49 protein-coding genes (1 of these 49 running past the window's edge) are annotated in these 46,465 nt (G+C 67.7%); 25 read left to right on the forward strand and 24 right to left on the reverse strand.

Annotated features, from left to right (window positions below):
* The 6 genes from AC5P6A_RS14820 to rnfB form a co-directional block, all read left to right on the forward strand.
* On the forward strand, positions 1–429 hold the final stretch of the coding sequence (locus AC5P6A_RS14820; protein ID WP_021204316.1) for a serine hydrolase domain-containing protein. Its footprint begins 642 nt before the window's first position; the window shows 429 of its 1,071 coding nt (coding positions 643–1,071); the start codon falls outside the window, past its left edge; it ends in the stop codon at positions 427–429.
* Complete coding sequence (gene gloA2 / locus AC5P6A_RS14825) at positions 426–830, forward strand: SMU1112c/YaeR family gloxylase I-like metalloprotein (protein WP_111099026.1); 405 nt, start codon at positions 426–428, stop codon at positions 828–830. Before AC5P6A_RS14820 ends, gloA2 begins: the two co-directional genes overlap by 4 nt.
* Positions 831–1,199: 369 nt before the next feature.
* Positions 1,200–1,643, forward strand: a complete 444-nt coding sequence (locus AC5P6A_RS14830) for a DUF2147 domain-containing protein (RefSeq protein WP_012480941.1) — start codon at positions 1,200–1,202, stop codon at positions 1,641–1,643.
* A 102-nt stretch (positions 1,644–1,745) separates the two neighbouring features.
* Positions 1,746–3,818: a methionine--tRNA ligase gene (gene metG, locus AC5P6A_RS14835; protein WP_180877992.1), complete on the forward strand. Its 2,073-nt coding sequence runs from the start codon at positions 1,746–1,748 to the stop codon at positions 3,816–3,818.
* 75 nt (positions 3,819–3,893) lie between these two features.
* Positions 3,894–4,484, forward strand: coding sequence for an HAD family hydrolase (locus tag AC5P6A_RS14840; protein ID WP_005418147.1), 591 nt, complete (start codon positions 3,894–3,896; stop codon positions 4,482–4,484).
* A 24-nt stretch (positions 4,485–4,508) separates the two neighbouring features.
* Positions 4,509–4,922 carry an Rnf electron transport complex subunit RnfB gene (rnfB, locus tag AC5P6A_RS14845; RefSeq protein ID WP_155029924.1) on the forward strand — a complete coding sequence of 138 codons (414 nt, stop codon included), beginning with the start codon at positions 4,509–4,511 and terminating at the stop codon, positions 4,920–4,922.
* Positions 4,923–5,074: 152 nt separating this feature from the next.
* On the opposite strand, the gene AC5P6A_RS14850 is transcribed toward rnfB, so the two are convergent.
* Entirely contained in the window at positions 5,075–5,422 is a 348-nt protein-coding gene (locus tag AC5P6A_RS14850) for a RidA family protein (RefSeq protein ID WP_019662128.1), read from the reverse strand.
* 192 nt (positions 5,423–5,614) lie between these two features.
* Between AC5P6A_RS14850 and mprF the strand changes: the two genes are divergently transcribed.
* Positions 5,615–8,179: a bifunctional lysylphosphatidylglycerol flippase/synthetase MprF gene (gene mprF / locus AC5P6A_RS14855; protein ID WP_164145398.1), complete on the forward strand. Its 2,565-nt coding sequence runs from the start codon at positions 5,615–5,617 to the stop codon at positions 8,177–8,179.
* Positions 8,180–8,285: 106 nt separating this feature from the next.
* Here the strand turns inward: mprF and AC5P6A_RS14860 are convergent, their stop codons facing one another.
* The 4 genes from AC5P6A_RS14860 to AC5P6A_RS14875 form a co-directional block, all read right to left on the reverse strand.
* Positions 8,286–9,632, reverse strand: a complete 1,347-nt coding sequence (locus AC5P6A_RS14860) for an AcvB/VirJ family lysyl-phosphatidylglycerol hydrolase (protein ID WP_031270849.1) — start codon at positions 9,630–9,632, stop codon at positions 8,286–8,288.
* Between the two features lie 78 nt (positions 9,633–9,710).
* Positions 9,711–10,328, reverse strand: coding sequence for a DUF998 domain-containing protein (locus tag AC5P6A_RS14865; protein ID WP_134734783.1), 618 nt, complete (start codon positions 10,326–10,328; stop codon positions 9,711–9,713).
* A complete protein-coding gene (locus tag AC5P6A_RS14870) occupies positions 10,325–10,498 on the reverse strand; it encodes an oxidoreductase-like domain-containing protein (RefSeq protein ID WP_080241960.1) in 174 nt (57 codons plus the stop codon). Before AC5P6A_RS14870 ends, AC5P6A_RS14865 begins: the two co-directional genes overlap by 4 nt.
* Positions 10,499–10,547: 49 nt before the next feature.
* Entirely contained in the window at positions 10,548–11,150 is a 603-nt protein-coding gene (locus tag AC5P6A_RS14875) for an HD domain-containing protein (protein ID WP_171952926.1), read from the reverse strand.
* Positions 11,151–11,378: 228 nt separating this feature from the next.
* On the opposite strand from AC5P6A_RS14875, the gene AC5P6A_RS14880 reads away from it, so the two are divergent.
* Entirely contained in the window at positions 11,379–12,533 is a 1,155-nt protein-coding gene (locus AC5P6A_RS14880; RefSeq protein ID WP_495222332.1) for a tetratricopeptide repeat protein, read from the forward strand.
* Between the two features lie 6 nt (positions 12,534–12,539).
* Here the strand turns inward: AC5P6A_RS14880 and AC5P6A_RS14885 are convergent, their stop codons facing one another.
* Positions 12,540–12,875, reverse strand: a complete 336-nt coding sequence (locus tag AC5P6A_RS14885; protein ID WP_021204683.1) for a zinc ribbon domain-containing protein YjdM — start codon at positions 12,873–12,875, stop codon at positions 12,540–12,542.
* A 181-nt stretch (positions 12,876–13,056) separates the two neighbouring features.
* On the opposite strand from AC5P6A_RS14885, the gene AC5P6A_RS14890 reads away from it, so the two are divergent.
* The 3 genes from AC5P6A_RS14890 (at position 13,057) to AC5P6A_RS14900 (ending at position 15,135) form a co-directional block, all read left to right on the forward strand.
* Positions 13,057–14,418, forward strand: coding sequence for an Hsp70 family protein (locus AC5P6A_RS14890; protein WP_019662134.1), 1,362 nt, complete (start codon positions 13,057–13,059; stop codon positions 14,416–14,418).
* A gap of 229 nt (positions 14,419–14,647) precedes the next feature.
* Positions 14,648–14,941, forward strand: a complete 294-nt coding sequence (locus AC5P6A_RS14895; protein ID WP_080112561.1) for a YkgJ family cysteine cluster protein — start codon at positions 14,648–14,650, stop codon at positions 14,939–14,941.
* 11 nt (positions 14,942–14,952) lie between these two features.
* Entirely contained in the window at positions 14,953–15,135 is a 183-nt protein-coding gene (locus AC5P6A_RS14900; protein WP_005410566.1) for a hypothetical protein, read from the forward strand.
* Between the two features lie 49 nt (positions 15,136–15,184).
* Here the strand turns inward: AC5P6A_RS14900 and AC5P6A_RS14905 are convergent, their stop codons facing one another.
* From AC5P6A_RS14905 to AC5P6A_RS14915, 3 genes are read right to left on the reverse strand one after another with little or no spacing between them, the layout of a single operon-like run.
* On the reverse strand, positions 15,185–16,066 hold the full coding sequence (locus tag AC5P6A_RS14905) for a DUF4097 family beta strand repeat-containing protein (RefSeq protein WP_019662136.1): 882 nt from the start codon (positions 16,064–16,066) through the stop codon (positions 15,185–15,187).
* A 10-nt stretch (positions 16,067–16,076) separates the two neighbouring features.
* Positions 16,077–16,610 carry a hypothetical protein gene (locus AC5P6A_RS14910; RefSeq protein WP_111098031.1) on the reverse strand — a complete coding sequence of 178 codons (534 nt, stop codon included), beginning with the start codon at positions 16,608–16,610 and terminating at the stop codon, positions 16,077–16,079.
* Positions 16,607–17,185 carry an RNA polymerase sigma factor gene (locus AC5P6A_RS14915; RefSeq protein WP_155029927.1) on the reverse strand — a complete coding sequence of 193 codons (579 nt, stop codon included), beginning with the start codon at positions 17,183–17,185 and terminating at the stop codon, positions 16,607–16,609. The genes AC5P6A_RS14910 and AC5P6A_RS14915 overlap by 4 nt, the downstream gene beginning before the upstream one ends.
* A gap of 124 nt (positions 17,186–17,309) precedes the next feature.
* Here AC5P6A_RS14915 and AC5P6A_RS14920 point away from each other — a divergent pair, with 124 nt between their 5' ends.
* Both AC5P6A_RS14920 and AC5P6A_RS14925 read left to right on the forward strand, forming a co-directional pair.
* Positions 17,310–17,489 carry a hypothetical protein gene (locus tag AC5P6A_RS14920; protein WP_019662139.1) on the forward strand — a complete coding sequence of 60 codons (180 nt, stop codon included), beginning with the start codon at positions 17,310–17,312 and terminating at the stop codon, positions 17,487–17,489.
* A gap of 35 nt (positions 17,490–17,524) precedes the next feature.
* Positions 17,525–18,118 (forward strand): mechanosensitive ion channel domain-containing protein, encoded by a 594-nt coding sequence (locus tag AC5P6A_RS14925; protein WP_019662140.1) that lies wholly within the window; start codon positions 17,525–17,527, stop codon positions 18,116–18,118.
* A gap of 512 nt (positions 18,119–18,630) precedes the next feature.
* Here the strand turns inward: AC5P6A_RS14925 and AC5P6A_RS14930 are convergent.
* Positions 18,631–18,897 (reverse strand): DksA/TraR family C4-type zinc finger protein, encoded by a 267-nt coding sequence (locus AC5P6A_RS14930; protein WP_019662141.1) that lies wholly within the window; start codon positions 18,895–18,897, stop codon positions 18,631–18,633.
* Positions 18,898–19,066: 169 nt separating this feature from the next.
* Positions 19,067–19,624 (reverse strand): DUF2058 domain-containing protein, encoded by a 558-nt coding sequence (locus AC5P6A_RS14935; RefSeq protein ID WP_155029928.1) that lies wholly within the window; start codon positions 19,622–19,624, stop codon positions 19,067–19,069.
* A gap of 63 nt (positions 19,625–19,687) precedes the next feature.
* Here AC5P6A_RS14935 and AC5P6A_RS14940 point away from each other — a divergent pair, with 63 nt between their 5' ends.
* From AC5P6A_RS14940 to AC5P6A_RS14950, 3 genes are all read left to right on the forward strand, one after another.
* On the forward strand, positions 19,688–20,188 hold the full coding sequence (locus tag AC5P6A_RS14940; RefSeq protein WP_495222333.1) for a M48 metallopeptidase family protein: 501 nt from the start codon (positions 19,688–19,690) through the stop codon (positions 20,186–20,188).
* Positions 20,189–20,235: 47 nt separating this feature from the next.
* Positions 20,236–20,934 (forward strand): RNA pseudouridine synthase, encoded by a 699-nt coding sequence (locus AC5P6A_RS14945; protein ID WP_019662144.1) that lies wholly within the window; start codon positions 20,236–20,238, stop codon positions 20,932–20,934.
* Positions 20,935–21,003: 69 nt separating this feature from the next.
* Positions 21,004–22,596, forward strand: a complete 1,593-nt coding sequence (locus AC5P6A_RS14950; RefSeq protein WP_031270567.1) for a phospholipase D family protein — start codon at positions 21,004–21,006, stop codon at positions 22,594–22,596.
* Positions 22,597–22,599: 3 nt separating this feature from the next.
* Here AC5P6A_RS14950 and AC5P6A_RS14955 read toward each other — a convergent pair whose 3' ends face one another.
* Positions 22,600–23,676, reverse strand: coding sequence for an HDOD domain-containing protein (locus AC5P6A_RS14955; protein ID WP_019662146.1), 1,077 nt, complete (start codon positions 23,674–23,676; stop codon positions 22,600–22,602).
* A gap of 277 nt (positions 23,677–23,953) precedes the next feature.
* On the opposite strand from AC5P6A_RS14955, the gene AC5P6A_RS14960 reads away from it, so the two are divergent.
* Positions 23,954–25,051 (forward strand): Glu/Leu/Phe/Val dehydrogenase dimerization domain-containing protein, encoded by a 1,098-nt coding sequence (locus AC5P6A_RS14960; RefSeq protein WP_019662147.1) that lies wholly within the window; start codon positions 23,954–23,956, stop codon positions 25,049–25,051.
* A gap of 46 nt (positions 25,052–25,097) precedes the next feature.
* Here the strand turns inward: AC5P6A_RS14960 and AC5P6A_RS14965 are convergent, their stop codons facing one another.
* Positions 25,098–27,938, reverse strand: a complete 2,841-nt coding sequence (locus tag AC5P6A_RS14965; RefSeq protein ID WP_180877991.1) for an autotransporter serine protease — start codon at positions 27,936–27,938, stop codon at positions 25,098–25,100.
* A 183-nt stretch (positions 27,939–28,121) separates the two neighbouring features.
* Between AC5P6A_RS14965 and AC5P6A_RS14970 the strand changes: the two genes are divergently transcribed.
* The 3 genes from AC5P6A_RS14970 (at position 28,122) to AC5P6A_RS14980 (ending at position 30,330) form a co-directional block, all read left to right on the forward strand.
* Complete coding sequence (locus AC5P6A_RS14970; protein ID WP_155029931.1) at positions 28,122–29,297, forward strand: thiolase family protein; 1,176 nt, start codon at positions 28,122–28,124, stop codon at positions 29,295–29,297.
* Between the two features lie 124 nt (positions 29,298–29,421).
* Positions 29,422–29,763: a hypothetical protein gene (locus AC5P6A_RS14975; protein ID WP_019662150.1), complete on the forward strand. Its 342-nt coding sequence runs from the start codon at positions 29,422–29,424 to the stop codon at positions 29,761–29,763.
* Between the two features lie 156 nt (positions 29,764–29,919).
* Positions 29,920–30,330 carry a hypothetical protein gene (locus AC5P6A_RS14980; protein ID WP_019662151.1) on the forward strand — a complete coding sequence of 137 codons (411 nt, stop codon included), beginning with the start codon at positions 29,920–29,922 and terminating at the stop codon, positions 30,328–30,330.
* Positions 30,331–30,611: 281 nt separating this feature from the next.
* Here the strand turns inward: AC5P6A_RS14980 and AC5P6A_RS14985 are convergent, their stop codons facing one another.
* On the reverse strand, positions 30,612–32,249 hold the full coding sequence (locus tag AC5P6A_RS14985) for an acyl-CoA dehydrogenase family protein (RefSeq protein ID WP_019662152.1): 1,638 nt from the start codon (positions 32,247–32,249) through the stop codon (positions 30,612–30,614).
* A gap of 113 nt (positions 32,250–32,362) precedes the next feature.
* Here AC5P6A_RS14985 and AC5P6A_RS14990 point away from each other — a divergent pair, with 113 nt between their 5' ends.
* The 4 genes from AC5P6A_RS14990 (at position 32,363) to pdeM (ending at position 38,052) form a co-directional block, all read left to right on the forward strand.
* Positions 32,363–33,361, forward strand: a complete 999-nt coding sequence (locus AC5P6A_RS14990; RefSeq protein WP_019662153.1) for a ligase-associated DNA damage response exonuclease — start codon at positions 32,363–32,365, stop codon at positions 33,359–33,361.
* Complete coding sequence (locus tag AC5P6A_RS14995; protein WP_180877990.1) at positions 33,358–34,965, forward strand: ATP-dependent DNA ligase; 1,608 nt, start codon at positions 33,358–33,360, stop codon at positions 34,963–34,965. Before AC5P6A_RS14990 ends, AC5P6A_RS14995 begins: the two co-directional genes overlap by 4 nt.
* A 77-nt stretch (positions 34,966–35,042) precedes the next feature.
* Positions 35,043–37,421 (forward strand): ligase-associated DNA damage response DEXH box helicase, encoded by a 2,379-nt coding sequence (locus tag AC5P6A_RS15000; protein ID WP_495222334.1) that lies wholly within the window; start codon positions 35,043–35,045, stop codon positions 37,419–37,421.
* Positions 37,411–38,052, forward strand: coding sequence for a ligase-associated DNA damage response endonuclease PdeM (pdeM, locus tag AC5P6A_RS15005; protein ID WP_019662156.1), 642 nt, complete (start codon positions 37,411–37,413; stop codon positions 38,050–38,052). The genes AC5P6A_RS15000 and pdeM overlap by 11 nt, the downstream gene beginning before the upstream one ends.
* A gap of 1 nt (position 38,053) precedes the next feature.
* On the opposite strand, the gene AC5P6A_RS15010 is transcribed toward pdeM, so the two are convergent.
* The 9 genes from AC5P6A_RS15010 to rlmD all read right to left on the reverse strand — a co-directional run bounded on the left by AC5P6A_RS15010 (position 38,054) and on the right by rlmD (position 45,339).
* Positions 38,054–38,323 carry a hypothetical protein gene (locus AC5P6A_RS15010; protein WP_019662157.1) on the reverse strand — a complete coding sequence of 90 codons (270 nt, stop codon included), beginning with the start codon at positions 38,321–38,323 and terminating at the stop codon, positions 38,054–38,056.
* A 180-nt stretch (positions 38,324–38,503) separates the two neighbouring features.
* The gene (locus tag AC5P6A_RS15015; protein WP_111103083.1) at positions 38,504–39,772 is read right to left on the reverse strand and encodes an FAD-dependent oxidoreductase; all 1,269 of its coding nucleotides are present in this window, start codon (positions 39,770–39,772) and stop codon (positions 38,504–38,506) included.
* 102 nt (positions 39,773–39,874) lie between these two features.
* Complete coding sequence (locus AC5P6A_RS15020) at positions 39,875–40,081, reverse strand: cold-shock protein (protein ID WP_005410590.1); 207 nt, start codon at positions 40,079–40,081, stop codon at positions 39,875–39,877.
* 88 nt (positions 40,082–40,169) lie between these two features.
* Positions 40,170–40,916 carry an S-methyl-5'-thioinosine phosphorylase gene (locus AC5P6A_RS15025; RefSeq protein WP_049430529.1) on the reverse strand — a complete coding sequence of 249 codons (747 nt, stop codon included), beginning with the start codon at positions 40,914–40,916 and terminating at the stop codon, positions 40,170–40,172.
* Positions 40,917–40,998: 82 nt separating this feature from the next.
* Positions 40,999–41,553, reverse strand: a complete 555-nt coding sequence (locus tag AC5P6A_RS15030; RefSeq protein WP_005410592.1) for a hypoxanthine-guanine phosphoribosyltransferase — start codon at positions 41,551–41,553, stop codon at positions 40,999–41,001.
* Entirely contained in the window at positions 41,553–42,560 is a 1,008-nt protein-coding gene (gene nagZ / locus AC5P6A_RS15035; RefSeq protein WP_019662160.1) for a beta-N-acetylhexosaminidase, read from the reverse strand. The genes AC5P6A_RS15030 and nagZ overlap by 1 nt, the downstream gene beginning before the upstream one ends.
* Positions 42,561–42,675: 115 nt before the next feature.
* Positions 42,676–43,371 (reverse strand): DsbA family oxidoreductase, encoded by a 696-nt coding sequence (locus AC5P6A_RS15040; RefSeq protein ID WP_227844671.1) that lies wholly within the window; start codon positions 43,369–43,371, stop codon positions 42,676–42,678.
* Positions 43,372–43,484: 113 nt separating this feature from the next.
* Entirely contained in the window at positions 43,485–43,970 is a 486-nt protein-coding gene (locus AC5P6A_RS15045) for a CYTH domain-containing protein (RefSeq protein ID WP_053500339.1), read from the reverse strand.
* Positions 43,971–44,004: 34 nt separating this feature from the next.
* Positions 44,005–45,339 carry a 23S rRNA (uracil(1939)-C(5))-methyltransferase RlmD gene (gene rlmD / locus AC5P6A_RS15050; RefSeq protein WP_031270572.1) on the reverse strand — a complete coding sequence of 445 codons (1,335 nt, stop codon included), beginning with the start codon at positions 45,337–45,339 and terminating at the stop codon, positions 44,005–44,007.
* A 127-nt stretch (positions 45,340–45,466) separates the two neighbouring features.
* Between rlmD and AC5P6A_RS15055 the strand changes: the two genes are divergently transcribed.
* Positions 45,467–46,195: a response regulator gene (locus AC5P6A_RS15055; protein WP_031270573.1), complete on the forward strand. Its 729-nt coding sequence runs from the start codon at positions 45,467–45,469 to the stop codon at positions 46,193–46,195.
* A gap of 158 nt (positions 46,196–46,353) precedes the next feature.
* Here the strand turns inward: AC5P6A_RS15055 and AC5P6A_RS15060 are convergent.
* The coding region (locus AC5P6A_RS15060) for an IS3 family transposase (RefSeq protein ID WP_288042072.1) at positions 46,354–46,465 on the reverse strand (112 nt) is incomplete at its 5' end.

Below are 46,465 nucleotides of genomic sequence, written 5' to 3' on the forward strand. Positions count from 1 at the left end.
CAGGACGGCGTGGACACGGTCGCCGCGCGCGCCTATGGCTACAGCCGGATCGACGGCCGCTGGCAGCGCACCGACCAGAGCACCACCAGCGCCGTGCTCGGCGATGGCGGCATCTATTCCTCGCTGGACGATCTCGCCCGCTGGGACGCCGCGCTGTATGACGACCGGCTGCTGTCGAAGGCTTCGCGCCGCGCGATGTTCAGCCCGGCCACGGCCACATCGGAACCGGACGTGCCGCATTACGGTTTCGGCTGGCGCCTGAACGGCCCGGTGCAATGGCACAGCGGCGAGAGCATCGGCTTCCGCAACGTGATCGTGCGCCACCCGGAAAAGCACCTGACCGTGATCGTGCTGACCAACCGCAACGATCCCGAACCGTACCCGCTGGCGCAGAAGATCGCCCAGCGCTGGCTGGACACTCTGCAATGAACACCGGTTCCGACGCCCTGCTGGGCATCCACCACGCCGCACTGATCTGCAGCGACTACGCACGCTCGAAGGACTTCTACGTGCGCATCCTCGGCCTGCGCGTGCTGGCCGAGAACCACCGCGCTGCGCGCGATTCCTGGAAACTGGACCTGGCCCTGCCCGATGGCGGCCAGCTGGAACTGTTCTCCTTCCCCTCGCCACCGCCCCGTCCCAGCCGTCCGGAAGCCCAGGGCCTGCGCCACCTCGCGTTCCGGGTGGCTGCACTGGAACCCTTCATCCAGCGCCTGGCCGCGCATGGCGTCGCCTGCGAACCGATCCGCGTGGACGAATACACCGGCCGCCGCTTCACCTTCTTCGCCGATCCGGATGGCCTGCCGCTGGAGCTGTACGAAGTCGGTTGAGCGTTTTTCAATCGTGATTCATCCATGCATGGCATGGATCTACGTGTCGACCAAGGTCGACACCCACCAAGAGCAGGTCGTTCCATTCCGGCAGATCGCAGGACTCTGTCGAAGGCGGGGTGGGTCCGGTTGCGGGGGCGTGAGCCGCATGGATGCGGCGACCGAGCTTACAGGGACGTACTTGCAGCGCCCCCCGCAACCGGACCCACCCCGCCATCCACGGAATGGCCGCTTTTGCCGTTGCCGTTGCTGTTGCCTCTGCGGGTGCAGGGCGCAGCCCTGCAAAGCCCCCCTTCCCCATACCCCGCCGAATGGGTATACAGTCGACCCATGCCGGCACCGTGCCGGAATGAACCCTGGGAGGGGACCATGCGCAACACCTTCAAGACCCTGCTGCTGGCATTGCCGCTGTGCCTGGCCGCGCTCTCGGCGCAGGCCGCCGATGGCGCCGCCGGCCGCTGGAAGACCATCGACGACAAGACCGGCAAGGTGAAGTCGATCGTCGAGATCACCCAGGCCGCCAACGGCACCCTGACCGGCAAGGTGGTCGACATCCTGCACTCGGACAAGGGCCCGAACCCGGTCTGTGACGGCTGTGAAGGCGCCAACAGGAACAAGCCGGTGAAGGGCATGACCATCCTCTGGAACCTGAAGGCCGACGGCGCCAACAAGTGGTCCGGCGGCACCATCCTCGATCCGGCCAATGGCAAGACCTACAAGTCGAAGATGGAACTGCAGCCCGGCGGCACCCGGCTGGACGTGTCCGGCTGCATCGCCTTCATCTGCCGCGCGCAGACCTGGCAGCGCGAATAAGCGCCTTGGCCCCCGCTTAAACCCCGTGACCCGGCCCCGGCCGGGTCACCTCGTTGCGGGCATGCGATACTCTGCGGTTCCCCTCGGCTTCACCCCGCGACCATGACCCGTACCGCGCTTGTCACCACCGCCCTGCCCTACGCCAACGGCCCGCTGCACCTGGGCCACCTGGTCGGCTACATCCAGGCCGACATCTGGGTGCGTGCGCGGCGAATGAGCGGCGGCAGGGCCTGGTTCGTGTGCGCCGACGACACCCACGGCACGCCGATCATGCTGGCCGCGGAAAAGGCCGGGGTCACCCCGGAAACCTTCATTGCCAACATCCAGGCCAGTCACGAACGTGACTTCGCCGCCTTCGGCGTCGCCTTCGACCACTACGACTCGACCAATTCGGCGGCCAACAAGGCGCTGACCGAGCAGTTCTACCTGAAGCTGGAGGCAGCCGGCCACATCAGCCGCCGTTCGGTGGCGCAGTTCTACGACCCGGCCAAGGGCATGTTCCTGCCCGATCGCTACGTCAAGGGCATCTGCCCGAACTGCGGCAGCCCCGACCAGTACGGCGACAACTGCGAAGTCTGTGGCGCGACCTATGCGCCGACCGACCTGAAGGAACCGCGTTCGGTGATCTCCGGTGCCACGCCGGAAATGCGCGATTCGGAGCACTTCTTCTTCGAGGTGGGCCACTTCGACGCGTTCCTGCGCGAATGGTTGGCCGGCGACGTCGCCCTGCCAGGCGTGAAGGCCAAGCTCGGTGAGTGGCTCAATGCCGAAGGTGGCCTGCGCGCGTGGGACATCTCGCGCGATGCACCGTACTTCGGTTTCCAGATTCCCGGCCAGCCGGGCAAGTACTTCTACGTCTGGCTGGACGCGCCGATCGGCTACCTGTCCAGCTTCCAGACTCTGTGCGGCAGGATCGGCGAGGACTTCGAAGCGCATCTGCGCGCCGGTACCGCCACCGAGCTGCACCACTTCATCGGCAAGGACATCGTCAACTTCCACGGCCTGTTCTGGCCGGCGGTGCTGCACGGTACCGGCCACCGCGCGCCGACCCGCCTGCACGTGAACGGCTACCTGACCGTGGACGGCGCCAAGATGAGCAAGTCGCGCGGCACCTTCGTGATGGCCCGCACCTTCCTCGACGCCGGCCTGGAACCGGAAGCGCTGCGCTACTACTACGCCGCCAAGTCCGGCGGAGGCGTCGACGATCTCGACCTGAACCTGGGTGACTTCATCGCCCGCGTCAACGCCGACCTGGTCGGCAAGTTCGTCAACCTGGCCAGCCGCTGCGCCGGCTTCATCAGCAAGCGCTTCGACGGCCAGCTGGCCGCGCAGCTGCCTGATGCCGCGCAGTACCAGCGCTTCGTCGACGGCCTGGCACCGATCCGTGAAGCCTACGAGCGCAACGACCCGGCTGCGGCGATCCGCCTGACCATGGCCCTGGCCGACGAAGCCAACCGCTACATCGATGACGTCAAGCCATGGGTCATCGCCAAGCAGGAAGGCGCCGACACGCAGCTGCAGGCCGTGTGCAGCCAAGGCCTGAACCTGTTCCGCGTGCTCGTCACCGCACTGAAGCCGGTGCTGCCGGCCACCGCCGCGCAGGCCGAGGCCTTCCTGGCCGCGCCGGTGAACGACTGGACCGAGCTGGCGCAGCCGCTGCTGGATCACCGCATCGCCGACTACACCCCGCTGTTCACCCGTATCGACCCGAAGAAGATTGACGCCATGATCGACGCCTCCAAGGACACCCTGCAGCCGGCCGCTGCCGCTGCCCCCTCTGCCAAGCCGGCCGCCCCGGCCCCGGCCCCGGCCAAGGACGAAGCAAAGAGCGCCGACGCGCCGGCCTACATCGGCATCGACGATTTCGCCAAGCTCGACCTGCGCATCGGCAAGGTGCTGGTCTGCGAGTTCGTGGAAGGTTCGGACAAGCTGCTGCGCTTCGAACTGGACGCCGGCGAGCTGGGCAAGCGCCAGATCTTCTCCGGCATCCGTGGCAGCTACGGCGAACCGGAGAAGCTGGTGGGCCGCAGCGTGGTGTTCATCGCCAACCTGGCCCCGCGCAAGATGCGCTTCGGCCTGAGCGAAGGCATGATCCTGTCGGCCGGTTTCGACGGTGGCGCGCTGGCGCTGCTGGACGCCGACAGCGGCGCGCAGCCGGGCATGCCGGTGCGCTGATGCCTGCAGCGGGCGCGGCCACCGCCGCGCCCGCCGGCAGCACCGGCCACGGGGCACGCGATGGGAGGCAACGCAATGGAACTGGCGCTGTTCGACTTCGACCACACCGTGACCACCTGCGATACCTATGGCCGCTTCCTGCGCCGCGTGGCCACCGCCGAACAGCTGGCACAGGCATGGTGGAAAGTCGGGCCGTGGCTGGCCGCGTACAGGTTGAAGCTGATCTCGGCCGAACGCATCCGTGCACGCGTCACCCGCCTGACCTTTAGTGACCGCCACAGCGATGACATCGCCACGCTGGCCGCAGGCTTCTCGCGCGAGTTCCTGCCCGACGTGGTGCGCCCGGAAATGCTGGAGCAGATCCGTTGGCACAAGGAACAGCAGCACACCGTCGTGATCGTGTCCGGCTCGCTGGACCTGTACCTGCGGCCGTGGTGCGAGCAGCTGGGCCTGCAGCTGATCTGCAACCGGCTGGAAAGCCAGGATGGCCGCCTGACCGGCCGTTACGCTGGTGGCGACTGCGGCCCGCGCAAGGTCGAGCACATCCGCCGCCAGTTCGATCTGTCGCGCTACGTGCGCATCCATGCCTACGGTGACAGTTCCGAAGACAAGCCGATGCTGGCGCTGGCCCACGAGCGCTGGTTCCGCGGCAAGCCCCTGAAATAACCCAACGCGCAGCCTTCGCCACGCATGAGCCTGATCCCGCCCCTGACCGAACGCCTCGACCGCCTGCTGCCGCAGACCCAATGCGGGCAATGCGGCTATGACGGCTGCCGCCCGTACGCGCAGGCAATGGCACGTGGCGAGGCCGGTGTGGACCGCTGCCCGCCGGGTGGCGACGCCGGTGCACGGGCGCTGGCACAGGTGCTCGGCGTACCGGCGATTCCGTTCGATCGTTCGCGCGGCGAGCACAAGGCGGCCCAGGTGGCGTTGATCGTCGAAGCCGACTGCATCGGCTGCACCAAGTGCATCCAGGCCTGCCCGGTGGACGCCATCGTCGGCGGCGCCAAGTACATGCACACGGTCATTGCCGACCTGTGCACCGGCTGCGAGCTGTGCATCCCGCCGTGCCCGGTGGACTGCATCGAGCTGGTGCCAGCGTAGCCAACGGACCAACCGGCAGTGGAGCGGCGGGGTAGAGTCGACTGTTAGTCGACTGCTCTTCGTTCCGGCGGCGCAAAACCGCGCGCTGCGCGCGATAGTCGGCCAACAGTCGACTCTACCCCCTCCCTGGTGGGAGGTGACCTTGCCTGCCGTTACGGTACTGCCGCCGTCACCACGATCTCGACCTTCCAGTCGGCGTGGGCCAGCTTGGCCTCGACCGTGGCACGTGCCGGGGTCGCGCCTTCAACCACCCATTCGTCCCATGCCTTGTTCATGCCGTCGAAGTCGGCCATGTCGGCCAGGAAGATCTCCGCACGCAGCACGTGCTGGCGGTCACTGGCGACCAGCGCCAGCAGCTTGTCGATCTCCGCCAGCACCTGCCGGGTCTGGCCGGTGATGTCCTGGCTGGTGTCCTCCGGAATCTGGCCGGAGAGGTAGGCGACCTTGTTGTATACGGTCATTTCGGACATGCGCGGTCCGACGTCGTAACGCTCCATCATGGGCGTGGCTCCTGCGGTTGATCAGGCCTGCATTGTCCTCCAAACCGGTCGACGGTGGGTGCACGGGTGCCCTCCGCGATACGTCATTACCGGGCTCCGACGGTCCCACTGGTCAAATGACGATGACAGGCGCACGATGCGCCACGCCCGCGTTGACACCGCCCTCGCCCCTACTGCCGCACCCTTGCGCCGATGACCGCCCCCGTCGATTCCACCACTGCCCCTTCCACGCCAACCTGGAAGCGGGTTGCCACCATCGTCATCCCGCTGCTGATCCTCGCCCTGGCCCTGCACGGCCTGGCCAATGAGTTCGACGAGCACGGCTATCGTGCGATCCGCCAGGCGTTCCGGCAGCTCAGCGGCACGCAGATCGCGCTCACCGTGGTACTCGGCCTGGCCAGTTACGCCTGCCTGATCGGCTTCGATGCCATCGGCCTGCGTCGCAGCGGCATCCGCGTGCACCCCGCGCGCGTCGGCATCACCGCGTTCCTTGCGCACACGTTGGGCCAGACCGTGGGCTTTGCCGCGTTGACCGGTGGCGCGGTGCGCCTGCGCGGCTACCGCGGCGCCGGCCTGGATCTGGCGCAGATCGGCCAGGTGGTGCTGATGAGCACGCTCGGTTTCGTATTCGGTGCATGGCTGTTGATCAGCGTGGCCCTATGCATGGAACCCGCCGCGGCAGCGTTGGCATTGCCATTGAATCCCGATGCCGTGCGCATCGTCGGCATCATTGCCCTGCTCGCCTATCTCGGCACCGTGCTGCTGGTCGGCCGCGACGGACGGCAGTTCAGTGTGCTCGGTCACGCCTTGTGGCTGCCCGATCGCCGCACCATGATCGGTGTCACCGTACTCAGCGTCATCGAGCTGGTGCTGGCCAGTGCCGCGTTCTACGTGCTGCTGCCGGACTCCACGCCAACCGGCCTGCCGGGCTTCGTCGGCCTCTACCTGGTGGCAGTGCTGGCCGGCCTGGTCTCCACCGTGCCCGCAGGCCTGGGTGTGTTCGAGTGGAGCCTGCTGAAGCTGTTGCCGCAGGTGGCACCGGCAGCGGTGCTGGCGGCAGCACTGATCTACCGCGTCACCTACTACGTGCTGCCGCTGGTGCTGGCCACCCTGCTCGCCCTTGCGCCGGCCCTGCGTCAGCCGCTGCAGGCCAGCGCAGGGGCAACCCGTGCCGGCTGGAACGCGCTGCGCCCGTGGCTGCCGCAGATCATCGCGCTGGCGGTGTTCAGCATCGGCGCCGCGCTGGTCATCGACGGCACGCTGCCGACGCCACGCCGTCACCTGGTGAACGCCTCGCTGCCGATCCTGGAAACCTCACACCTGGTCGGCAGCCTCAGTGGCGTCGCGCTGCTGCTGATCGGCCAGGGCCTGGCCCGGCGCAGCCACGCCGCGTGGGTGCTGGCGATGGCGGTGTGCGTTGTCACCCCGTTGCCGCTGTGGCTGCGCGGCGGGCAACCATTGATCGCCGTCTCAGCGGTGCTGGTGGCGATGGCCTTGTGGGCTGCACGCCGCGAGTTCTACCGCCAGGGCGCGCTGCTGGATGAAGCCTGGTCGTGGCCGTGGCTGCGCAATCTGGGTCTGGTGCTGGTCGCGGTCACCTGGCTGCTGTTCTTCACCTACAGCCATGTCGAATACCAGAACGAGCTGTGGTGGCAGTTCGCGTTGTCCGGCAACGCACCGCGCGCGCTGCGTGCGTTGCTGGTGGTGGCGATCGCGCTGGTGATGTTCGGCCTGGCCCGCCTGCTGCACAGTACGCGCAGCCCGCTGCCGGCCGCTGACGAGGCCACGTTGCAGTCGCTGGCACCGGTGCTGGCCGGGGCCACCGATACCCAGGCCTGCCTGGTACTGACCGCCGACAAGGCGGTGCTGCGCGATGATGCGAAACAGGGCTTCGTGATGATGCAGCGCTATGGCGGTTCGCTGATCGCGATGGGTGATCCGGTCGGCCCGCCGGACGTGGCCCGTGCACTCATCTGGCGCTTCCGCGAAGAAGCCGACCGGCTCGGCCTGCGCCCGGTGTTCTACCAGGTGGGCGAGACCTACTGGCAGACCTATCTCGACCTCGGCCTGGGCCTGGTCAAGCTGGGCGAGGAAGCGATCGTGCCGCTGCACGATTTCGGGCTGGAAGGCCGCGAACGCGCCGATCTGCGCCAGGCCTGGAACCGCGGCAGGCGCGGCGGCCTGTCGTTCCGCGTGGCACCGGAGGAGGAGGTTCCCGGCCTGCTGCCACGTCTGCATGCGATCTCCAACGCGTGGCTGGAGGACAAGGCCGGCGATGAGAAGGGCTTTTCGCTGGGCAGCTACGACCCGGATTACCTGGTGCGCTTCCCGGTGGCACTGGTCGAAGCCGAGGGCCAGATCGTGGCATTCGCCAACCTGTGGCAGGCACCGGCCGGTGCCGAGCTGTCGGTGGACCTGATGCGCCACGTCAACGAAGCGCCGAAGGGGACGATGGACTTTCTCTTCATCGAATTGTTCCTGTGGGGCCGCGCGCAGGGCTATGCGCGGTTCTCGCTGGGCATGGCGCCGTTGTCCGGGCTGGCCCAGCATCGGCTGGCCGGTCGCTGGAACCGCCTGGCCGGCCTGCTGGCGCGGCATGGCGAACGCTTCTATGGCTTCAGTGGCCTGCGCCGCTTCAAGTCGAAGTTCGATCCGCAGTGGCGGCCACGCTATCTCGCGGCGCCCGGCGGCATGCATCTGCCGGCCGCGCTGCTGGATGCCACGCGCCTGATCTCGCTGGATCCGCGGCGGAACTGAAGCCGCGATGCGTCGGGCATGGCTCGACGCTACCCGCTGCTCGGTAGGTGTCGACCTTGGTCGACATGCAACCCCAGCGCCGACCAAGGTCGGCGCCTGCCAAGCGCTACATACCGCCCTTGAGGATCACTTCGGCCAAGCGATCGTAGTCCCCCCCGAAATGGTGATCACCCGGCAGCTTCACCTTCCTCACCCCGTCATTGGCCGGCAGGTCCGGGCACAATGCGTCCTCATCCTTGTCGCCGAACACGCACAGCGTTTTTTCTGCCGGCAGCCTGGCCACTTCCGGGGCGATCGGCAAGCCATCGCCGCCACCGCCCAGCCAGTTGCTGACATGGAATTCGAAGTCGGCCTTCCTGCCCACCGATAGCAGCACGATGCGCTCCAGCCCCTCACGGGTACCGGCATCGAGCTGGTTGATGGTGGCAGGCAACACATCGGCACCCTGCGAGAAACCAATCAGCATCACCTTGTCTCGGTGCCACTGCTGGCGGTAGTGGTCGATGATCTTCTGCAGGTCGCCGGCAAAGCCCTTCGGTGTGCGCTGGCTCCAGAAGTAGCGCAGCGAGTCGATGCCCACCACCGCCACGCCATGCGCGTTGAGTGACGACGCCACGTTCTTGTCCAGGCCCGCCCAGCCACCGTCACCGGAGACGAACACCGCCAGCGTATCGCCGCTGGTGGCCGCCGGCATTTCCACCACCGGCAGGCCCTTCAGTGCAGCAGGCGGCGGTGCCAGGCTGACGCCAGCCTGCGCGCCAATCACCCGCGCCGCCGCCACCAGGCCCGGTGATGCATCACCGCGCGCAGTGCGCTTGAACTCACGCGCCATGGCCACCTGCTGTACGAACCGGCTGGCCTGGCCCGCCCTGCAGCCGTTGTCACCTGCCGCACTCAACCACGGAAAATTCAGTTCGGCCGGCTGCAGCCTGTCGCGCTTCACGCCATCGCCGCAGACCATGCGCTGGTGGCTGTGGTCCGGGCAGAAGCCGGTGGTCAGCACACCGGCGAAAACCTGGGTGTCGGCCTGCGCTGCCAGCGCGTAGGCCATTTCGGCACCTTCGCCATCACCGCCGACCAGCGGCAGGTGGTAGCCGGGCAGATGCAGCGAGGCCTGCAGCCAGCGCGAGAAATTCTCGACGTCACCGGAACCGAACGAACAGGTCGGGTCACCCTCGCGCTTGAGCACACCGCGCAGATGCGCAATGTCCACTGCCGCCACCAGCGCGCCGTCGGCACGCAGGGCCTCGATCGGCAGGCGGCTGGTGTCACCGCCGGCAGTGGGTTCGTGGAACCAGATCACCACCCGTTGCGGCGTGCCGGCCGGCATGTGCACCGGAATCTGCTCGAACCGCCCATGGCTGAACTGCTGCGGGGTCACCGCCGCCGTTGCCGGCAGCGTGGCCAGCGCCAATACCACACCCATTGCCCTGCCCAGCCCTGCACGCTTCATGTCGCATCCCCGATGGAATGCGCACACGATACGCCGCCGCCGCGTGCACGGCACGTACCGGCGCAGGCCGTTGGGGATTCAGTCGGCCGCGGCCTGGCGGCTGCGACGGTACAGGGCCGTCGCCAGGTACAGAAGCCAGCCGACGATCACTGCGATCACCACTTTCTGTCCGAGCCCGCGCGGTGGCCCAGCGCGCCACAGCACGTGCAGCCACAGCAGCACGAAGGCCAGCCATGCCCAGCCCCAGAGCAGGTCAGCGGCGGGCTGCCAACCCGGTTCCCGGCGCAGGTACCACGCCTGCAGCAGCATGCCGACGCTGGCACACAGGAACGCCGTGTTGGCTGCCAGCCCGTGGATGAACGGCGCCAGCAACGGGGTCGCTTCAGGCAGCCAACTGTCGCCGATCGCCACCGTCGCCAGGCCCAGGGCGGAAACCGTGAACAACAGCGGTGCGGCCGCACTGCGCCGTGGGCCGATGCTGCCGCGATACAGCGCAACGCCGAGTGCCGCAATGGCCAGCGCCAGCACGCAGTAGGCAGCGCGCAACGCCAGCCCCCACGGCCCGTGCAGATACAGGCTCAACGTCGCCCGCACCCAGTCCAGATCACTGCGCGCAACCTGGGTCCACAGCGCGGTTGCCACGAACAGCAGCAGCGCCACCAGTGCCAGCACCGCCACCGGACGCGCACGGCTCATGCTGCGTCCTCAGGATGCCGCGTCTTCCATTCGGCCAACGCCTTGCGGTAACGCTGCAGCTCCTCGGAGTACAGGTCCAGCACGCACAGCGGGCAGCCGCTGCCGCAGCATTCGTTGGGACCGGGTTCTTCCGGTGGTAGCGGGCGTGGATCGGGATCAGGGACGGACACGGTCGGAAGCGACGATCAGTGGAAGCAGGCCCCAGTGTACCGGGCTGGCTCAGCGGGCCAGCTGTCGGCGCAGGTTCTCCCGAGCGGCCGCATCCAGCCGTTGGTGGAAGAAGTCACTGAGGAAAATCCGCGGCGCCCGCAGCAGGCCCTGCAGGAACCGACGGCGGCCGGCGCGGTACAGGAAGCCCGGCACCACGCCCTTGTATTCGTCGGCCACGCCACGGTCATAGGCGGCAAACACCGGCTCCGGCGCGGCCAGGATCGCCATGTCGCAGTCCAGGAACAGCGCCGCCTCGGCATCCACATCCTGCGGACCCAGCTCACCATGGCGGGCGGTCAGCAGGATCAACTGCCCGACGCGTGCGGCATCCACTGCGGCCAGCTCCGGTGCCTGTGCGATCGCGTGCAGGGCCAGCTGCGCAGAACGGGCCTCGTTGTCCTTGCGCCCCGCGTGGTAGATCGCATCGTGGTAGAGCACGGCCAGATAGATCTCGGCCGGCTGGGTCCAGCCAGGGCCGTCGGCCACCTCCTGGCAGTGCTGCAGCACGGCGCGTACATGGCCGAAGTGGTGGTAGGCCCGTGGCGGCGTTGCATAGCTGTCCTGCAGCGCCTGCCACTGCGCCGGGGCAAGCGTCAGCGGTGAGAAGTCCATGCCCGGATCATCCCGCCTGTGCCGGCGCCGGGCAAGCTGGCGGTTTTTTCACCACGCACTCACAACGCTTGCCGGGCGGGGCCCGGAGCCAGTTGTCCACAGCTTTGTCGAGCGCTGGTCCACATCGGTTGTGGATGACCGCGGCGCCGACCAACGGTCGCTGCAGCCTGACATCCATGGGAATACACTCGCCACAGGCGGGAGCGCCCGCCGCTGCCGGGAACCGTCATGTACCGTTCTGCCGCCCATTGCCTCACCCTTTCGCTGCTGGCCTTCTGTGCTCCTGCCTTCGGCGCAGGCCAGGCACCGCCCGCCGATGTGGTGACGACCCCGACCATCACCGTGTCAGCCGTACGCGTGCCGACCCCGGAAGAAGTGTTCGCCATTCCCGCAGACCTGCGTGCGATGCTCCAGAAGCAGGTGATCCAGCGCAGCTACTCCCGCGACCAGCGGTTGCAGGCGCTCGTGGAGATGATCTTCGGCCAGCACGGGCTGAACCTGCAGTACGACGCCAATGCGACCTACACCGTCAGCGATATCTGGCAGCACCGCCGCGCCAACTGCCTGGCCTTCACCCTGCTGTTCGTGACGCTTGCGCGGGAGGCGGGCATCCAGGCGCGCGTGCAGGAAGTGGGGCAGGTAGTGTCCTGGTACCAGGACCAGGACGCGGGCGTGGTCTACAGCGTCGGCCACGTCAACGCCGGTGTCGACGTCGGCGGGCGTTTCGGTACCGTCGATCTGGATCGCAACGTGCTCTATGACCGCCGTGGGCCGGTTCCGGTCAGCCGTGCGCGGGCATTGGCGCATTTCTACAACAACCGGGGTGCGGAGCGCCTCGCCGACGGCGACTTCGGCGGCGCGCGTGCGTTCTTCGACGCTTCCCTGGGCCAGGACAGCGGGTTCGCTCCGGTGTGGAACAACCTCGGCGTACTCGCCCACCGCGAAGGCAACACCGAGGCGGCGCGGCAGGCGCTGGACCGATCGCTGCAGCTGGACGGCCGCCAGGATGCCGCACTGACCAATGCCTCTGCGCTGTTCCGCAGCCTGGGCTTGACCGCACAGGCGCAGTCACTTGAGCGCCGGCTGAAGTCGGTGCAGCGCGAAGACCCGTTCGCGCAGTACATGTTCGGCGCCAAGGCCGAACGCGCCGGCCAACTGGACGAGGCGATCCGCCATTACCGGCAGGCCGTGCGCCTGTACGACACCGCGCATCAGTTCCACTTCGGGCTGGCACGCGCCTATTTCCTGGCTGGCCAGCTCAAGCGCGCCGATCGTGAACTGCTGCGTGCACGGGAACTGGGGGGCGCGCCGGAGCAGGCGCGCTACCAGGCCAAGCTGGACAGCCTGGCCCGCTGGCGCGCGCAGCAGCAGGCCAGGCGCTGAAGGCGATCAGGCCTTCTTGAGGAAGCAGGTCTTCAGGACCAGGCCCTTGATCTTGTCCGAGTTGCCTTCGATGTGCTCGGCATCATCTTCGACCAGGCGGATGTTGCGGATCACGGTGCCCTGCTTGAGCGGGATCGAGGAGCCCTTCACTTTCAGGTCCTTGATTACGGTGACGGTGTCGCCGGCCTGCAGGGTATTGCCGTTGCTGTCACGCACGACCAGGGTGGAGCCCGCGCTTTCTTCGGGGGTCCATTCGAAGCCGCAGTCGGCGCAGATCCAGAGCGCACCATCGGCGTAGGTGTTTTCCAGGGTGCACTGCGGGCAGGCGGGGGCAGAAGACATCAGCAAGTACCTCAAAGTGAATCAACAGCCGCCATTGTAACCGCCTGGCTTCCCTGCCCCTTTTCCAGGCAGGCCCCGGGCTGCGCACCTGGCCCGACACACAACGGCACGCCCCCGGAACTTGCAGTCGGCGGCGAACTGCAGCAGAGTGCGCGGCCCCTGATCGACCCCGGAACTTCCCATGCGCCTCGGCATCGACTTCGGTACCAGCAACTCCGCCGCCGCCATCGTGCATGAGGGAAAGCTGCTGCCGATCCGCTTCGGCGACGCCGAACAGTTCCGCACCAGCGTGTACTTCCCCGGCGTGGTGCCCGACCCGGATGACTTCCAGCTCGATGATGGGCAGGAACACCAGCTGCAGCAGATGATCGACAGCGCTGCGCGCGCGGCCCGCGCCGCCGGCCAGGAACGCACGCCACAGGCACTGCGCCGCGAAGCCCTGCGCGCACTGCGACGGGAGTGGATGGAAGCGCGCGCCGGCAAGGAACGCAGCGCCAGCGACCTGCTGCAGAACGCGGTCTATGGCGATGACGCGCTGGAAGCCTATTTCGAGGAACACGAAGGCAACCTGGTGCAGAGCCCGAAGTCGATGCTCGGCTACAACCTGCACCCGCGCGCCAAGCAGACCATCACCGGCATCGCCGCGCACATCCTCGAGCACATCCGCCTGACTGCCAGCGCCCAGCTCGGCCAGCCGCTGCGTGCCGCCCTGCTCGGCCGCCCGGTGCAGTTCCGCAGCTCGATCGGCGCGGCCGGCAACGACCAGGCGCTGGACATCCTGCGCGAGGCCGCCACCCAGGCCGGCTTCGACCAGATCGATTTCCTCGAGGAACCGGCCGCGGCGGCCATGCATTACCACGCCGAAAGCCGCGAGCGGCACCAGGCGGTGATCGTCGACATCGGTGGCGGTACCACCGACATCGCGCATGCCGAAGTCGGCGGCGATGCTGCGCCACGCATCCACCGCGCGTGGGGTATTGCCCGCGGCGGTACCGACATCGACCTGGCGCTGAGCCTGTCCAGCTACATGCCGCTGTTCGGCCGCGGCATCACCCGCGTGCCCGCCCACCACTACGTGGAAGCGGCCACGGTGCAGGACATGACCCGCCAGCGTGACTTCCGCCAGCACAAATACGATCACGTCGACGATCCGTGGCGCGCGCGCCTGCAGGCCCTGCAGGACACCGGCAATACCGCCCGCCTGTACCGCGATGTGGAACGCGCGAAGATCGCCCTCAGTGCCGCCAGCGAGCACCGCAGCACGCTGGACTACATTGCCCGCGACCTGCATGCCGACAGCAGCGCCGCCGGCCTGGCCGCTGCCGCTCACGGCTACCTGGAACAGATCCGGGAGCTGCTGGCCCAGGTCCGCAGCGACATTGGCGGCGACCCGGATGCGGTGTTCCTGACCGGCGGCATGTCCCGCGCCGGCTACCTGCGCCAGGCCGTGGCCGAGGCCTTCCCGGGCGCCCGCATGGTCCACGGCGAGCCCTCGCTGGGCGTGGTCCAGGGCCTGGCACTGGCGGCAGCCAGCCCGGATTAACAAAAATGTTACGCGGTCTAAGTTACTCTTGGTCGGCTAGAACCCCGCTGCACCTTCCACTGGCCACGCCGGTGTGTGTCCACGGTGCAGCCTGGCCCGCCTGCGGGCCTAGCGGCCATGCCTTCCTGGCTCGTTCATGGTCCGCGCAGCACCTGAGCCGCCATCGAGACCCGCTTTGGGCACCCGCCAGGCCCCTGTGGCCTTACAACCTGACGCAGCACCTGCACCCATCGACTGCCGCCGTTGTGACGCGGTCTGTTGTCGGCTGCCCGTGCTGCTGCAGCCCGGCGACCACGTGCCTGGCCAGTTCCTGTCACGCGACTCCCACGGCCGTGCCGTGATGGCGCGCAACGAGGAAGGCTGGTGCGCGGCGATCGATCCCTATCACCTGCGCTGCACGATCTATTCGCAGCGCCCGGCGATCTGCCGCCAGTTTTCGATGGGCGGCGATGACTGCCGCCGCGAGCGGCAGGACTACCTGCGCCAGGCTGATGCCTGGTCGCTTTCCTCCCCTTCCACCTGACAGGAGCAACCATGCCCCGCAAGGCAAAGACCCCCGCGAAGGCCAGCAACAGCATCCGCAGCGAACGCAAGGGCGCGGCCGCCAGCACCGTGGTCAGCAGCGATTCGATCGCTTCGGACCTGGCAGCGTTCCGCAAGGCCGGTGGCAAGATCGAAGTCCTCGGCACCACCTGGGCGCTGAAGAAAGCCAGCTGACCCAGCACCGACCGCGGCGGCGCTGCCGCCGCGGCCTGCCGGACCGCGCTCAGCGATCCAGGCGTACCCTCACACTGCCCGAGTGCGACTGGATGCGGATGTCTCCATCACCGCCGCCCAGACGCGTGTCGAGATGGCTGCCCGGCCCATAGCGCGGCCGCTCCACCTGCCCGGCATCGCTGTTGATCGAGCCGCTGAAGCTGTTCACCGACAGCTGTGCCGACACCGTGCGCGGCAGGCTCAGCGTGACCGGGGCACTGACCGATTCGACATTGATGCGGCCACCGGGCGCCAACCCGGCTGCTGCCAGATCGATGCTGCCCGAGACGGTCTCCACCGCCAACCGCTGCACGCGTCCGGCTTCCACCGCAACCCGGCCGGATACCGTCTGCGCACCGATATCACCGGACACGCCGCCGCCGGCCTCGATCCGGCCACTGACCGTATTTACGTCCAGCTTCGGCGTCTGCAGGCGTGCGCTGACACTGCCACTGACCGTGTTGAGTTTGCTGTCGCCGCTGCGGCCAGCCGCGCTGAGGCTGCCGCTGACGGTGTCGGCCTGCAGCCGTCGCACGTCGATGCCACTGATGTCCTGGCTGGCGCTGACCGTGCTCAACAGCAGTTCCACCGAGCGCGGCACGTTCAGCACCAGCGTCGCGCCACCATTGTTGCTGCGGCGCGGGTATTCAATCTCCCAGCGCACCCGGTTGGCGCTCTTTTCCTGGCGCAGCTGCAGGCCATCGCTGAGCGTGCCGGTGAGTTGCACATCATTGCGGTCCCAGCCACGCACGGTCACCTTGCCGGCCACGTTGCTCAGTTCGATGCGACCGCCCGCAGCCAAGGTGTGGCGCTCGTCGATGCGGGTGTCGGCCAGCGCCACGGCAGGGGACAGCAGCAGTGCGACACAGCAGGAAATCAGGGTTCGGGTCATGGGGGTCTCCTCAGGTCGTCAGGCCGGACTCGGCGGCATAGGCCGCCTGCCGGGTCAGTTCCAGCCGCAGCGCATAGGTGCGCTTGAGCTGGCCAAGCAGGTGCGGCGCGCGCGGGTCCTGCGCCAGTGCGGCACGGATCTGCGCCGCGCTTTCATCCAGTTCGTGCAGGGCCGGCTGCCATTCCGGCGCGCGCCCATCGGGCAGCGAGGCCACGGCCTGCTGGTACTGCTCGGTCATCGCAGCCGCCTGCAACTGCAGCGTGGACGGCACCGGTGTATCCGGCTGCGCGTGCCACCAAGGGGCCACCGCGTAGATCGCCAGGCTGGCAGCCAGGGCAGCGCCGGCCGGCAACCACCAGCGGCGCCGCGAACGCGTTGCCAGGGCCACCACGCTGCCCGTTGGCGCAGGTGCTGCCTGTGGTTCACGCGGCGGCAGCCGGGCAGACAGGCGTGCCCAACCATCAGTGGGCACTTCGCGCTCATTCGGCAGCGCACGCAGCCGGGCCAGCAGGTCGTGATCGAAATCGTGTTCGTGCGTACTCATGTCATGTCTCCCAGCCGTGCGCGCAACAGGCCGCGCGCACGATGCAGCTGTGCCTTGGAACTGCCGATGGCCATCTGCAGCTGCTCGGCGATTTCCTGGTGTTTCCAGCCTTCGATGTCGTGCAGCACCAGTACCGCACGCGCCCGTGGTGGCAGTGTCGACAGCGCGCGCTCCAGGTCGCGCTCGGTGCCGGCGCAGCGGTCACGCACCGCCAGTTCCTGCAGGCCCCCGTCGACGTCGTCCAGACTGTCGTGATCCTGCCCGCCCGCCCGGCCACGCAGCTCCATGAGCGCGGCGTTGACGCCCAGCCGATGCAGCCAGGTCGACAGGCTGCTCTCGAAGCGGAACCCCGGCAGCGCTTTCCAGGCCTGCAGGAAGGCCTCCTGCAGCGCATCCTCGGCACGTGCCTGCTGGCCGCCACACAACCGCCACAGCACAGCGAATACACGCGGCGCGTGACGCCGGTACAGCAGTTCGTAGGCAGCAGTGTCTCCCGCAGCGGCCGCCCGCACCAGGGCGGGTTCGTCGACGGGGTCGTTGGCGGCAGGCAGCGCTGGCATGGTGGTGTCGAGCATATCGCTTGGATGCGGCGGCCCGGAAAAAGGTTTAGAGGTGATCGGCGATCAGGGACATGCAACCTTTTCGACGATGGCTGCATCCATGAAAGGTCTTCGAGAAAACACCTCCGGGAGTCCAGTCATGTCCAGCCCCGCCTGCGCCGCCGTGCTGGTGATCGCCGCCTGCGTCGTGCTGCAGGCATTGGGCCTGTCCCTGCAGCTGCGCACGGACAGTGGCCGCGCCTGCCTGCAGCAGCATCGCCAGGAACTGGTGTGCCTGGCCTGGGCACCGGCAGTCGAATCCACGGCAGGCGCCGGGTAACATCAAGGGCCGTTATTGCCACCTGTTGTCGCGCCATGATGTTGTCGCTGAAGGATCATCTCCCCGCCTGGACCCACCCCTGGCTGCATGACGTGGGTATCGCCGTGAAGATCCTGCTGACCCTGCTGGCCGCGTGGCTGCTGCGGGTGCTGGCACGGCGCCTCATCCGGCGTTTCGCCGAGCACTACACACTGCCACCGGAGATGGCGATGGGCGCCCGGCGGATCACCAGTTTCGTGGTCTATTTCAGCGCCCTGCTGTACATCCTCAGCCTGCTGGGCGCGTCGCCTTCGGTACTGTGGACGGCGTTCACCGGCTTTGCCGCCGTGGGTGCGGTGGCCTTTTTCGCGGCGTGGAGCGTGCTCTCCAACATCTTCTGCACGCTGCTGATCTTCACCACGCGCCCGTTCCGCCTGCATGACTACATCGAGGTGCTGGAGAACGGCGAGAAGCCGGGCCTGAAGGGCCGGGTGATCGATGTGAACCTGATCTACACCACGCTGCAGGAAACCGGCGACGGCCACGAGGGCACGGTGCTGCAGTTGCCGAACAACCTGTTCTTCCAGCGCACCGTGCGCCGCTGGCGCGACCCGGCACAGGCGCCTGGCGGCATCCAGGGCGACGGCTGAGGGTGGGGTTTTCGGCAGGGCTGCGCCCTGCACCTGCTCGGAGCAACGGCAACGGCAAAAGCATGCTATCCGTGGGATGGCGGGGTGGGTCCGGTTGAGGGGGACGCTGCAAGTACGTCCATGTAAGCTCGGTCGCCGCATCCATGCGGCTCACGCCCCCTCAACCGGACCCACCCCGCCTTCGACAGATTTCCGCGAGCTGTCCGTTCTTCTGTAGAGCCGAGCCATGCTCGGCTCAAATCATTCCGATATCGAAATTTTCGATTTCAATGGAAATTTATCCACGCACGGCGGGATGTACCCGATCGCGGAAATCTGTCGGAGGTGGGGCGGTGTCGGAGTGCGGGGTGTCAGCCGCATGGATGCGGCTGCCAAGCCTACAAGGACGTACTTGCGGCGTCCCCGCACTCTGACACCGCCCCGCCACCCCACGGAATGCCAGCTTTTGCTGTTGCTGCTGCCTTGGCTTGAAGGCTTCGGCGGGTGCAGGGTGCAGCCCTGCCCAACAACCTTTACCTCAACTGGCTGTCCTTGCTGCCACGCCGGTTGTAGCCGGCATGCGCCTGCTCTTCGTCATCCCGCGCCTGCTGGCACGCAACGCACAGCCGCACACCAGGCACGGCCTGGCGCCGCGCCAACGGAATCGGCGCGTCGCATTCCTCACAGTGTTCCAGACCGGGTCCCTCGCGCAGCTGGCGCCGCGCGCGGGCGATCGCATCATCAACGGTGGCGTCGATCTGGTCCTGGACCGCGCCGTCTCCCGCCCAACCGGTGGCCATGGCCGTCCTCCGCAGGTGTGTCGCCTGATATGGGGACGATACACCCCGGTAAAAGGAATGCCTTCCTGTAGCGCCGAGCCATGCTCGGCGGGGCTTCAGCAAGCTGAGTGGAACGCGCACGGGTTCGATCAATCCGATTGCGACTTAATCCCCTCCGTCCCCTTTTTGTTTACCAGATCAGGTCGTCCGGTACCTGGAACTGCGCGTAGTAGGCGTCGTCCTCGGCGTTGCCGGTGGAGATCTCGGCGGTCGAGCCCGGCTGGCCGTGGTCGACGATGATCGCTTCGGGCGCGCGTTCACGCACCTTTTCGGCGGCAGCACGCGGCAACACGGCGTAACCGTCACCATGGGCAACGATGACCAGAACGCCCACCGACAGCGCCTTGCGCAGCTTGGGGTCGATCAGCAGGGTGCGGATCGCCGTGCCATCGCTGAAGCGGTACTCGTCATCGCCCTTGTGGGGCACGGCATGGGCCGCGATGATCTGCTTCGCCTGCGCCTTCTGTTCAGCTTGCCTGGCCTGGGCATTGCGCTCGGCGGCCAGCGCGCGGTCGCGCTCGACCTTCTCGGCGCGGGCACGCTCAGCCTCGCGCTGGACCTCGGCCGACGTCGATTCGGCCTTGCCCTGCCGGGCCTTGGCCTGCGCGCTCGCGGCGGCGCTGGCCTGCGACTTCTTGGCCAGGCCGGCCTTGAGCAATTGTTCCTGCAGCGCGTTGGGCTTTGCCATGGTCGATGTGTACCGCGTGTAATCTTGGATGTCCCCATTCTACCGACGCCCCGCCACCCCTGCATGGCAGTCCTGAAGTACCTCACCGGCTATCCCGAACCCCTGGTCGCCCAGGTCAGCGACCTGCTGGCACAGGGCAAGCTCGGCCCATGGCTGCAGCAGCGCTACCCCGACCCGCACACCGTGCGCAGCGACCGCCAGCTGTACGACTACACGCAGGAGCTGAAGGACCGCTACCTGCGCAAGTCGGTGCCGCTCAACAAGGTCTGCTACGACAACACGCTGGAAGTGATCAAGCACGCGCTGGGTACCCATACCGCCATCTCGCGCGTTCACGGCGGCCGCCTCAAGGCCAGCCGCGAGACCCGCATCGCCACCGTGTTCCGCCAGGCACCGGCAGCGTTCCTGCGCATGATCGTGGTGCATGAGCTGGCCCACCTGAAGGAAGCCGACCACAACAAGGCCTTCTATCAGCTGTGCCAGCACATGGAGCCGGATTACCTGCAGCTGGAATTCGATACCCGCCTGTACCTGACCGAGCTGGCCAACCGCGGCCAGCGCTGACCGGCCGCAGCAGCTACACTGCGCGCCCACTGCCCGACCTGCCTGCCATGGAACCGATCCGTCTCGACAAACGCCTGTCCGCCCTGCTCGGCATCCCGCGCGGCGAAGCGCGGCGCTACATCGAAGGCGGCTGGGTCACGGTCAATGGCGAGGTGGTGGAACAGCCGCAGCGTCCGGTCGATGACAGCGCGGTGATCGTGGTGGCCGAGCAGGCCAGCGATGAAAAGGCCGAGCGGGTCAGCATGCTGCTGCACAAACCGGCTGGCGTTGCCGCCGAAACCCTGTGCGCGCTGGTCAGCAGTGACAGCCGCAGCGAGCTGGACGCCAGCGACATCCGTCCGCTGCAGCGCCACTTCCACGGACTGCAGCTGGCGGCCGCCCTTCCGGCCAGCGACAGCGGCCTGGTGGTGGTCAGCCAGGACCCGGCCACGCTGGCCCATCTTCAGCGCAACCTGGGACGCACCGAGCAGGAATACCTGATCGAGGTCGCCGAAGGCGGCCCCGAGCGTGGCCCATGGCTGCTGGCGCGCCTGCAGCAGGAATCCGGCGGTGCCAAGGTCAGCTGGCAGAGCGAGCAGCGCCTGCGCTTCGCGGGCAAGGGCCTGACCGCCAAGGGCCTGCGCGTGGCGGTCACCGCGGCCGGCCTGCAGGTGACGGCCGTGCGTCGGCTGCGTATTGGCCGCGTGGCACTGGGACCGCTGCCTGCGGGGCAGTGGCGTTACCTGGGCAGCGACGAGCGGTTCTGACAGGGAAGTCCCTGTCATCCACGCATGGCGTGGATCTTCTGCGATGCACCGTCTGCCTTTGATCCACGCGTGGCGTGGATCTACCATCGGCGCATGAGCCTGCCCAAGCCCCTGTGGCGACGTCTGCTTCGCGTTGCTGCAATCATCCTCGCCACACTGGTGCTGCTGGTCCTGTCCGGGCTGCTGCTGGCCGACCATCTCACCCCGCAGGCACGGGGCACGCCCTCGCACGTGCTGCCGCTGCAGCCGGCACAGACGCGGATCGACCGGCAGATCGTTCCGTTGCAGGAGGCCCATCCCGGCCAGTCCGGCGTGGCCTTCCTCAGCGATGGCATGGATGCCTTCGCCGCGCGCGCGATGATCACCACCCACGCCGGGCGCAGCCTGGACCTGCAGTACTACATCTGGCACGACGACCTGATCGGCCACCTGATGGCCAAGGCGTTGTACGACGCCGCCGAACGCGGCGTGCGCGTGCGCATCCTGCTCGACGACATGAACGCCAAGGACAAGGACGCCCTGATGATGGCGCTGGACCGGCACCCCAACATTGAAATCCGCCTCTACAACCCGTTCCGCAACCGGACCGGCCTGCTGCGCATGGTGGAGATGGTGCAACGGTTCTTCAGCGTGAACCACCGCATGCACAACAAGAGCTGGATTGCCGACGGCCGCGTCGCGATCGTCGGCGGCCGCAACATCGGCGAGGAATACTTCAGCGCGCGCACCGATGTGAACTTCCAGGACCTGGACCTGCTGGTCGCCGGCCCTGCCGTGGAGCAGGCCAGCCGGATCTTCGACGACTACTGGAACAGCGAGGCCGCCATTCCGGTATCGGCGCTTGCCTTCCATACCGATGCCCAGCTGCGCCTGCTGATACGCGAATCGGACCATGAGGCCCAGCGTGACGTGGCCCAGCCCTACCTTGCGCGCGTGGCCGAATCGCGCAGACGGCAGCGCCCGAGTCCCGAGCCATTGCGCTGGAGCCGTGCAGTGCGCATCGTCTCGGACCCGCCGATGAAGCACCGCGACGATGATCGCGGCGCGTGGCTGGTTTCGACGCTGACCAGCGAGCTGCAGGCCGCCCGGCACAAGGCCCTGTTGATCTCGCCCTACTTCGTGCCCGGCAACGAGGGCCTGGATGGCTTTTCGGCCATGGCCCGGCGGGGCGTGCAGGTCGGCGTGGTCACCAACTCACTGGCTGCCAATGACGTCGCCGCGGTGCACGGCGGCTACATGGGCTACCGCGTGCCGTTGCTCGAAGCCGGCGTCCACCTGTATGAGCTGAAGGCACAAGGGCAGTCCGGCGATGCGGGCGTGTTCGGCAGCAGCGGCGCCAGCCTGCACACCAAGGCGTTCCTGGTCGATGACCGCCGCGGCTTCGTCGGCTCATTCAACCTCGATCCGCGCTCGGCCTACCTGAACACTGAAATGGGTGTGCTGTTCGACGATCCGTTGCTGGGTGCACAGCTGCGCGGCGAGTACCTGCGCCTGGCGGATCCCAGGCACAGCTGGTGGCTGGCGCTGGACGACCGTCGCCGGTTGCGCTGGCTGGAGCGCGAACCACCACCGCACTGGGCGGAGGAAGAGCCAGGGGCAACGGCGCGCAAACGCTGGTTGTCGCGGGTGATCAGCTGGCTACCGCTGGAATCGCAGCTGTAACGCTCAGCGCCCCGGATCGGTGGCTTCCTGCCCGGCATCATCCAGCGTTTCCACGCTGCGCCCATGCAGTCGCCGCCAGATCCAGCGCAATGCATGCGGCGGTGCCGAAGGCAGCTGTTCCAGCAGGGCCAGCATGCGGCTCTGGCTGGCATGCCCATGGCGGCACAGCAGGCTGGCCGCCGCAGCGGCGCTGGCCAGGCGCAGGCTGTCGGCCAGCGGGCCCTCGGCCTCCGGCAACAGCGCCTGATGCACCGGCTCGGGCAGCTCCCAGGCAGCCGCCACCCGTTGTGCCAGCGGTAACGACCACTGCTGAAGCAGCTGCAGTGCCAGCGCCGGCTCCACGGTTTCACCACGTGCCTGGGCTTCCTGCAGCAGCTGGCGCATCACCAGCGCCGCGCCCAGGCCCTGCACCAGGCCCAGCCACTGCGCGGCGAAAGCATCACCGAAGGTAACCGTGCGTGCGTGGTCTGCAGCCGCGCGCGAGGCCAGCAGTGCGTGCTCCCAGATGATCGTGCTGAACTGCGGGAACGCATCGCACTGCATCTGCATCACCGGCTGTACCAGTACCGCGCTGATGATCTGCCGAACGCCTTCGGTACCGACCAGGGTCACCGCCCGCTGCAGGCTTTCCACGGGCCGCTCGTGCACCTTGTAGGCGGGGCTGTTGGCGATGCGCAGCAGGTTGCCGGTCAGCACCGGGTCCTGGCCGATGATCGCGGCCATCACCCGCGCGGAGGCGGCATCGTCGTTGACGGTCTGGATCAGCTGCGGCAGCAGCTGCGGACGGCGCGGCAACTGCCGGGTAGCCCAGTCGCGGTCCTGCAGCGCGCGTGCCACCGCTTCCCCCAACGCCGGATCCTGTACAGGCGCCGGCTCACCGGCCAGTCGTGGGTACAACGCCAACGCGTGCAGGCCGCGCTGCAGATGTGCGGCGATCTCCGCAGACGGCAGGGCCTCACCCTGCAGGCTCGCAGCCGCTGCCGCCACTGCCTGTCGCGATACCGCCGCCAAGCGGGACGGCGCAGCCCCGGTCGAGCGCGCCAGCCAACCGCGCAGTGATCGCCACCAGGCCGCTGTCATCGCCGCCTGCCCTGTCGTTGTGGTGCCCTTGCCGTCACTGACCGCCTGCCTCTTCACGCGAATCCGGCCACCCGCCGTCGTCGCAGCATCGGCCGCACTTTCATCTTCTTTAACCGGAAGGCATGCGATGTCGACGGCACCGGCCGGGGGAATGGACTAGAATGGCGCCGCGCGACCCGTCCCCCTGCACCGACGACGTCGCTTTTTTTGTTTTGGGACCCTACCGTTCACTGGCCGTTCGCTGCAGTTCGCCGCTGATCGCGCCATCGGAGACGCCATGCTATTCGAAACCCTCGCCACCACCGGCCACGAACAGGTGGTGTTCTGCCACAACCACGACGCCGGCCTGAAGGCGATCATCGCCATCCACAACACCACCCTTGGCCCGGCCCTGGGCGGCGTGCGCATGCGTCCTTACGCCAGCACCGACGAGGCGCTGGCCGATGCGCTGCGCCTGAGCCGGACGATGACCTACAAGAATGCACTGGCCGGCCTCAACGTCGGTGGCGGCAAGGCGGTGATCATCGGCGACCCCAAAGCGGACAAGACCGAAGTGCTGTTCCGTGCCTTCGGCCGCTACGTCGATTCGCTGGGCGGACGCTACATCACCGCCGAGGACGTCGGCACCGATGTCAACGACATGGAGAACATCTACCTGGAGAGCCAGTTCGTGACCGGTGTGCACCAGGTCCATGGCGGCTCCGGCGATCCGGCCCCGTTCACCGCCTACGGCGCGCTTCAGGCGTTGATGGCGTCGATGCGCTTCAAGTTCGGCCATGAGGAAGTGGGCAAGACCAGCATCGCGGTGCAGGGCCTGGGTCACATCGGGATGGAACTGGTGAAGCTGCTGCGTGACCGCGGTGCCAAGCTGTATGTCACCGACCTGGACAGCGCGCTGGTTGACCGCGCGGTCAGCGACTTCGGCGCTGAAGCGGTCAAGCCGGACGAGATCCATGAAGTGAATGCCGATGTGTTCGCACCGTGTGCGCTGGAAGGCGCGATCAACGCCGACACCCTGCCGCGGATCAAGGCAAAGATCATCTGCGGCACCGCCAACAACCAGTTGTCGAGCCTGGAAATCGGCGACGAACTGCATGCGCGCGGCATCCTGTATGCGCCGGACTATGCGGTCAATGCTGGTGGCGTGATGAACGTGTCGCTGGAGATCGACGGCTACAACCGCGAACGCGCGATGCGCCTGATCCGCAGCATCTATCACAACCTCACCCGCATCTTCGAACTGTCACAGCGCGAGAACATCGCGCCGCAGCGAGCGGCCGACCGCATCGCCGAAAGCCGCATCCTGTCGATCGGCAAATTGAAGATGCCGCTGGGCCGCAGCACCCCGCGCCTGGGCAACCTGCGCGGCGGCTGAGCGCGTCGATGTCGCGCCGGGGCTGGCGTCCCGGCGCGACTGTCACTCAGAACCCGGTGCTGTAGCGCAACGCCGCCTGGCGCGCGCCCTCGCCCCCGACGCGCTGGTCGAAGCCCAGGCTCAGGCGGCCACTGCGACCCCACCACGATTCCAGCGCCATGCCGATCAGCGCGCTGCCGCGCGGCGCATTCCAGCCCGCCAGTGGTGCCCAGGCATCGACGCCGACGAAACTGGCCTGCCACGCCGCATCGGCACCCTCGAGCCGCTGCTGCCACTCGGCATGCCCGCGCAGGGTCCAGCGCCCCCAGCCACGCTCGCCGCGGATGCCGGCCAGCATCTGGCTGCGCTGCACGCGGTTGGCATCGCCACGCAGGCCGAAGCCGAACCCGCCCAGTTCGTTGAACGCATCGGTATCCACGCGCGTGGTGCTGGCGCCCAGATACGGTGTCAACGAGGCACCCGCGCGGCCGAAGCGATAGCCGCCTTCGACACTGGCACTGCTGAAGCGCCCGCCATAGCGGGCCGAAACACCGTAACTACCCGCGCCCAGCAGCAGTTGGCGATCCAGCGCCCGGGTGAACTGCCCGCTGCCGATCTGGGCCAGCGCATAGCCCCGGCCCAGATTCCAGCCCGCGTAAAGCTGTGCCTGCGCCTGGCGATCACGCCCGCGATCGCCGCCGAAGCTGCTGCCACCGTTGCTGCGGGTCTCGCCGAAGGCCACACCCATCAGCCCGGTGCTGCCCAGCGGCAGGTCCTGGCCGGCCATCCAACCGCGGCTGTCGGCGGCGTTGCCGGCAAAGCTGCCCTGCCCGGCCTGGCCGAGCGCACTCTGCCAGGCCCCGCGCAGGCGCGGCGCCGCCTGCACGCGATCAAAGCGCTCTGCGATGGCACGGCGTGACATGTCGATGCTGTCGAAGGTGGCCGCTTCGGCCCGCGCGTGCGCCTGCCCGGACAGGCTCTGCAGACTAGCCTCGAGGCCGTTGCTGCCACCGCCGGTCCACTGCAGGGCGCCGGCCGCTGCACCAAAGGCCGATCCCTGCAGCCCTGCGTTTTTGTCGAGTGCTGCGAATGCACCTTCCAGGCGCTGTGCTGCCGCCTGGGCGGACGCCCCCAGGCCGCTGGCCGCTGCGGTGACGCTGACCTGGGTCAGGTTCAACCAGGCGTTGTTGCTGTCGTAGCCGTAACTGCTCTGCAGCAACGACAGCCCCTGCAGGCCACTGGAGGTAGCCGGCGTACTGAAGGTGCCACTGAGTCCGCCTGCCGCGTGGATCAGGTCCTGGCGGCTGCCGTTCTGCGGCACGTAGCCGGAAACGAAGCCATGCACGCGCACGCCACCGTCGATCGCGGCATTGCCGGTGACCTGCAGCGCATTGGCGCCCAGTGCGATCATCAGCTGTGCACCGGCCTGCTGGGTGTAGTTGCCCTCGATCGTGCCGGTGGTGTTGCCGGTGGTGAGGAACACGCTGCTGCCGTTGACCACATTGCCGATCACGCGGGGCGTGCCGCCATTGAACTGCAGGCCGGTCGAATCCGGATCGGACTGGCCGAGGATGGTCACATTGGAACGGACCACACCACCGTTCTGCAGCGACAGGATGCCGCGCTCGATGCGGGTGGCGCCGGTGTAACTGTTGTTGCCGGCCAGCACCAGGGTGCCCCCGCCCTGCTTGACCAGGCCGCCGCTGCCGACGATATCGTTGCGCCACGCCGAGCCGGTCGAAGCAAGATCCACGTTGGCGACCACATCCCCCCAGTCGAAGCGACCCGGACCGTTGATCGCACGACCGATGTCGAGCAGGCCGTAGCCGAACACCGGATCCACGCCCGGGGCGCCGATGTCCTTGGCAGTGCCCAGCAGGGTCTGCCGCACCAGGTCGTTGCTGAAATACGGATAGCGCTGCCAGACCAGCGCAGCGGCGCCGGACACCAGCGGCGCCGCGAATGACGTGCCGTAGTTCCAGTAGTAGCTGCCCCCGTTTGCATCGGGATAGACCGCGCTGCCCGGCGCTGCCAGGCAGTAGCGCGCGGCCTGGCCGCAGCCATTGGCGTAGCTGGCCAACGTGCCCGGTGCATAGGGATCCACCGCGGTCGCCACCAGCCAGCCGCGCTCCAGATCTGCCGCCGGCAGCGAGCCGGCAACGCCCAGCTGGCTGGGCAGCGCGGCCAGGCTGCTCGGTTCACTGCGGCCGTCATTGCCCGCTGCGAACACCACCAGCCCGCCGTGGTTGACCACGAAGGGGCGATACTCGGCGGCCACCTGCGCGGTGGTCGGCAGGTCGGTCCAGTACAGGCCGCCCCACGAGTTGTTCATCACCTTTACGTTGTAGCTGATCAGGTCCTGGTGCACCTGGGCCACGCCCAGCGGTCCGCTGAAGGAATTGCCCTTGCCGCTGCCATCGTCGGCGGGCGGCTTGTCGGCGATGATCCGCGCCGAAACGATCTGCGCACCAGGGGCGATGCCGCCTGGCCAGGACCCAACCGGCGCGCCGGCAGCCAGGCTGGCTACCGCCGTGCCGTGGCCCACCACGTCGTCCACCTGCAGGTTGTTGCGCGACGGATCGATGTAGTTGAGGTTGGCCACCACCCGCCCGTTCAGTGCCACCGCGTCGCGCTGCACACCCGAATCGACGATACCGATGCGCACGTTCTGGCCGCTCAGGCCGGCGGCCTGTGCGGCACGCGCATTGGTGACCGACAGATGCGCGTCGAAGGCCGGCTCCTGCGGTTTTGCCGGCGGCGGCGGCGTCGGTGGCGGGGTCGTGGGTGGCGGCGGTGGTGGCGGTGTGTCAATGCGCACGTTGCCGCCCCCGCCACCTCCGCCACAGGCTGTCAGCGCCAGTGCCAGCGCGGTTGCCAGGGCAGATTTCACCGTCGTCGTGCGTTCCATCGATTCCTTCCCATGAACATTGGCCCGTCGTTGTCCCGGCAGGCATGCGGCGCCGTCCAGCGGCGGCCCTCCCCGACCCTCTATACTTGGGCCGACCCCCACGCAGTCTGCCGGGAAACCGGGGCGCTTCCAACGGCCCACGGTCTCCTTTCCGAACATTGCTTACGCATCAACGAGATTGCCATGTCCAACATCGTCATCGCCGCCGCCAAGCGCACCGCCATCGGCTCCTTCCTCGGCCAGTTCAACGGCGTGCCGACCCCGACCCTGGGCGCGGCCGCCATCGCCGCCGCACTGGAGCAGTCGGGCATCCCGGCCAGCGACGTTTCCGAAGTCCTCATGGGCTGCGTGCTGCCGGCCAACCTCGGCCAGGCGCCCGCCCGCCAGGCGGCGATCGCTGCCGGCATTCCGCTGTCGACCGGTGCCACCACGCTGAACAAGGTCTGCGGCTCCGGCATGAAGACCATCATGCTCGGTCATGACCTGATCAAGGCCGGTTCGGCCAGCATCGTTGTCGCCGGCGGCATGGAATCGATGTCCAACGCGCCGCACATGCTGCCCAACTCGCGCACCGGCAACCGCTTCGGCAACTTCCAGGCGGTCGATCACATGGCCCACGACGGCCTGGTCAACGCTTATGACGGCAAGGCGATGGGTGAATTCGCCGAATGCGCCGTGGACAAGTACCAGTTCAGCCGCGAAGAGCAGGACGCCTACGCCATCGAATCGGTCAAGCGCGCGCAGGCAGCCCAGGCCAACGGCGCGTTCGCCGATGAAATCGTCGCGGTGAAGGTCACCACCCGCAAGGGCGAGGTCGAGATCACCACCGACGAGCAGCCCGGCCGTTCGGACATCGCCAAGATCCCGACCCTGCGCCCGGCCTTCAAGAAGGACGGCAGTGTGACCGCCGCCAGCTCTTCCAGCATTTCCGACGGCGCTGCCGCAGTGGTCCTGCTGACCGAGGAAGATGCGGCTGCGCGCGGCATCAAGCCGTTGGCCCGAATCGTCGGCCACGCCACCCATTCGCAGGAACCGGAGTGGTTCACCACTGCCCCGATCGGCGCGCTGCGCAAGCTGCTGGACAAGACCGGCTGGTCGCTGGACCAGGTCGATCTGTTCGAAATCAATGAAGCCTTCGCTGTGGTGGCGATGGCGCCGATGCGCGAACTGGGCATTCCGCACGACAAGCTCAACGTGAATGGCGGCGCCTGTGCACTGGGCCATCCGATCGGTGCCTCCGGCGCACGCCTGGTGGTGACCTTGGTCAATGCCCTGCGCACGCGCGGTGGCAAGCGCGGCATTGCCACCCTGTGCATCGGCGGTGGCGAAGCGACCGCGATCGCCATCGAATTGATTTAAATGGATTTAACGATGATTTCGCAAAAATGAATGCGGGATCGCTTGACACCCAATCTTGGCTTGTCATCATGTTGTCGGCGCGCAGCATGCGCGTTGCCTAATTCTAACGACGAGGATTTACACAATGAGCATCAACAAGCTGCTGGTCGCGATGTCCCTGGCTCTGGCCCTGGCCGCCTGCTCGAAGCAGGAAGCTGCCCAGGACGCCGCTGCTTCGGCCAACGAAGCCGCCACCGAAGCCCAGGCTGCTGCCGACCAGGCCGCCGCTGCTGGCGCCCAGACCGCCGACGCTGCCCAGCAGGCCGCTGACACCGCCGCCACCGCTGCCGACGCTGCGACCGACGCTGCTGCCAACACCGCCGCTGCTGCCACCGACGCCGCTGCTGGCGAAGCCAAGGACGCCGCCAAGGCTGCCGAAGCTACCGCTGAGCAGGCCAAGGACGCTGCTGAAGAAGCCAAGAAGTAATCACTTCTTTCTTCACGCTGTTCCGGAAAAGCCGCTGGTTCGCCAGCGGCTTTTTCTTTGCGCCCGTGGATCGCGACTGAGCGCGCTCCGCGACCCCGTCTTCACAACGGCATGAATAGGCTGGCGTCCCCATCCATTGCAGTACCGGAGACCGCCATGAAGATTCGTCCGATCACCACCACCCTGCTGGCCGGCTCCCTGCTGCTGGCCCTGGCCGCCTGCAAGGGCCCGGAGGCCGAACAGGCCAAGCAGGACGCGCAGCAGGCCGCCGACAGCGCTGGCGTCGCTGCCCGCGATGCCGTCGACCGGGCCGCTGCCGCAACCCGCGACGCCGCCGACAAGACCGCTGCTGCTTCCGAGCAGGCCGCCGCCGATACCCAGCAGGCGCTGGACAAGGCCGCCGACGCCACCGCCAATGCCGCTGACCAGGCCAAGGTCGCCGCCACCGACGCGGCCGCGCACGCCAGCGACGCCACTGCCGACGCCGCGCAGAAGGTCGCCGACAAGGCGCGCGATGTCGCCAATGACGCCAAGGCCAACGCCGCCAAGGAAGAAGCCAAGCACTGAGCCTTGCCGGCAGCCGAGCACCGGCTCGGCGCTACAGGAAAAGCCGCGGCATGGCCGCGGCTTTACTGCTTTTCGCTCTCCGCTCTTTCTGTTGATTCCGTGGTGGACGGCACGGAAACCGTCCAAGGCCGCGCGGGTAGGTTGCGCAGGGGCGTAAGCGCCATGGATGGCGCGCCCGAGCCTACAAGGACGTATTCACGGCGCCCCCTGCGCGACCTACCCGCGCGGCCCATCCATCAGTATCAGCGCCCACCACGAGGGACACCGCCGTTGGCCATTGCCTACGGCAGCGCGCGCGCCAGCATCGCGGTCAGCTCCAGGCCCGCCGGCAGCGTCCCGAATGCCAGCCCGTGCTCTCCTTCCAGCCGGCTGCGCACGAACGCCTCGGCGATCGGGCTGCGCGCACGCAGCAGCAGCGCTGCCTGCAACAACAGCGCAGTGCGCTCGCAGAACAGTCGCGCCTGTGATTCCTCCGGTGCCGGTGCCGCTGCCCAGCGCTGCAATGCCGCTGCGTAGCGCGCATCACGGTCGGCCACCGCCGCCAGCTCGCCGCGCAATGCCGCCATCGCCTCCGGTTCACGGGCCAATGCACGCAGCACATCCAGACACTGGATGTTGCCGCTGCCTTCCCAGATCGAATTCAACGGTGCCTGCCGGTACAGGCGCGGCAGCATCGACTCCTCCACATAGCCCGCGCCGCCCAGGCATTCCTGCGCTTCATTGACGAAGGCCGGCGCACGCTTGCACAGCCAGTACTTGCCCAGTGCCGTCCCCAACCGTGCCATCGCGGCTTCATTGGCATCCACACCGGCACGATCCACCGCGCGTGCGATGCGGATCGCCAACACCGTGGCCGCTTCCGACTCCATCGCCAGATCAGCCAGCACGTTGGTCATCAACGGGTGCTCGACCAGCAGCTTGCCAAAGGTGCGGCGATGCCGTGCGTGATGCAGCGCCTGCGCCAGCGCCATGCGCATCTCCGCTGCGGCGCCCAGCATGCAGTCCAAGCGGGTCATCATCACCATGCCGATGATGGTGGCCACGCCGCGGCCCTCTTCACCCACCCGCCACGCCTGCGCGCCGCAGAACTCGACCTCGCTGGAGGCATTGGCCCAATCCCCAAGCTTGTCCTTCAACCGCATCAGGCGGAACGCATTGCGGTCACCGTCTGCCAGGCGGCGCGGCAACAGCAGGCAGGTCAGTCCTCCCGGCGCCTGCGCCAGCACCAGGAAGCCGTCGCACATCGGCGCGGAAAAGAACCACTTGTGGCCGACCAGGCGATAGCGCTCACCATCGATCGGTTCGGCGCGGGTACTGTTGGCACGTACATCCGAGCCGCCCTGCTTCTCGGTCATGCCCATGCCCAGGGTGATGCCGGCCTTGTCCGCCACCGGCACGTCGCGCGGGTCATAGACCGGCGCTGCGGCCTTGCGCGCCCACTCGGCCAGGTGCGGCTGCGTGCGCAGCACCGCTACTGCTGCATGGGTCATCGTCAATGGGCAACTGGTGCCCGCCTCGGCCTGGTGATGCAGGTAGCTCAACACCGCACGTGCCACGTGCGCGCCGGGCTGCGGCTCATGCCAGGACAAGCCTGCGACCCCGTGCGATTTGGCCGTGTCCATCAACTGGTGATAGGCCGGATGGAACTCCACCGTGTCGATGCGATGGCCCTGCGCATCATGCGTGCGCAGGCGTGGCCGATCGCGGTTGGCATCGAAGCCGACCCGGTACAGCTCATCACCCGCCAGCGCGCCATACACCGCCAATCGTGGCGCGAAGCTGCCAGCGCCTTCGCGCTGAACGGCTTCCATCAGCGCCGCGTCGTCGGTCCACAACTGCCGCCCCGCGAACGGCGGCGGCTGGTTCAGTACCACATGGGTTTCGTAGGGCGCGTTGCTGCTGAAGCTCGGTCCACTCATCCGGTCCATCCTGGCGGCAAGAAGTGTGCGGCCCGATTGTGCCGCATGACCTGCCAAGCCCGTGTTCAGGCCGGTTCTCACCCCGTGCACGAGCCGCAGGCCACAGTGATGGCATGGCAGGCAATGACGATCTGGTGGTGTTGCGCCCGGAGGGGCTGTACTGCGCTGCGGGCGACTTCCACATCGATCCCTGGCGGCCGGTGCCGCGCGCGGTCATCACCCATGGCCACGGTGACCATGCTCGCCCGGGCATGGGCGAATACCACTGCAGCGACGGCAGCCTGCCGATCCTGCGTTGGCGCCTGGGCGACGTGCCGGTGCAGGCGCATGCCGAGGGCACCCCGTTCCGCCTGGGCCGGGTGCAGGTATCACTGCATCCAGCCGGCCACGTGCTGGGGTCCTCGCAGGTGCGCATCGACGACGGGCGGCAGGTCTGGGTGGCCTCCGGCGACTACAAGCGCCAGCCAGACCCGACCTGCGCGCCGTTCGAAGTGGTGCCCTGCGATACGTTCATCACCGAGGCAACCTTCGCCCTGCCGATCTACCGCTGGCCGGACACGCCGGCAGTCGCTGCGGAGATCGTGGCGTGGCGCCGCGAATGCGAACAGCGCGGCGAGGCGGCGATCCTGCTGTGCTATGCACTGGGCAAGGCACAACGGGTGCTGGCCGAGCTGCGGCCGCTGGATGATCGCCCGGCCTGGCTGCATGGCGCCATCGCCAATGGCGTAGCGGTGTACCGGCAGGCCGGCGTACCGATGCTGGAGACGCTCACCGTGGCCGAACAGGGCCGTCAACCCGATGCCGCCGGCCAGTTGATCCTCGCCCCGCCCTCGGCTGCGGGCACGCCCTGGATGCGCCGCTTCGGGCGCCACCAGCTGGGCTTCGCCTCGGGCTGGATGCAATTGCGCGGCAACCGGCGCCGACGCAACGTCGATCGTGGCTTCGTCATTTCCGATCACGCCGATTGGCCAGCACTGCTGACGACGATCGAACAGACCGGCGCGCAGCGGGTGATCGCCACCCATGGCAATACCGATGCGCTGATTCCCTACCTGCGTGAGCGCGGCGTGGCTGCCGAAGCCTTCCGTACCGATTTCGGGAGCGAGGAATGAAAGCCTTCGCAGCGCTCTACCAACGCCTGGACCGCAGCACTGCCACGCTGGACAAGCGAGCGGCACTGGTCGATTACTTCGGCCAGGCAGGCTCGCACGATGCGGCGTGGGCGCTGTACCTCCTCAGTGGTGGCAAGGTGGGCGGCGCACGCCGGAAGATCGCCGCCAGTGGCGAACTGCGCGCCTGGATCGCCGAGGAATCAGGGTTGCCACCGTGGCTGGTGGACGACAGCTATGCGCAGGTCGGTGACCTGGCCGAAACGCTGACGCTGCTGCTGGACGACCCACCAAACCCCTCGCCTGACCGCCCCCTGGCCGAATGGATCGAACAGCACCTGCTGGCGGTGGCCAACCAACCCGAGGCGGTGCGCCGTGCGGCGGTCGTCGCCGGCTGGCGGCAGCTGTGCAGCAGCGAACGCCTGGTGTTCAACAAGCTGCTGACCGGAGCCCTGCGCGTTGGCGTCTCGCAACGGCTGGTGCAGCAGGCGCTGGCCGAGTGGTCCGGCCTGGATATTGCCCGCATCGCCCAGCGCATGCTGGGCGAGTGGGTGCCCTCGCCCGGGCTGCTGGCCCAGCTGCTGTCGCCGGATGAGCTGCCGCTGGACCGGCAGCAGCCCTACCCCTTTTTCCTCGCCTCGCCACTGGAGGGCAGCCCTGCCGAACGACTCGGTGCGATCGACGACTGGCTGCTGGAATGGAAGTGGGATGGCATCCGCGTGCAGCTGCTGCGCCGGCGCGGCGAGGTCGCCTTGTGGTCACGTGGCGAAGAGCGGCTGGATGGTCGCTTCCCCGAAATCGAACAGGCGGCGATGGCGCTTCCCGATGGCTGCGTGCTGGATGGCGAGCTGCTGGCCTGGGACGAAGCCGCGGACCTGCCACGTGCCTTCACCGCGCTGCAGACCCGCATCCAGCGCCGCAAACCCGGCGCGGCCACCCTGCGCAACACGCCGGTGCGCGTGCTCGCCTACGACCTGCTGGAACTCGATGGCGCGGACCTGCGCGAACTTCCATTGCAGCAACGGCGCGCGCGGCTCACCGAGGTCGTCGGTGCACTGGGCGATGCGCGCATCCAGCTGTCGCCCGACGTTGCCGCCGGCGACTGGCCGCAGGCCGCGGCGATGCGCGATGTGGCGCGCGAACGCGGTGTGGAGGGGTTGATGCTGAAGCGGCGCACGTCCTCCTACCAAGCGGGGCGACGACGCGGCGACTGGTGGAAATGGAAGGTCGATCCACTCACGATAGACGCGGTGCTGCTGTACGCACAGGCCGGGCACGGCCGACGCAGCACGCTGTACACCGACTACACCTTTGGCGTGTGGGACGGCGACACGCTGGTGCCGGTGGCCAAGGCGTATTCCGGCCTGGACGACAAGGAGATCCTCGCGCTCGACCGCTGGATCCGCGCCAACACCCGCGAGCGCTTCGGGCCGGTGCGCAGCGTACGCGCCGAACAGGTGTTCGAGCTGGGCTTTGAAGCAGTCAACCGCAGCAGCCGGCACAAGTCCGGCATCGCCGTGCGCTTCCCGCGCATCCTGCGCTGGCGCCACGACAAGCCCGCCAGCGAGGCCGATCAGCTGGCCAGCCTGAAGGCGCTGGCGCGATGACCCGCAGCCAGGCGCTGCGCCGGCTGGAAGACTGGTTTGCGTCCAGAGGCTGGCGCTCACTGCCGTTCCAGCGCGCAATGTGGCGCCACTACCTGGCGAGCGAATCCGGGTTGCTGCATACGCCCACGGGCAGCGGCAAGACACTGGCGATGTTCGGCGGGCCCCTGCTGCAGGCCATGATCGATCCGCCGCCCTTGCCCCGTCGGGCCAGCGCGGTGCGCCCACTGCAGGTGCTGTGGGTGACGCCCTTGCGCGCGTTGGCCAGTGATACCGCACGCGCACTGCAGGACGTGGTCGATGGGCTGGGGCTGGGATGGCGTGTCGGCCTGCGTAGTGGCGACGCCAGCAACCGCGAACGACGACAGGCGCGCGAGGGCCGCATCGACGTACTGGTGACCACGCCCGAATCGCTGGCGCTGTTGTTGAGCTATCCCGACACGCTGCCGCGCATGCGCCAGCTGCGCTGCGTGGTGGTGGATGAATGGCACGAACTGCTGGGCAACAAGCGCGGCGTCCTGCTGCAGTTGAACCTGGCGGTGTTGCGCGATGCCAGGCCGGCATTGCAGCTGTGGGGTCTGTCGGCCACGCTGGGCAATCTGCAGGAGGCGCGCGACGTGCTGCTGCCCGGTCAACCGGAAGCACCGATCGTGCAGGGCGTACGGCCGCGCACACTCAGCGTGCGCAGCCTGCTGCCAGACCCCGGCGAACGCTTCCCATGGGCGGGGCATCTGGGCCTGGCACAGCTGCCACGCGTGCTGGAGGCGCTGATGCAGGCACGCAGCAGCCTGCTGTTCACCAACACCCGTGCACAGGCAGAACTGTGGCATCAGGCGCTGGCCGCGGTGTGGCCGGAAGAACTGGACACGCTTGCGCTGCACCACGGCTCGCTGGATCCGGCCCTGCGCCAGCAGGTGGAAGACGGACTGCGCGCGGGCGCGCTGCGCTGCGTGGTTGCCACTTCCAGCCTTGACCTCGGCGTGGACTTCCCCGAAGTAGAACAGGTCCTGCAGCTGGGCAGCCCGAAGGGCGTGGCGCGCCTGCGCCAGCGCGCCGGACGCGCACGCCACCGCCCGGGTGCCAGCGGCGCCATCCTGTGCGTGCCCAGCCATGCGCTGGAACTGGCCGAGTACGCTGCGGTGCGCCGTGCATTGGCTGAAGGCGTGGTCGAAGCGCGCAGGCCGCCGACGCTGTCGCTGGATGTGCTGGCCCAGCACGCGGTCAGCCGTGCGCTGGCGGGCGGCTTCGACAGCACTGCGCTGCTGGAACAGGTCCGGCGTACTCATGCCTTCGCGTCGCTCGGCAACGACCAATGGCAGGCCGTGCTCACGTTCATCGTGCAGGGCGGGCAGGCCTTGGCCCAGTACCCCGATTTCCACAAGGTCGTGCGTGATGCCGATGGGTGGTACCGCATGCATGACCGCCGCCAGGCGCTGCGTCATCGGCTTTCGATCGGCACCATCAGCAGCGATGGCAGCGTGCGCGTGCAGTTCCTGCGCGGCGGCAGCCTGGGCGCCGTGGAGGAGCAGTTCGCCAGCCGGCTGCGACGTGGCGATCGTTTCCAGTTCGCCGGGCGCCTGCTGGAGCTGGTGCAGCTGCGCGACATGACCGCCTTCGTGCGGTTGGCACGAGGGCGCGGAGACGGCGTCGTGCCACGCTGGCAGGGAGGCCAGTTGCCGCTGTCGATGCCACTCGGTCGCGAGCTGGAGTGGGTACTGTCCGGCGCCGACAACAGTGCCGAATCACGCTGGCTGTCGCCCTTGCTGGCACTGCAGCAACAGTTGTCGGCGCTTCCCGGCGCGGACCACCTGCTGGTGGAACAGGTGCGGCGTCGCGAAGGCCAGTTCCTGTTCGTCTATCCCTTTGCCGGCCGCCACGTGCATGAGGCGCTGGCCGCCCTGCTGGCATTGCGCTGTACCCGCCTGCAGCGCAACAGCATCGGCTACGCGGTGAACGACCATGGCCTGGTGCTGGCACCGGCCCAGGCGATCGATCTGGACGCAGCGCAATGGCGGGCGCTGTTCACCCCCGATCAGCTGCTGGATGATCTGCGTGCCGCAGTGAACCTGGGCGAGCTGGCGCGGCGCCAGTTCCGCGGCATCGCACGTGTGGCCGGCCTGCTGGTACCCAGCCTGCCCGGTGGCATGCCGCGATCGCTGCGGCAGTTGCAGGCGTCGGCGGGCCTGCTCTTCGATGTACTGCGCGAGCACGATCCGGGCCATCTGCTGCTGGCGTTGGCCGAACGCGAAGTGCTGCACGACAGCCTTGACCTGCCGGGCTTGCGGCAGGTACTGGCAAGGATCGGCACGCAGGCGCTGTCGGTGCAATGCCCGGCGTCGCTGACGCCCCTGGGCTTCCCGCTGTGGGCCGAACGCCTGCGTGGGCAGTTCAGCAACGAGGACTGGCGTACCCGCGTGCAACGCGCGGCCAAGCAGCTGGAGCGCCGCCATGGCCGATGAACTGCTGCTGCTGCGCGCGGGCGAATCGCTTGTGCTGCTTGGCGAGCGCGCGCTGTACTGGCCCACACGGCAGGCGCTGTTGATCGCCGACCTGCACTTGGGCAAGGCCGACGTATTCCGCCGTGCCGGCATCGCGCTCCCCAGTGGTGGCACCGGGGAAGACCTCAATCGACTGCAGGCGCTGCTGGACAGGTATGCATGCCGCGAGCTGTGGATCCTGGGCGACATCCTGCATGGACCGGCGCATCGCGCCGCGTGGTACCAGCAATGGTTGGCATGGCGCGAACGCAACGCGGCGCTGGACGTGCATGTCCTGCGCGGAAATCACGACCGCCACCTGCCGCACGCCCAGCTGCTGGTACAGATCCACGATGAAGCACACCTGCATCCGTTCATGCTTCGCCATGAGCCAGTGGCCGATGCAGGACGGCATGTCATCGCTGGGCATCTGCATCCGCAGGTCGCCCTGTCGCCGTTGCGTCGGCGCTTCCCCGTATTCTGGCTGCGTGACGGGATGACGGTCCTGCCGGCCTTCTCTGCGTTCACTGCGGGAATCGTGCCTGTTCCCGCTCCCGGCGAGCAGAGGGTCGCCTGCGTCGAGGGCAGCCTGGTCGAACTGCCCGTGACGTGAATCAGGCGGGGCGGATCTCCAGCTGCGGCATCAACTGGAACTCGGGCGTGTCCCCTTCACGCCGCCGCGGCAAGGCCTGGATCCTCGCCAGCATTTCCTGCGCGCAGGCGCGGATGCGTGCATGGTGTTCCGGCGACGCGTGGCTGATCAGGCTGCCCACATGGAATTCAAACACGTCCTCCAGTACGTCGGGCTGGTCCTCGTGCAGCATCTGCAGCAGACCACGCAGCTTGCAGATTTCCGATTCCAGCTCCTCGACCGCGAACAACATGGCGTCCTCCTCTTCAACAACAGGCGGCGCGTCCGGGCCGCAACAGGCCGCAACGGCAGCGCCGCCCGGGCCACGCGCGATGTCGATCACGGAAAGGAAAACGGGCGACGCGCAATCGCGTGCAACCCACTTCTCGCATATCTGTAGTGACGCAGCCGTTAATTCACGTGACGACGCGCCTCACGCACTGGCCGTGATCGCGTTGCTGGGAGGCATTGCCATCGACGTGCCCAGTTCGTTGACGAATGCCGGGTCCAGTTGGAGCGAGCCAAGCCAGCCATGCTGCGTGCCACTGAGTATGCGCAGCATATGCCCACGGCCACCGGGCAGGCGCCCCATCGGGCCAAGCAGCACATCACGCGCTTTCGCCCAAGCGTCGCGGTCGGACTGGAACAGTGGCGTCAGCCAGCGGCTCCAGCGCTGGTACACGGCCACATGCGCGCGCCGCTGCGCTTGGTAGGCCTGCAATGCCGCCGCACTGCCGCCATGGCTGCGCACGGCATCGCGCAGTGCCAGCGCATCGAGCAACGCCATGTTCACACCCTGCCCCAGCTGGGGGCTCATCGCATGCGCCGCATCACCGGCCAGCACCATGCGGCCTTGGTGCCAACGTGTCATCACCGCATCACGGTAAACGGCGCGCGCCATCTGGCCGGCATCGCGCAGATGGGCGAAGCGCGCACTGGCCTGCGGCCACAGCGCATGCAGTTCATCCAGCCAGGGCGCCATACCTTCGGCCTGCCACCGATCGAAATCGGCGCGTGGCAGGCTCCAGAAGAAGCTCAGGCGCGGCGTGTCATCACCGGGGCGGGTACCGACCGGCAGCAGCCCGATCATCTTGCGCGCGGCCACGTAGCGCTGGCGCAGCTCGCTCATGTGCGGCCAGTCCTCGGCCGGCAGCAGGCACCACAGCGCGCCCCACGGGTAAACCCTGTCCAGCGCGATGCCCCGCTCGACGCCGCCGCGCAGCGTTGAAGCTGCACCATCGGCAGCCACCACAAGGTCGAACGGTCCGTGCTGGCGCCCCTCGCTGTCGCGCAAACGCCCCTGTGCGGCGTCGACGGAAACGATGGTGGTGCCGACATGCAGCTGGCCGGCGCCATCGCGGGCTTGGTCCAGCAGCGAAAACAGCGCCCCGCGCTGCATGCCCAGCCCATGCAGGCGTGCATCCAGCCCGGCATAGGCCATGTCCATCACCGCGCGCTCGCACGGCGTGTCGCCATACAGGCGGTGCACCGGCGCGGCATGTGCACGCACGGAATCAAGCAGGCCCATCTGCCACAGTACCTGCAGGCCGCTGGGCTGCAGCAGGAAGCCGGCGCCAACCGGTCCCGGCGTGGGCACGCGTTCGAAGATCTCCACCTCGTGGCCGTCACGGGTGAGCAGGATGGACACTGCCTGTCCAGCGGTGCCGTAGCCGATCACGGCGATGCGCAGTCGTTCCTTCATGGGCGCATTGTGCCCGAGGTGGGTGGATCGCGAACGGGCCGCGAGCGTGCCGCGCAAAAAAAACCCCGCCGGAGCGGGGTTTTCAACGCACTGTCGAGTGGATCACTCGGCCGGCGTGATGTTCGAAGCCTGGGCACCCTTCGGGCCCTGGGTCACGTCATAGGTGACACGCTGGCCTTCCTGCAGGCTGCGGAAGCCCTTGGAGTTGATGGCGGAGAAGTGCGCGAACACGTCGGCGCTGCCATCCTCCGGCGAGATGAAGCCAAATCCCTTGGCGTCGTTGAACCACTTGACGGTACCGTTCGGCATGGTGATGCGAGACCTTATGCAATGAATGGGTGGTGTACGCTGAACCCGCGCACAAGCTGAGTATGCAAAGCTTGCTCGGCGAAGACAATCACCCCCGTGCCAATTCACCTACCAGTTCCGGAAGTCCGTTGCTGGCGGCCTGCACGTTGGCAAGTACTTCAGCCATCGTGATCTCTTCACCATCGCCACAGCCGGCAGCCCAGTTGGCGATGATCGCCAGGCAGGCGTAATCCAGCCCCAGCTCCCGTGCCAGTGCGGCTTCCGGCATCCCGGTCATGCCCACCAGATCGCAGCCGTCGCGGCGCATGCGGGCGATCTCGGCGATGGTTTCCAGGCGCGGGCCCTGCGTTGCGCCGTAGCAGCCGCCGTCATGGACCGTGACACCGGTCACTTTCGCAGCGGCCAGGATCTTGCTGCGCAGCATCGGCGTATAGGGGTGGCCGAAATCGACGTGGACCACGTCGGTGCCTTCTTCTTCACAGATCGTGCTGATGCGGCCCCAGGTGTAGTCGATGATCTGATCCGGGCAGGCCAGCACGCGCGGACCAAAGTGTTCGGTGATGCCTCCCACCGTGTTCAACGCCAGCACGCGCTGCGCGCCCAGTTGCTGCAGTGCGGCCAGGTTGGCGCGGTAGTTGATCTTGTGCGGCGGCAGCGAATGGCCCTCGCCATGCCGCGCCAGGAACGCCACGCGGTGTCCAAGCAGCGTACCGACGCGTACCGGGCCGGACGGGCGGCCGAAGCGGGTGTCGACCTCGTGGGTCTGCACGTCGTCAAGCTTGGCCAGGTTGTAGACACCGGTACCGCCGATCACGGCCAGGGCGATCTGTTGCATTCAAAGCACTCCATGAAAAGACCAACGCCGGCACCCGAGGATGCCGGCGGCAGAAGAAGACGCGCCGCGGGCGGCTGCGCCGTTATTCCTTCATCGCGTAGATGGCCGGCACGCAGCGCAGGGTTTCATTGACGTCCATGCCGAAGCCGAACACGTAGCGGTCGGGCAGTTCGATGCCGGCGTAGTCGGCGGTCACGTCCGGCAGCGCGCGGTCGTGCTTCTTCACCGTCATCGCGGCGATGCGCACGTCGGTCGCGCCCTGTTCCAGGCACCAGGTGCGCACGCCCTGCAGGGTGTAGCCCTCGTCCAGGATATCGTCGACCAGCAACACGCGGCGGCCGAACAGCGAAGTGGCCGGCTTGTGCTTCCAGACCAGGTCGCCGCCGGTGGTTTCACCGCGGTAACGGGTAGCGTGCAGGTAATCGAACTGCACGTCTTGGCCGCGCGCGCCCAGCTCCAGCGCCAGCTGGCCGGCGAACGGCAGCGCGCCGTGCATGATGGACAGGAACAGCGGCACCTCGCCCTTGTAATCGCGCGCGATGGCGTCGGCGATACCAGCGATGGCCTTGTCGATGGTGGGGCGGTCGACCAGCAGGTCAGCCTGGGCCAGGGCCTGGGAAATGGTGAGGTTGGGCATCAGACGGTTCTTCCAAGGGTTTCAATCAGACGGGATTGGGTGTGGCCATGGCGGGCATCGGCCAGCAGGCCATCCCAGCCAAGCGCGCCGCGGCCGAGCAGGCCCAGCAGCGCAGCAGTATTGAGGGAGCGCCCCTGCACCGCGTGCAGGGCTTCATCAACCAGCTCCGGGTGGCAGACCAGCACCACGTCGCAGCCGGCGTCCAGGTGTGCGTGCACGCGCGCGGGCACGCCACCGGCACTGTGCGAGGCGGCCATGCCGATGTCATCGGAGAACACCACGCCGCGGAAGCCGAGCTCGCCACGCAGGATGTCCTGGATCCAGCGCGGCGAATAGCCAGCCGGTTCAGGCGCAATCTGCGGGTAGATCACGTGCGCCATCATCACCGCGTCGGCACCGGCGGCGATGCCGGCCTGGAATGGCACCAGGTCCTGCGCGCGCAGCTCGTCCAGCGCGCGCGGGTCGATCGCGGTATCCACGTGGGTGTCTTCCAGCACGGTGCCGTGGCCGGGGAAATGCTTGAGCGTGGCGGCCATGCCGACCGCATGCATGCCGCGCACATAGGCAGCGGTGAACGCCGCAACCACCTGCGGGTCTTCACTGAAGGCGCGGTTGCCGATGGCGCGGTTGCCGCGGCCAAGATCGACCACCGGCGCGAAGCTGAGGTCCAGCCCGCTGGCGCGGACTTCACTGGCCATCAGCCAGGCGTGCTGCTCGGCCAGCGACAGGGCCTGCTGCGGGTCGGTGGCGTACAGGGCACCGATGTCCTGCAGTGGCGGCAGATCACTGTAACCTTCGCGGAAGCGCTGTACGCGGCCGCCTTCCTGGTCCACGCAGATCAGCTGCGGGCGCGGCGCAGCGGCGCGGATCGCCGCGCTCAGATCGGTTACCTGCTGGCGCGAGGCGAAGTTGCGCTTGAACAGCACCACCCCGGCCACGGCATCGTGCTGCAGCCAGTCACGTTCCTGGGTGGTCAGTTCGGTGCCGGCAACGCCGATCAGCAGCATGGTTGATCTCCACAACGCGCGCCCGCATGGCGCAGTGCCGCATTGTCGCAGAACCGGCCGACAGGCGCAGTGGTCAAGGGGAAAAGGGAAATGCGGGGGCTCTGCCCCGGTCTGCTCAGACCCTGCAGCCGTCCGGGCCGCAGGCCTCGTCGTCGCCAGCCGGGGCGGCCGGGGGCCCCTGTTCGGCCGCGATCTGGCGCAGCGCGTTGGCAAAGCCTTCTGGCGGCTGCGCCCCGGAGATCGCCCACTTCCCGTCGATGACAAAGGTCGGCACGGAGGAAATGCCCAGCGCATGGGCCTGGCCGAGCTTGGCCTCGACCTCGGCCAAGCCACGGTCCGAGGCCAGCATCTGCGCGATTTCGCCACCGTCCAGGCCGCCAGCCACGCCGGCCTTCACCAGTACAGCTTTGTCGGCCAGGTTCTGGCCATGTTCGAAGTGGGCGCGGAACAGCGCCTCGCTGACCGCATCCTGCACGCCGTGCTCGCCGGCCAGCCACAGCACTCGGTGCGCCGGCAGCGTGGTCACCCGCACCTGGCCCTGGTTGAAATCCATCGGCAGCCCCTCCGCGCGTGCGGTGGTCTGGGTCTGGCCGAGGATCTGCTCGGTGCGCTCGACGCCCCCGAACTTGCGCGCATAGGCCTCGCGCAGCGGCACCGGGGTGTCGTCCGCATCCGGGTCCAGCTGGAACGGCTGCCAGTGGATATCGAGGTCAGGCGCATTGGCGCCCAGCAACTGCACGCCCTGCTGGAAACGATGCTTGCCAATCCAGCACCAGGGGCAGACCACGTCGGAGTAGATGTCGATTCTCATCCCCACGACATGGGGACCGCCTTCCTCGATAAAAGGGGACGGAGGGGATTAAGTCGCTTTCCGCACAGGCGGGGTAAAGACGACTTAATCCCCTCCGTCCCCTTTTTGGGGGTTCACCACTGTGAATACGGGCGGCTGGCCAGGGCAACGTTGTAGTAACGGGCGTCATCGGTCACTTCGGCACCGACCCAGTCCGGCAGGTCGATGGCTTGGTCGGCGCTTTCCAGCTCGACCTCGGCCACCACCAGGCCGGCGTTGTCACCGAGGAACTCATCCACTTCCCAGGTCAGGCCGGCGTGTTCGACCAGATGGCGGCGCTTGTCGATCAGGCCGCCGACGCACAGCGCCAGCAATGCGCGCGCGTCCTCCACCGGGATCGGGTAGTCGAACTCCTGGCGGGTATGGCCGAGGGTGCGCGACTTCAGGTTCAGCGCGGCGTGGTCGCCTTCGATGCGCACGCGCACCGAGGCGTTCTGGGTGCCGCGGTCGAGCGCGCCCATGTCGTTGATGTAGCCCTGCGCCATCGGGATCACCCGATGCGCGGCGGTGCGCCAGCCATCGCTGCTGACCAGGAATTTGCGTTCGATTTCGATGCCCATGGCGCAATTATGCGCCACGGGTGATGACACCTGCTCAGCGCTTCTCGAATACCGCGATGCTTTCCACGTGCGCGGTGTGCGGGAACATGTCCATGGCACCGGCGCTGACCAGGGTGAAGCCCTGTTCGTTGACCAGATAGCCGGCATCGCGTGCCAGCGAGCCCGGGTGGCAGCTCACGTAGACAATGCGCTTGAACTGCTTCAGCGGCAGCTGCTGCAGCACTTCGATCGCGCCCGAGCGCGGCGGATCCAGCAGCAGCTTGTCGAAGCCCTGGCGCATCCACGCCGTGCTGCGCTGGTCCTGGGTCAGGTCGGCGCTGAAGAACTGGGCGTTGGCCAGGCCATTGCGCTCAGCATTCTCACGGGCGCGCGCGACGAGGCCGGCATCGCCTTCCACGCCAACGACCTCGCGCACGCGGCGGGCCAGCGGCAGAGTGAAATTGCCCAGGCCGCAGAACAGGTCCAGCACGCGCTCGTCCTCACCCGGCTCCAGCAGATCCAGGGCATGGGCGATCATCTTCTCGTTCAGCTTGGCGTTGACCTGGATGAAGTCCAGCGGGCGGAATGCCAGTTCCACATCCCAGGGCGCCAGCCGGAACGACAGGGGCACACCCTGCCCGTCCAGCGGCTGCACGGTGTCCACGCCACCGGACTGCAGGTAGATCACGAAGCCATGCTGCTGGCCGAAGGCAGCCCAGGCCGCACGGTCCGCATCGCTGAGTGGCTGCAGGTGGCGCACGGTCAGGACCACGGCCTGGTCGCCGGCGATGAACTCAATCTGCGGGATATCGCGCTTGCCATCGAGCGATTCGATGAAGGTGGACAGCGCCTCGACCTTGGTGCCGATCTCCGGGATCACGGTCAGGCACTGGCTGAGGTCGGCGACGAAACGCGGATCCTGTTCACGGAAGCCGACCAGGGTCTTGTCCTTCTTCTCGACCCGGCGCACGGAGAAGCGGCCCTTGCGACGGTAACCCCAGCTGTCGCCGACCAGCGGCGCAAGCACGGTGCCCGGCTTCACATGGCCGATCCGCTCCAGGTTGTCCATCAGCACGCGCTGCTTGGCGACGATCTGCTGGTCTTCGTCCAGGTGCTGCAGCACGCAGCCGGCGCAGGTGCCGAAATGCGGGCACTTCGGGGTCACGCGCTGCGGCGAGGCCTGCAGAACTTCCAGAGTGCGCGCTTCGTCGAAATGGCGGCTGCGGGCCGTCTGTTCGGCCGTCACCACCTCACCCGGCAGGGCACCGCTGACGAAGGTGACCTTGCCGCCCTCGCCTTCACGGCGGGCGACGCCGCGACCATCATGGCTGAGGTCGAGGATTTCGGTCTGGAACGGGGTACGGTCGATGCGGGAGCGGGATCGGGCCACGTGGCAACAGGCTGCGGGCAAAAATGGGGGCGTATTGTCGCAGATCCTGACCGGCAGGGTCCGGACCCGCTTGCGCCCGCCGCCGCCGTGCTTGATGATTGCAGCAGCTGACATGGAGGCAGCCCTGATGCAGATGACCCCGCGGGCCAGCCGGCCCCGCTTCCTGCTTGTCGAGGACGACATCATCAGCCGCGGTTTTTTCAAGGCGGCGTTGGAAACGTTACCGGCGGATGTGGACACCGCAGATTCGCTGGCCAGCGCTTTGGCCAGCGCCGAACCCGGCGCGCACGACCTGTGGCTGATCGACGTCAACCTGCCTGACGGCAATGGCGCGCAGCTGCTGCGCGAACTGCGCCGTTCACATCCCGACACCCCGGCGTTGGCACATACCGCTGACGGTGACACGTCCATCCATGCCCGCCTGCGCGAAGCTGGCTTCAGCGACACCCTGGTCAAGCCGCTGGGCCGCGACCAGTTGCTGAAGGCGGTGCGCCGCGCACTGGTGAACAGCCCGGCGGGGATCTCCGTCGCCCCGGCCCCGGCAGCGGTCGAGCTGCAGGTACAGGACTGGGACGAGACAGCGGCACTGGCCGCGCTCAATGGCCAGCGCAACCACTTGATCGCCCTGCGCGAACTGTTCCTGGCCGAGCTGCCGGGGGTGCGTGACGCGGTCGAGCAGGCGGTGGACCAGCATGATGAGCGTCAGCTGCGCAGCCAGTTGCACCGGTTGCAGGCGAGCTGTGGGTTCGTGGGCGCGGCACGCTTGGCCCGGGCGGTACGCCAGCTGCATCATGCGCCGGAGTCCGGGCAGGCCCAGGATGGGTTCCGCGCGGCGGTGGCGGCCCTGCTGCATTGAGGGTTGGTCGGCAGGGCTGCGCCCTGCACCTGCAGAGGCTTCAAGCCAAGGCAACAGCAACAGCAACAGCTGGCATTCCGTGGGATGGCGGGGCGGTGTCGGAGCGCGGGGACGCCGTGAACCCGTCCATGAAGTGACCCCCGAGACTTGGACAGGGGTCAGGCGGCCGATTGGGCCTGTTGGGCCTGCTCCCGGTACTGTACCGGGCTCAGGCCCTTCAATTTCAATTTGATGCGCTCTTGGTTGTAGTACTGGATGTATTCCACCAGC

This window comes from Stenotrophomonas sp. YJH_SMC_20 (assembly GCF_059367845.1).

Bases quoted from the DNA above. Each gene is read 5' to 3' on its own strand.
- AC5P6A_RS14910 (WP_111098031.1), bottom strand. From the start codon at position 16,610: ATGAGTACGCACGAACACGATTTCGATCACGACCTGCTGGCCCGGCTG.
- AC5P6A_RS14955 (WP_019662146.1), bottom strand. From the start codon at position 23,676: ATGACAGCGGCCTGGTGGCGATCACTGCGCGGTTGGCTGGCGCGCTCG.
- AC5P6A_RS14900 (WP_005410566.1), top strand. From the start codon at position 14,953: ATGCCCCGCAAGGCAAAGACCCCCGCGAAGGCCAGCAACAGCATCCGC.
- AC5P6A_RS15040 (WP_227844671.1), bottom strand. From the start codon at position 43,371: ATGAGAATCGACATCTACTCCGACGTGGTCTGCCCCTGGTGCTGGATT.
- AC5P6A_RS14940 (WP_495222333.1), top strand. From the start codon at position 19,688: ATGGCAGTCCTGAAGTACCTCACCGGCTATCCCGAACCCCTGGTCGCC.
- AC5P6A_RS15010 (WP_019662157.1), bottom strand. From the start codon at position 38,323: ATGTTGTTCGCGGTCGAGGAGCTGGAATCGGAAATCTGCAAGCTGCGT.
- mprF (WP_164145398.1), top strand. From the start codon at position 5,615: ATGACCGCCCCCGTCGATTCCACCACTGCCCCTTCCACGCCAACCTGG.
- AC5P6A_RS14915 (WP_155029927.1), bottom strand. From the start codon at position 17,185: ATGCTCGACACCACCATGCCAGCGCTGCCTGCCGCCAACGACCCCGTC.
- AC5P6A_RS14875 (WP_171952926.1), bottom strand. From the start codon at position 11,150: ATGGACTTCTCACCGCTGACGCTTGCCCCGGCGCAGTGGCAGGCGCTG.
- AC5P6A_RS14975 (WP_019662150.1), top strand. From the start codon at position 29,422: ATGAGCATCAACAAGCTGCTGGTCGCGATGTCCCTGGCTCTGGCCCTG.
- AC5P6A_RS14930 (WP_019662141.1), bottom strand. From the start codon at position 18,897: ATGGCCACCGGTTGGGCGGGAGACGGCGCGGTCCAGGACCAGATCGAC.
- AC5P6A_RS14885 (WP_021204683.1), bottom strand. From the start codon at position 12,875: ATGTCTTCTGCCCCCGCCTGCCCGCAGTGCACCCTGGAAAACACCTAC.
- AC5P6A_RS14935 (WP_155029928.1), bottom strand. From the start codon at position 19,624: ATGGCAAAGCCCAACGCGCTGCAGGAACAATTGCTCAAGGCCGGCCTG.
- AC5P6A_RS14865 (WP_134734783.1), bottom strand. From the start codon at position 10,328: ATGAGCCGTGCGCGTCCGGTGGCGGTGCTGGCACTGGTGGCGCTGCTG.
- AC5P6A_RS15015 (WP_111103083.1), bottom strand. From the start codon at position 39,772: ATGAAGGAACGACTGCGCATCGCCGTGATCGGCTACGGCACCGCTGGA.
- nagZ (WP_019662160.1), bottom strand. From the start codon at position 42,560: ATGCTGCTGATCGGCGTTGCCGGCACCGAACTGACCACCCAGGAACGT.
- AC5P6A_RS15030 (WP_005410592.1), bottom strand. From the start codon at position 41,553: ATGCCCAACCTCACCATTTCCCAGGCCCTGGCCCAGGCTGACCTGCTG.
- AC5P6A_RS14920 (WP_019662139.1), top strand. From the start codon at position 17,310: ATGTCCAGCCCCGCCTGCGCCGCCGTGCTGGTGATCGCCGCCTGCGTC.
- AC5P6A_RS14860 (WP_031270849.1), bottom strand. From the start codon at position 9,632: ATGAAGCGTGCAGGGCTGGGCAGGGCAATGGGTGTGGTATTGGCGCTG.
- AC5P6A_RS14905 (WP_019662136.1), bottom strand. From the start codon at position 16,066: ATGACCCGAACCCTGATTTCCTGCTGTGTCGCACTGCTGCTGTCCCCT.
- AC5P6A_RS14970 (WP_155029931.1), top strand. From the start codon at position 28,122: ATGTCCAACATCGTCATCGCCGCCGCCAAGCGCACCGCCATCGGCTCC.
- AC5P6A_RS14890 (WP_019662134.1), top strand. From the start codon at position 13,057: ATGCGCCTCGGCATCGACTTCGGTACCAGCAACTCCGCCGCCGCCATC.
- AC5P6A_RS15000 (WP_495222334.1), top strand. From the start codon at position 35,043: ATGTGGCGCCACTACCTGGCGAGCGAATCCGGGTTGCTGCATACGCCC.
- AC5P6A_RS14985 (WP_019662152.1), bottom strand. From the start codon at position 32,249: ATGAGTGGACCGAGCTTCAGCAGCAACGCGCCCTACGAAACCCATGTG.
- AC5P6A_RS14965 (WP_180877991.1), bottom strand. From the start codon at position 27,938: ATGGAACGCACGACGACGGTGAAATCTGCCCTGGCAACCGCGCTGGCA.
- AC5P6A_RS15020 (WP_005410590.1), bottom strand. From the start codon at position 40,081: ATGCCGAACGGTACCGTCAAGTGGTTCAACGACGCCAAGGGATTTGGC.
- AC5P6A_RS14880 (WP_495222332.1), top strand. From the start codon at position 11,379: ATGTACCGTTCTGCCGCCCATTGCCTCACCCTTTCGCTGCTGGCCTTC.
- AC5P6A_RS15025 (WP_049430529.1), bottom strand. From the start codon at position 40,916: ATGCAACAGATCGCCCTGGCCGTGATCGGCGGTACCGGTGTCTACAAC.
- AC5P6A_RS15055 (WP_031270573.1), top strand. From the start codon at position 45,467: ATGCAGATGACCCCGCGGGCCAGCCGGCCCCGCTTCCTGCTTGTCGAG.
- AC5P6A_RS14980 (WP_019662151.1), top strand. From the start codon at position 29,920: ATGAAGATTCGTCCGATCACCACCACCCTGCTGGCCGGCTCCCTGCTG.
- metG (WP_180877992.1), top strand. From the start codon at position 1,746: ATGACCCGTACCGCGCTTGTCACCACCGCCCTGCCCTACGCCAACGGC.
- AC5P6A_RS14995 (WP_180877990.1), top strand. From the start codon at position 33,358: ATGAAAGCCTTCGCAGCGCTCTACCAACGCCTGGACCGCAGCACTGCC.
- AC5P6A_RS14990 (WP_019662153.1), top strand. From the start codon at position 32,363: ATGGCAGGCAATGACGATCTGGTGGTGTTGCGCCCGGAGGGGCTGTAC.
- gloA2 (WP_111099026.1), top strand. From the start codon at position 426: ATGAACACCGGTTCCGACGCCCTGCTGGGCATCCACCACGCCGCACTG.
- AC5P6A_RS14925 (WP_019662140.1), top strand. From the start codon at position 17,525: ATGATGTTGTCGCTGAAGGATCATCTCCCCGCCTGGACCCACCCCTGG.
- AC5P6A_RS14830 (WP_012480941.1), top strand. From the start codon at position 1,200: ATGCGCAACACCTTCAAGACCCTGCTGCTGGCATTGCCGCTGTGCCTG.
- AC5P6A_RS14850 (WP_019662128.1), bottom strand. From the start codon at position 5,422: ATGATGGAGCGTTACGACGTCGGACCGCGCATGTCCGAAATGACCGTA.
- pdeM (WP_019662156.1), top strand. From the start codon at position 37,411: ATGGCCGATGAACTGCTGCTGCTGCGCGCGGGCGAATCGCTTGTGCTG.
- AC5P6A_RS14960 (WP_019662147.1), top strand. From the start codon at position 23,954: ATGCTATTCGAAACCCTCGCCACCACCGGCCACGAACAGGTGGTGTTC.
- AC5P6A_RS15045 (WP_053500339.1), bottom strand. From the start codon at position 43,970: ATGGGCATCGAAATCGAACGCAAATTCCTGGTCAGCAGCGATGGCTGG.
- AC5P6A_RS14945 (WP_019662144.1), top strand. From the start codon at position 20,236: ATGGAACCGATCCGTCTCGACAAACGCCTGTCCGCCCTGCTCGGCATC.
- AC5P6A_RS14840 (WP_005418147.1), top strand. From the start codon at position 3,894: ATGGAACTGGCGCTGTTCGACTTCGACCACACCGTGACCACCTGCGAT.
- rnfB (WP_155029924.1), top strand. From the start codon at position 4,509: ATGAGCCTGATCCCGCCCCTGACCGAACGCCTCGACCGCCTGCTGCCG.